This is a genomic window from Candidatus Zixiibacteriota bacterium (assembly GCA_017999435.1).
Classification (GTDB): domain Bacteria; phylum Zixibacteria; class MSB-5A5; order GN15; family FEB-12; genus JAGNLV01.
This window is the reverse complement of sequence record JAGNLV010000001.1, coordinates 1,247,609-1,305,279: the sequence shown is the minus strand read 5'-3', so window position 1 is coordinate 1,305,279 and position 57,671 is coordinate 1,247,609. Positions and strand designations below refer to the sequence as shown.

The 57,671-nt window shown below is 65.3% G+C and carries 42 protein-coding genes and 1 tRNA gene (1 of these 43 cut by a window edge); 9 read left to right on the top strand and 34 right to left on the bottom strand.

Annotated features, from left to right (window positions below):
- Together KA261_05435 and KA261_05430 are read left to right on the top strand one after the other, a co-directional pair.
- Nucleotides 1-334, top strand: partial view of a nitroreductase family protein gene (locus KA261_05435; protein MBP7697233.1) — the end only. Its footprint begins 596 nt before the window's first position; only the last 334 of its 930 coding nucleotides appear in the window; its start codon lies off the left edge, out of view; its stop codon occupies nucleotides 332-334.
- Nucleotides 335-577: 243 nt separating this feature from the next.
- Nucleotides 578-3,244 carry a thrombospondin type 3 repeat-containing protein gene (locus tag KA261_05430; protein ID MBP7697232.1) on the top strand — a complete coding sequence of 889 codons (2,667 nt, stop codon included), beginning with the start codon at nucleotides 578-580 and terminating at the stop codon, nucleotides 3,242-3,244.
- Between the two features lie 100 nt (nucleotides 3,245-3,344).
- Here KA261_05430 and KA261_05425 read toward each other — a convergent pair.
- The 25 genes from KA261_05425 to KA261_05305 all read right to left on the bottom strand — a co-directional run bounded on the left by KA261_05425 (nucleotide 3,345) and on the right by KA261_05305 (nucleotide 31,658).
- Nucleotides 3,345-3,416: transfer RNA gene (locus KA261_05425), tRNA-Lys, on the bottom strand.
- A gap of 104 nt (nucleotides 3,417-3,520) precedes the next feature.
- The gene (locus KA261_05420) at nucleotides 3,521-4,801 is read right to left on the bottom strand and encodes an adenylosuccinate synthase (GenBank protein MBP7697231.1); all 1,281 of its coding nucleotides are present in this window, start codon (nucleotides 4,799-4,801) and stop codon (nucleotides 3,521-3,523) included.
- Entirely contained in the window at nucleotides 4,785-5,414 is a 630-nt protein-coding gene (locus KA261_05415) for a YihA family ribosome biogenesis GTP-binding protein (GenBank protein ID MBP7697230.1), read from the bottom strand. Before KA261_05415 ends, KA261_05420 begins: the two co-directional genes overlap by 17 nt.
- 178 nt (nucleotides 5,415-5,592) lie before the next feature.
- A complete protein-coding gene (gene lon, locus KA261_05410) occupies nucleotides 5,593-7,998 on the bottom strand; it encodes an endopeptidase La (GenBank protein MBP7697229.1) in 2,406 nt (801 codons plus the stop codon).
- A gap of 154 nt (nucleotides 7,999-8,152) precedes the next feature.
- Nucleotides 8,153-9,103 carry a serine/threonine protein kinase gene (locus KA261_05405; protein ID MBP7697228.1) on the bottom strand — a complete coding sequence of 317 codons (951 nt, stop codon included), beginning with the start codon at nucleotides 9,101-9,103 and terminating at the stop codon, nucleotides 8,153-8,155.
- Between the two features lie 102 nt (nucleotides 9,104-9,205).
- Nucleotides 9,206-9,724: a hypothetical protein gene (locus tag KA261_05400; protein MBP7697227.1), complete on the bottom strand. Its 519-nt coding sequence runs from the start codon at nucleotides 9,722-9,724 to the stop codon at nucleotides 9,206-9,208.
- A 58-nt stretch (nucleotides 9,725-9,782) separates the two neighbouring features.
- The gene (locus KA261_05395; protein ID MBP7697226.1) at nucleotides 9,783-10,451 is read right to left on the bottom strand and encodes a hypothetical protein; all 669 of its coding nucleotides are present in this window, start codon (nucleotides 10,449-10,451) and stop codon (nucleotides 9,783-9,785) included.
- A gap of 467 nt (nucleotides 10,452-10,918) precedes the next feature.
- Nucleotides 10,919-11,425, bottom strand: coding sequence for a hypothetical protein (locus tag KA261_05390; protein MBP7697225.1), 507 nt, complete (start codon nucleotides 11,423-11,425; stop codon nucleotides 10,919-10,921).
- Between the two features lie 120 nt (nucleotides 11,426-11,545).
- On the bottom strand, nucleotides 11,546-12,184 hold the full coding sequence (locus tag KA261_05385) for a CYTH domain-containing protein (GenBank protein ID MBP7697224.1): 639 nt from the start codon (nucleotides 12,182-12,184) through the stop codon (nucleotides 11,546-11,548).
- A 137-nt stretch (nucleotides 12,185-12,321) separates the two neighbouring features.
- Nucleotides 12,322-13,860, bottom strand: coding sequence for an Rne/Rng family ribonuclease (locus tag KA261_05380; protein ID MBP7697223.1), 1,539 nt, complete (start codon nucleotides 13,858-13,860; stop codon nucleotides 12,322-12,324).
- Nucleotides 13,857-14,807 (bottom strand): methionyl-tRNA formyltransferase, encoded by a 951-nt coding sequence (gene fmt / locus KA261_05375; protein MBP7697222.1) that lies wholly within the window; start codon nucleotides 14,805-14,807, stop codon nucleotides 13,857-13,859. Before fmt ends, KA261_05380 begins: the two co-directional genes overlap by 4 nt.
- Nucleotides 14,808-14,900: 93 nt before the next feature.
- Nucleotides 14,901-15,410: a peptide deformylase gene (gene def, locus KA261_05370; GenBank protein MBP7697221.1), complete on the bottom strand. Its 510-nt coding sequence runs from the start codon at nucleotides 15,408-15,410 to the stop codon at nucleotides 14,901-14,903.
- 14 nt (nucleotides 15,411-15,424) lie between these two features.
- Nucleotides 15,425-15,721 (bottom strand): preprotein translocase subunit YajC, encoded by a 297-nt coding sequence (gene yajC / locus KA261_05365; GenBank protein MBP7697220.1) that lies wholly within the window; start codon nucleotides 15,719-15,721, stop codon nucleotides 15,425-15,427.
- A 658-nt stretch (nucleotides 15,722-16,379) separates the two neighbouring features.
- On the bottom strand, nucleotides 16,380-16,856 hold the full coding sequence (locus KA261_05360; protein ID MBP7697219.1) for a superoxide dismutase: 477 nt from the start codon (nucleotides 16,854-16,856) through the stop codon (nucleotides 16,380-16,382).
- A gap of 289 nt (nucleotides 16,857-17,145) precedes the next feature.
- Entirely contained in the window at nucleotides 17,146-17,535 is a 390-nt protein-coding gene (locus tag KA261_05355; protein ID MBP7697218.1) for a sporulation protein, read from the bottom strand.
- Nucleotides 17,536-17,551: 16 nt separating this feature from the next.
- Entirely contained in the window at nucleotides 17,552-18,193 is a 642-nt protein-coding gene (locus KA261_05350) for a hypothetical protein (GenBank protein MBP7697217.1), read from the bottom strand.
- Between the two features lie 16 nt (nucleotides 18,194-18,209).
- Nucleotides 18,210-19,934, bottom strand: coding sequence for a DUF885 domain-containing protein (locus KA261_05345; GenBank protein ID MBP7697216.1), 1,725 nt, complete (start codon nucleotides 19,932-19,934; stop codon nucleotides 18,210-18,212).
- A gap of 86 nt (nucleotides 19,935-20,020) precedes the next feature.
- Nucleotides 20,021-21,373, bottom strand: coding sequence for a 23S rRNA (uracil(1939)-C(5))-methyltransferase RlmD (gene rlmD, locus KA261_05340; GenBank protein MBP7697215.1), 1,353 nt, complete (start codon nucleotides 21,371-21,373; stop codon nucleotides 20,021-20,023).
- 8 nt (nucleotides 21,374-21,381) lie between these two features.
- Complete coding sequence (locus KA261_05335) at nucleotides 21,382-22,305, bottom strand: cation transporter (protein ID MBP7697214.1); 924 nt, start codon at nucleotides 22,303-22,305, stop codon at nucleotides 21,382-21,384.
- 91 nt (nucleotides 22,306-22,396) lie between these two features.
- Complete coding sequence (locus KA261_05330) at nucleotides 22,397-23,065, bottom strand: DedA family protein (GenBank protein MBP7697213.1); 669 nt, start codon at nucleotides 23,063-23,065, stop codon at nucleotides 22,397-22,399.
- 18 nt (nucleotides 23,066-23,083) lie between these two features.
- Nucleotides 23,084-24,391 carry an HlyC/CorC family transporter gene (locus KA261_05325; protein ID MBP7697212.1) on the bottom strand — a complete coding sequence of 436 codons (1,308 nt, stop codon included), beginning with the start codon at nucleotides 24,389-24,391 and terminating at the stop codon, nucleotides 23,084-23,086.
- Between the two features lie 57 nt (nucleotides 24,392-24,448).
- Entirely contained in the window at nucleotides 24,449-25,327 is an 879-nt protein-coding gene (locus tag KA261_05320) for a zinc metalloprotease HtpX (protein ID MBP7697211.1), read from the bottom strand.
- A 168-nt stretch (nucleotides 25,328-25,495) separates the two neighbouring features.
- The gene (locus KA261_05315; protein ID MBP7697210.1) at nucleotides 25,496-27,829 is read right to left on the bottom strand and encodes a cation:dicarboxylase symporter family transporter; all 2,334 of its coding nucleotides are present in this window, start codon (nucleotides 27,827-27,829) and stop codon (nucleotides 25,496-25,498) included.
- A gap of 333 nt (nucleotides 27,830-28,162) precedes the next feature.
- Nucleotides 28,163-29,353 carry a hypothetical protein gene (locus tag KA261_05310; GenBank protein ID MBP7697209.1) on the bottom strand — a complete coding sequence of 397 codons (1,191 nt, stop codon included), beginning with the start codon at nucleotides 29,351-29,353 and terminating at the stop codon, nucleotides 28,163-28,165.
- Between the two features lie 199 nt (nucleotides 29,354-29,552).
- Nucleotides 29,553-31,658, bottom strand: a complete 2,106-nt coding sequence (locus KA261_05305; GenBank protein ID MBP7697208.1) for a hypothetical protein — start codon at nucleotides 31,656-31,658, stop codon at nucleotides 29,553-29,555.
- Nucleotides 31,659-31,971: 313 nt separating this feature from the next.
- On the opposite strand from KA261_05305, the gene KA261_05300 reads away from it, so the two are divergent.
- Nucleotides 31,972-33,330, top strand: a complete 1,359-nt coding sequence (locus KA261_05300) for a replication-associated recombination protein A (protein MBP7697207.1) — start codon at nucleotides 31,972-31,974, stop codon at nucleotides 33,328-33,330.
- A 73-nt stretch (nucleotides 33,331-33,403) separates the two neighbouring features.
- Here the strand turns inward: KA261_05300 and KA261_05295 are convergent, their stop codons facing one another.
- Nucleotides 33,404-36,004, bottom strand: coding sequence for a hypothetical protein (locus KA261_05295; protein ID MBP7697206.1), 2,601 nt, complete (start codon nucleotides 36,002-36,004; stop codon nucleotides 33,404-33,406).
- A gap of 243 nt (nucleotides 36,005-36,247) precedes the next feature.
- Here KA261_05295 and KA261_05290 point away from each other — a divergent pair, with 243 nt between their 5' ends.
- The 4 genes from KA261_05290 (at nucleotide 36,248) to KA261_05275 (ending at nucleotide 43,029) form a co-directional block, all read left to right on the top strand.
- The gene (locus KA261_05290) at nucleotides 36,248-38,845 is read left to right on the top strand and encodes a hypothetical protein (GenBank protein MBP7697205.1); all 2,598 of its coding nucleotides are present in this window, start codon (nucleotides 36,248-36,250) and stop codon (nucleotides 38,843-38,845) included.
- A gap of 8 nt (nucleotides 38,846-38,853) precedes the next feature.
- Nucleotides 38,854-40,260 carry a sigma-54-dependent Fis family transcriptional regulator gene (locus KA261_05285; GenBank protein MBP7697204.1) on the top strand — a complete coding sequence of 469 codons (1,407 nt, stop codon included), beginning with the start codon at nucleotides 38,854-38,856 and terminating at the stop codon, nucleotides 40,258-40,260.
- A gap of 356 nt (nucleotides 40,261-40,616) precedes the next feature.
- Nucleotides 40,617-41,285, top strand: coding sequence for a hypothetical protein (locus KA261_05280; GenBank protein MBP7697203.1), 669 nt, complete (start codon nucleotides 40,617-40,619; stop codon nucleotides 41,283-41,285).
- Nucleotides 41,286-41,373: 88 nt separating this feature from the next.
- A complete protein-coding gene (locus KA261_05275) occupies nucleotides 41,374-43,029 on the top strand; it encodes a PQQ-binding-like beta-propeller repeat protein (GenBank protein ID MBP7697202.1) in 1,656 nt (551 codons plus the stop codon).
- A 100-nt stretch (nucleotides 43,030-43,129) separates the two neighbouring features.
- On the opposite strand, the gene KA261_05270 is transcribed toward KA261_05275, so the two are convergent.
- The 7 genes from KA261_05270 to KA261_05240 all read right to left on the bottom strand — a co-directional run bounded on the left by KA261_05270 (nucleotide 43,130) and on the right by KA261_05240 (nucleotide 52,594).
- A complete protein-coding gene (locus KA261_05270; GenBank protein ID MBP7697201.1) occupies nucleotides 43,130-45,817 on the bottom strand; it encodes a GNAT family N-acetyltransferase in 2,688 nt (895 codons plus the stop codon).
- A gap of 172 nt (nucleotides 45,818-45,989) precedes the next feature.
- A complete protein-coding gene (locus KA261_05265) occupies nucleotides 45,990-47,528 on the bottom strand; it encodes a YifB family Mg chelatase-like AAA ATPase (protein MBP7697200.1) in 1,539 nt (512 codons plus the stop codon).
- A 505-nt stretch (nucleotides 47,529-48,033) separates the two neighbouring features.
- Nucleotides 48,034-48,552, bottom strand: a complete 519-nt coding sequence (locus KA261_05260) for a hypothetical protein (GenBank protein MBP7697199.1) — start codon at nucleotides 48,550-48,552, stop codon at nucleotides 48,034-48,036.
- Between the two features lie 662 nt (nucleotides 48,553-49,214).
- A complete protein-coding gene (locus KA261_05255) occupies nucleotides 49,215-49,676 on the bottom strand; it encodes a hypothetical protein (protein MBP7697198.1) in 462 nt (153 codons plus the stop codon).
- Nucleotides 49,677-49,678: 2 nt separating this feature from the next.
- Nucleotides 49,679-50,629, bottom strand: a complete 951-nt coding sequence (locus KA261_05250) for a PorV/PorQ family protein (GenBank protein ID MBP7697197.1) — start codon at nucleotides 50,627-50,629, stop codon at nucleotides 49,679-49,681.
- Between the two features lie 232 nt (nucleotides 50,630-50,861).
- Nucleotides 50,862-51,359: an LptE family protein gene (locus tag KA261_05245; protein MBP7697196.1), complete on the bottom strand. Its 498-nt coding sequence runs from the start codon at nucleotides 51,357-51,359 to the stop codon at nucleotides 50,862-50,864.
- A gap of 26 nt (nucleotides 51,360-51,385) precedes the next feature.
- A complete protein-coding gene (locus tag KA261_05240; GenBank protein MBP7697195.1) occupies nucleotides 51,386-52,594 on the bottom strand; it encodes an imidazolonepropionase in 1,209 nt (402 codons plus the stop codon).
- A 267-nt stretch (nucleotides 52,595-52,861) separates the two neighbouring features.
- Between KA261_05240 and KA261_05235 the strand changes: the two genes are divergently transcribed.
- Complete coding sequence (locus KA261_05235; protein MBP7697194.1) at nucleotides 52,862-54,826, top strand: LTA synthase family protein; 1,965 nt, start codon at nucleotides 52,862-52,864, stop codon at nucleotides 54,824-54,826.
- 41 nt (nucleotides 54,827-54,867) lie between these two features.
- Here the strand turns inward: KA261_05235 and hutU are convergent, their stop codons facing one another.
- Complete coding sequence (gene hutU, locus KA261_05230) at nucleotides 54,868-56,529, bottom strand: urocanate hydratase (GenBank protein MBP7697193.1); 1,662 nt, start codon at nucleotides 56,527-56,529, stop codon at nucleotides 54,868-54,870.
- 162 nt (nucleotides 56,530-56,691) lie between these two features.
- On the opposite strand from hutU, the gene KA261_05225 reads away from it, so the two are divergent.
- Nucleotides 56,692-57,600, top strand: a complete 909-nt coding sequence (locus tag KA261_05225; protein MBP7697192.1) for a class I SAM-dependent methyltransferase — start codon at nucleotides 56,692-56,694, stop codon at nucleotides 57,598-57,600.
- Nucleotides 57,601-57,671 lie beyond the last annotated feature (71 nt).

Sequence of the window (57,671 nt, the reverse complement as noted above, 5' to 3'; positions counted from 1 at the left end):
GCCCCTCCAGGTCGTGGTGCACCGCGAGCAATACCGCGAGCTGCCCGATGACCAACTGGCGGCGGCGTACGAGACGAAGTACGGCGGCGCGAAGATCGACTGCACCCCGGACCGCCTCGACCGGCTCGTCGAAGTCTGCCGGAGAACCGGGGGAGAGGAGCTGGCGGAGCGGTGCCGGGCGCGGGTCCGGGCGGCGGGATCCATCAACATGGCCCAGCGGTATTTCGGCCTGCACTACCCGGCGGATTTCATGCCGGCCCAAAACGCCTCCTACCTCCGGATCTTCGAAGACGCGGGGTTTGAATGGTTCCGGGAGTGGTGGCCGCGGGAGTGAGCGGATCCGCGCGCGCGGCGGCGAGGCGCCGCAAAAAAAACCTTGGAGAATCGGACAAGAAGCACCATATTGAAAGCATCAGGGTCTTTCCCGATCGCGCGTTCTCGCAATCGATCTACGACCCCGGTTTCCTTCCGCATCCGCCGGCCGAGGGATCCGGGCGGACAGCCGAAAGTGACGGGCCGGCGGCCGGCCACAGACGAGAAGACTGAATCAGCGTATTCGCATTCCAAGGAGGCTTCCATGTCATCTCGCGCAGCGGTGCAGCGGGTCGCGGTCGCGCTGGCGGCGGTTTTGACGGCGGTGCTCGGAGCAGCCCAGCCCGGCTGGGGGTTGCCGAACGCGCCGGTCAATCCCGGCAGCCCGCCCATGAGCGACCAGAACAACTCGGAGGTGTCTCTCAGTGAGACGACGCCGGGCGAAGTGTACGCCGTGTGGACGGAGTACACGCCGGCCGGGTTCGGGGTTTCGAACATCGGGTGGGGGTTTTCCAACACGCTCGGGGCGGCCTGGGTGCAGGCGCTGATTCCCCCGACGCCGCCGTATGGCGCGGAGTGGAATCCCTCGCTGGCCTCCCATCCGGCGGGCGCCTTCTACGCGGCGGCGGCGGCCTACGGTCCCGGCATGCCCTGGCTGGCGCCGGATGCGGTGGTTGTGCACACGAGCGCGGGGGGCGGGGCGGCCTTCGGGCCGGGCGTGCCCGTAGCCGTCAATGTCCCGGGTACCACCTGGCTTGATTATCCCGATATCGCCCTGGCCGACAACCCGGCCATCCCGGCACCCCTGTTCGGCACGATGCACACCGCGTGGGTGGAGTACGCCGATGGGACGTTCGGCGATGCCGATGGGAACGGCAACCCGTTCGATGACGCCGGGGACAACTACACGATCTTCTATGCGTATTCGCGGACGATGGCCGGTCCCGCCCCGATCTTCCCGGCCTTCTCGGTTCCCGTGGCGCTTTTCCCAGGACCGGTCTTCCCCAATGCACCGGCGGCCAACCGGCCGAGTGTCGCGGTAATGGCCCCGCCGGGCAACCCGGTGATTCCCGGGGGTGGGGTGTATGTCGGCTGGACCGACGGGCTGAATGTCTATGTGACCGGTTCGCCGGCGCTCGGCGCGGCCTTCTTTGCGCCGGCGTTGGTAGCGGCGATCACGCCCGTGCCGCCGGTGCTGATCGGTGGCGTCAAGGGGGCGGCCACCGTCACCATCGCCACCGGGGCCGGACCCTGCGCCGGGTGGGTGTACGCCGCCTGGACATCGGTGGGCGGAGCCGACCTGGACATCTTCTTCTCGTCCAGCCCGACCGGACTCCCGGGCTCGTGGGGCCCGCCCGTGCGGGTGAACCAGGATCCGATCGGCAACGGCGCGGACCAGTGGGCGCCCCACATGTCGGTCGACCCCGGCTCAGGCCGAATCCTCATCACCTACTATGACCGACGGGTCGATCCGGCCAACGTGGCGCACCAAACCTGGGTGTCGTCCTCCCCGGACTGCGGGGTGACCTGGCTCGATTGCCAGTTGTCGACGACGCCGCCGGCCGCGCCGATTTCGACCTTCCCGCTGCCGCCCGCGCCGATCTACCTGGGCGACTACCTCGGCTCCGACTTCAACCTGCTCAACGGCCCGGCGCACATCTGGAACGACGGCCGGGCGCCGGCCGCGGTTCAGGACGTCTATTTCGAAAATGTCATGACTTGTTTCCCGGATACCGACGGCGACGGCGTTTTTGACCCGTACGACAACTGCCCGACTGTACCCAATCCCGGCCAGGCGGATGGGGACGGCGACGGCGTCGGCGACGTGTGCGACAACTGCCCGGCTATCGCTAATCCCGGCCAGAGTGACGGCGACGGCGACACCTTCGGCGACGTGTGCGATAACTGCCCGACGGTTGCGAACCCGACTCAGTTGGACGGGGACAGCGACGGGATCGGCGACCTCTGCGACAACTGCCCCGGCACGCCTAATCCAGGGCAGCTGGACGGGGACGGAGACGGAGTCGGCGACGTATGCGACAACTGCCCCGGCGTGGCCAACCCGGGCCAGGCCGACAACGACACCGACGGGCTCGGGGACGCCTGCGATCCGGACGACGACAACGACGGCGTCCTGGATCCATCGGACAACTGCCCGCTGATCTCGAACCCGGGGCAGTCGGATATCGACGCCGACGGCATCGGAGACGTGTGCGATGCCGACGCCGACGGCGACGGTCTGCTGAACGGGGATGAGTTGACGATCGGGAGCAACCCGCTGTCCGCCGACAGCGATGCGGACAATGTCAACGATTCGGTCGAGGTCTACCACTGCGGCGGGGGGATCGGGAGCCCCTGCGACACGGACGGGGACGCGACTCCCGACGTGATGGATCCCGACGACGACGGCGACGGGATCAACACGATCAACGAGGATACGGACCTTGACGGCAATCCGCGCAACGACGACATCGATTCCGACGGGGTCCCCAACTACCTCGATCCGGACTCGGACGGCGACGGCATCGGGGATATCAGCGACAACTGCCCCTACGTGTCAAATCCCGGCCAGGTGGATACGGACACCGACGGTCTGGGGAACGCCTGCGATCCCGATGACGACAACGACGGGATCCTCGACGGCGCGGATAACTGCCCGCTGGTGGCCAATCCGGGGCAGGAAGACGCCGACGGGGACGGGATCGGTGATGCGTGCGACGGGTGCTGCACGCTGCGCGGCGATTTCAACGACGACGGAGCGGTGAAAGTGTCCGATCTGACGGCCCTGATCAACTACCTCTTCCGCGGGGGCGCGGCGCCGTCGTGCCTCGATCATGGAGACACCAACGCGGACGGGTCGATCAAGGTGTCCGACCTGACGCTCCTGATCAATTACCTGTTCCGGGGCGGTCCACCGCCGGCGGCTTGCTGACGAGAGGCCTGTTCCGCGCACAGTGAGATGGGGCCCATGGCGACCGCCGCCATGGGCCCTCGCTTTTGGGCGTCGCGGCAGCCGGAGGCGGGCAAAAAAATGAGGGTGGCAGGGATTGAACCTGCGACACCCTGCTTAAAAGGCAGGTGCTCTACCACTGAGCTACACCCCCAAAGGGACACCCATCGCCGGTGGCGGCGGGTGTGCGGTCAATAATAGCAGGTCGGCGGGCCGAGGTCAAAGAGTTTTTGGCCTCTCCGCGCCCGGGCGCGCGGCCTAGCCCACGGCGATCGTTTCATCGCGCCGGGCCCCCGTGGAGACGATGGCGATGGTCACCCCGAGATCGCGGGCGATGAAGTTCAGGTAATTGCGGGCCTGCGCCGGGAGGTGGTCGAACACCGTCGTCCCCGTCGTGCGCGTCCGCCAGCCCGGCAACGTCCGGTATTCCGGCTTCACCCGGGCGAGGTCGGCAAGGTCGAGCGGGACCTGGTCAAACTGCTCGTCGCCCAGACGGTAGCCGGTGCACACGGGGATCTCGTCAAAATCATCCAGGACATCGAGCTTGGTGATGGCGATCGAGGTGACGCCGTTGATGCGAACGGCGTGGCGGAGCTGGACGAGGTCGAGCCATCCGCAGCGGCGGGGGCGGCCGGTCGTGGCGCCGTATTCATCGCCGCGGGTGCGAAGCAGATCGCCGGCGTTGTCGACCAGCTCAGTCGGGAACGGCCCGGCGCCCACGCGGGTCGTGTACGCCTTGACCACCCCGATCACCTCGTCGATCATGTGCGGACCGATCCCCAGACCGGTGAGCGCGCCCCCCACCGTGGTGTTGGACGACGTGGCGAAGGGGTAGGTCCCGAGATCAACGTCGAGCATCGCCCCCTGGGCCCCCTCGTAGAGGATCTTGCGGCCGGCGCGGTACGCCCGGTGCAGGGCCAGCGAGACATCGGTCACCAGCGGCCGGAGGATCGGGGCGATTTCCATGAGCGCATCAAAAGTGCGGCCGAGGTCGGCGCGCTCGTCGGACGAACCCTCGAGGTACTGGCGCTTGACCGTCGCCTGATACTCGAGCCGCTTGCGGAGCCGGTCCGGATGGAAGAGGTCGATGACGCGGATGCCGTTGCGGGCGACTTTGTCGATATAGGCGGGGCCGATCCCCCGCATGGTCGTGCCGATCGAGGCGGTACCGCGGCTGGATTCGAGCACGGCGTCGATGAGCTTGTGGTAGGGCAGGACAAGGTTGGCCGCCGGCGAGACCCACAGCCGCCCGGCGTAGTCGATCCCGCGCGAGGCGAGGAAATCGAGCTCCTCGATGAAGCCGAACGGGTCGAGGACGACGCCGTTTCCGATGTAGCAGGCTTTGCCGGAGTGGATGATGCCCGAGGGGATGAGGTGGAGGATGTACTTGCGGTCGTCGACGACGATCGTGTGACCGGCGTTGGCGCCTCCCTGGAAGCGGGCGATCACGTCCGCCTGGGCGGCGAGGAGGTCGACGATCTTTCCCTTGCCTTCATCGCCCCACTGACAGCCGAGGACGATCTTATTCTTTTTGGCCATGTCGAGGTGCCCCTATGTCTTGCGCACGTTCGTTCACGAGGTCAAAAATGGCGCCGAGCAGTTCGTTCTTGCCGAGGCCGCTCACGGCGGAAAACGCCAGGGCCGGGGCGTTGAAGAGGCGCTCGACGGCGGCGATTTTGCGGTTGGTCTGGTCGCGGTTGAGCTTGTCAGTCTTGGTGACCGCGACCAGCGTCGGGATCCCGCGTGCGGCGAGCCAGGCGACGAGCTGGAAATCCTGCTCGGTCGGGTCGCGGCGGGCGTCCAGGAGAAGCACCAGTCCCGCGAGATGCGGGTCGCCGTTCAGGTAGCTCTCGAGGAGTCGGCCCCACTCGGCGCGCATCTGCCGGGAGACCCGGGCGTAGCCATAGCCGGGCAGATCCACGAAGTAGAAGCGGCTGTTGACCAGGTAGAAGTTGAGCGCCCGCGTCTTGCCGGGGTCGGAGGAAACTCTGGCGATCTTGCGGCGGCCGACGAGGCGGTTCAGCAGCGACGATTTGCCGACATTGGAGCGGCCGGCGAAGGCGATGTGGGGGCGGCGGTCGGCCGGCGCCTGCCCGGCGGAGACAAATGAACCCACAAAATCGCAGGTCGTTATCGTGGGGGCGGTCGCCATCGCAGTCCTCATCCGTCGTGTCTCTTGACACCACATTACGCATCCATGTTGTCGGGGGAGCAGTCGCGGGGCTGTCCCCTGTGAGTATAGGGATTCGGGAGGCGAGTGTCAAATAGTAACCGGGCGGTCGCGCTGCCGCCGCCCGGCGCCGTCGGCCGGGCGGACTCAGGAGGTTGCTTTAGGCGCCGCGCGCGATGCGGTAGGTCGCTCTCACCCGCGTGCGGGTGATCGGGTTCCGGGTCATGGCCAGGCGGATGACTTCGGTGACCGAACGCACGTAGTGGAGTTTCAGCCCTTTCAAAAGGTCGGCGGGGAGCTCCCGGATGTCTTTGCGGTTCTTCTCCGGGAGGATCACCTGCAGCACTCCCATGCGTTTGGCGGCGAGGAGTTTCTCGTTCAGGCCCCCCACCGCGAGCACATCGCCGGTCAGCGTCACCTCGCCGGTCATGGCGACGTCGGTGCGGACCGGGGTCTCGGTGAGCGACGAGAGCATGGCGATGAGGAGAGTGACGCCGGCGGACGGACCGTCTTTCGGCACCGCCCCTTCGGGCAGGTGCACGTGGAGGTCGATATCCTCGAAGAAATTCTCCTTGAGTTTGAACATCGCGGCGTGGTTGCGGATATACGAGAGCGCGGCCGTCGCCGACTCCTGCATGACGTCGCCGAGCGATCCCGTCATCGTCAGTTTCGCCTTGCCGGCCATGGGCGCCACCTCGACCGGGAGGACCTCGCCCCCCATTTCCGTCCAGGCCAGGCCGACCGCATAGCCGATCGTCGGTTCCGCTTTGATGTTGTTGTCGACATACTTGGGGGCGCCGAGGAGAGCGTAGATTTTCCTCTTGGTGACCGTCAGGCGGCGCAGCTTCCGCCCCTCGGCGACTTCCACGGCCGCCTTTCGCAGGAGCGCCCCCATTTGGCGCTCGAGTTCGCGGACGCCGGACTCGCGCGTATACTGGCGGATGAGCAGCGACAGGGCCTCGTCCTGAAAGTCGACCGCGACCCCCTGCAGACCGATCTGCTCGACCAGCTTCGGCAGGAGGAACTGGCGGGCGATCGCGGCCTTCTCGAAGTCCAGGTAGCCGGGGAGGCGGATGATCTCCATGCGGTCGCGGAGCGCGGGGGGGACGGTGGCGACGGTGTTGGCGGTGGTGATGAAGAGAATGTTCGAGAGGTCGCACTCCAGTTCGAGGTAGTTGTCGGAGAACGAATTGTTCTGCTCGGGGTCGAGAACCTCCAGAAGCGCGGCCGCCGGATCGCCGCGGAAGTCGGTGCCGATTTTGTCGATTTCGTCCAAAAGGAAGACCGGGTTGGCCGAGCCGGCACGCTTCAGTCCCTGGATGATGCGGCCGGGCATGGCGCCGATGTACGTGCGGCGGTGGCCGCGAATCTCCGATTCGTCATGCACCCCGCCGAGCGACATGCGGACAAACTTGCGGTCGAGGGCGCGGGCGATGGAGCGGCCGACAGAGGTTTTGCCGACCCCCGGCGGGCCGACGAGGCAGAGAATCGGACCGCGCACCTTGCCCGCCAGGCGAATGACCGCGAGGTGTTCGAGGATCCGCTGCTTCGCCTTCTCCAGGCCGTAGTGGTCGCCGTCGAGAATGGCGCGGACTTCCTTGAAATCGACCCGGTCCTGGGTGACGTCGTTCCAGGGGAGCGCCAGCAGCCACTCCACGTAGCCGCGGATGACGCCGGCCTCGGCCGAGTACGGGTGCATCTTGGCGAGCTTCTTGATCTCCTCGTCGGCCTTTTCCACGACGGTCTCGGGGTAATCGCGGCTCTCCAACTGGCTGTAGAGGTCGTCGACCTCGGCCCCCGGCTCGTCGAACTGCCCCAGTTCGTCTTTGATCGCCTTGAGCTGCTGCTGGAGGTAGAACTCGCGCTGCGACCGGGACATCGACTCGCGCACGTCGCCGTCAATCTTGTGCTCGATCTTGAGGATCTCGATCTCCTCCTTCAGCAGGCGGGCGAGTTCGAGAAACTGCTTGCGGACATCGAACAGCTCGAGGATCTCCTGCTTGGCCTCCTTGCGGACCAACAGGTGGGATGCGATCGTGTCGGCCTGCTGGTGGTACTGCTCGATGGAGGCCAGCGCCACGAGTACCTCGTCGGGCACGCGCCGGTTGAGATGGACATACTCGGTGAACAGCTCCATGACGGAGCGGGAGAGAGCCTCGAGCTCGCGGTCGTGCGCCGGCTCCTCCGGGGGCTGGACAGAGATGCGCACCTGCACGTAGTCTTCGGTCCGAACATAGGAGGTGACGCAGGCGCGGACGAGTCCCTCGACGAGAACCTTGAACGTCCCGTTGGGCATTTTCATGACTTGGAGGATGCGGGCGACGAGGCCGACATCGTAGAGGTCCTCCTGTCCCGGGTTGTCGACACCCGCCACCTTCTGCGCCAGAAGCAGGACCTGGCGGTCCCCCTCCATGGCCTCGCGGAGCGCCTTGACCGTGAATTCCCGGCCGATCAGGAGCGGATAGATCATGTGGGGGAACACGACGACGTCGCGCAGGGGGATCACGCACAGGCGGCTGTTGACGGTCACGAGTTCGCCGTTGTGGACAATTTTGAATGTCGACACCGGAATCGGCCTCCTTACCACGGGTCCTTGGTTACCGGGACAGGTCAAAGATAGCCCGAAGCGGTGCGGCGGCAAACACCTTTTTCGGCGGTCGGGGCTCGGCGGGGCGTCTGCGCCCGGCGAACACATTGGGACGGTGCGGCTTAACCGGAGGTCACGAATGCACGCTGGTGATCACCAGCCAGAAAATGATCAGCAGAGCAGCCAACAGCGACAACATGAGGTACTGGCGGGGAGATTGCGGGGCGACCTGGAAAAACTCGCGGGCGGGAGCCGCCTTCTCAAAACTGACAATTTCGGTCAGGGTGATCTGAAGTTCGGCGGCATGGCGCAGGCGGTCGGCGGGGTTTTTCGCCAACAGACGCTCGAGCAGGAGGACGATGTCGGCCGGGGTCTTGCGGTCGGGTTGCAGTAGGCGAAAATCAGGGTCGGCGTGGAGCACGGCTTCCTCGACCGCCTCAACCGACGATCCGGGGAAAGCGGGGCAACCGGCCAGGCATTCGTAGAGGATGGCCCCGGCCGCGAACAGGTCGGCGAGCGGACCCACTTCTTCGCCGGTGACCTGCTCGGGCGCGCGGTAGCGGACAGCCTCGGCGGAAGGCGAGAAGCCCCGGCCCTCCCGCTCCACGATCATCGTGGAGAAACCGAAATCCACCACCCGGACGTCGCCGTCGTCCCGCAGCAGGATGTTGCTGGGCGTGAGGCTGCCGTGAACAATGTGGCGCGAGTGGGCGTGGTTGAGGGCGCCCGCGAGCGCCGAAGCCACGCGGAGGAATGCGTCAATATCGAGCGGACCGCGGCGCAAACGCTCGCGCAGCGATTCCCCCTCGACGAGCTCCAGGGCGACAACATAGCGGCCGTGGAACTTGTGGACGCCGTAGAGCGAGCAGATGTTCGGGTGGTCGGTGTCGGCCAGCGCGCGCAGAGTCGACAGCACCTGCGCCCGGTACGGGATGTGGTCCATGAGATCGAGGTCGAAAAGCTTCAGGGCGACGAATCGCTCGAGGACGGTGTCCCAGGCCTTGTAGAGATCGCCGGTCCGGCTCGGGGCGAGGCGCTCGCCGAGGGCGTAGTGGAGGATCTGGATGGGAACGGACTGCTCCATAATCGTATTAACGGCGAACGGCGGGACAAACTTGAGCAGGTCAAAAGACGCCCGGGGACGGCGCGACGCCGCCCCCGGGGGAAAAAGGCTGGTGCCCGATGATCAGATCGCGGGCTGCCGACGCTTGCGGATGACAATGACCGCGGAAGCGCCCAGGAGGACGAGCAGGATGATCAGGCCATACGTGGACAATGACGGCACGCTGGCGTTGGCAACGACAGTGATATTCACCGTCGCGTCGAGGCGATCACCCTTCGGGCTGCCGACGTTGAAAGAATAAAGGCCCGGATACTGCGGATAGATAAACTGCTGGCAGCCGGGCTGGCCAGGCTGCATAACGCAGTTGGGAGGCGACCATGGTGTCGGATTTGCCGTGCCCATAACCCGAACGGCATCCGTGGCATCATTGTTGAACCACTCCAGGCTGGTAAACGGCAAGCCTTTCGGAATGTTAATGGTGTAGCTTACCGGTCCATTGGACCAAGTCCCTCCCGGCACAAGAACCTGATACGCACCGGCTTCAAATCGCACGCCGATTCGGTAGCCCTTCTCCTCGTCCTGCGCCGTGGCGATGAGCGCGAGGGCGAAGACGCAAAGAACAACAAGCACGAGGCGCTTCATGAGGATATCCCTCCAATTCAGGTGCAAGATCACTCTCGGATGAACTTACTGCAGCACGTCAGTGCTGCGGGGAAGTTGCCGGCGGGGGACCGCGGCGATGCGGGACGAGGAAGAACCTCCCGGCGAGAGGGCGGGGGGTGAATAAAAGGTTCCAGATTCTCCCATTCACTCTCTCGTTAGTTCCCCGCGCCTCCGCCGAGAATATCTTCTCAAGGCTCCAGAGAATGGCCGAATCCAGGAGAATGATGAGGAGGGAGACGATCGCAAAGCCGAAGAGCTGCGACAACTCCAGGGTCACGGCGCCCGACGGGGCGTGGAGCCCGAGCACCGAGGGGGCAATACCCGTCTGGACAATAGTCAGTTCGAATCCGACCCACAACAGCGCGAGCACGAGCGGATGGAATCCGAAGCGACGATTGGCCAGACCGAAAAGCAGCCCGAACGCACACCCCACTGCGCCCGCCGCGGCCATCCGAAGCCCCCAGACCAGGGGGGACAGCCGGATCAGGTCGAGTTGGCCGACGCCGACCAGGGTGAGAGCGAAAAGGGCGAAGAGACAGGCGGCATCACGGACGGAGGCGCGGGCAACGGCGGCCAGAAGGGGAGCGGCGGCGACCAGGACGAAACAGCCGTAGGCCGGCGATACCCGGGCTACAAGCACCAACAGCGCCGAGAAGCCGCCGACCGCAAACAATTCGCAGCCCGACCAGCCGCCGTGGCACACCACGGCCCGGCGCTCTCCCTTGGCGACACGGGTACAAGGCGAAGAAGTTGGCTCAATGGTGTGGTTGTCTGAACATTGAGGCGAGGTGCCTGCGCGGAGTCGATCGAGACAGTCGTCCGTTGCGCCGAGGCGCAATTATCCACCTCCCTGGAAGCGGGCAAACCCGACCGGCCCGCCTCAGTTCGACGACGAATTGATCTCCGAGACAATGGAAAAAGCTGGAACCCGTACTACAACTGGAAAATACGCGGCCTGACAGGGGCTGTCAAGGAAATTCTCGCGCAATTGAACCCTGGGCGCACGCAATGCGCCGGATTCCGCCGGTCCTCTATGGATCACCGAATCATCCGGGCACCTCGTGCACCGGTGACCGGCCGCGCCGATCCCGCCGGGCCGAGAGGCCGGGCGGCGAATGCGAATGCCGTCTGGGACAATCCCGGGCGGATGGCGCGCCCGGGAATAGGATCGCTCTACTTGAGCGGGCCCCGGGTGACTTTGATGGCGTCGACCCAGATCGTGCCGGAGCCGGCGACGCCGATGTTGAGCTTCACCAGATCCGGATTCTCTCCGGCTTTGAGGAAGAATTGCGTGCTCTGGGAGCTCCAGTCGACATCGCCCGTGACCGGGTTATCGAGGCCGCGGGCGAAAAACTCGCCCCGTTCGGGGAAGTGGCAGAGCATTTCCAGGTACACCATGCCGGTGAGATTCTGCGTGCGAATCTTGGCTTCGAACGTGAGCGTGGCCTTCTCGACATCGGGATCGACCAGTTCCAGCAGCGGAATGGTGGCGGCGGCGGGCGCCTCGATCCGGAGAGCGCCGCCGCCGTCGGCCGTGATCTCCCTGTCGAGCGTGACGTTACTCTGGGCGATGATGCCGTCGAGATTGTCCACCGGGAATTCGGCGATCGTTTCCACGCCGCGACCGCAGGCGAGCAGGACACACGCAGCGCCGACCAGTAGAATCAGATACCGTCGCATGGGCGAAACCTCATCGATATAAGAGTCATTTTGTTCTGAATTGTCCGATCACAAAGACATCGGTATTCTGCCATCGGCAGGATCGACAGGCAAGTTTAATCGGGATGGGCGGCCAGGGAGTCAGGCCCGAGGGGCTCTCTCGAGGGCCCGGGCGAGTTTGGAGCGGTTCTGCCGGAGGAAGGGGATATCCAGCGACAGGAAGAGTTTTCTGAGTCGGTCGATGACGGTGGGGACATGGGTGCGGTCGGGCAACTCAACTTCGAGCTCGTAGTCGACCGAGCCGTCGGCGTAGCGCGTGGTGTCGATTTCGAGGCGATAGGAGTAGTCGCCGAACCTGAACGCCTTGTACTGGCGGGTGTTTTCGAAGTGGACGAAGCGGACGAGAGCGAGGGACCCGAACTGATCCCGGACGAACTGGATGGTGGGCGTGTCCATTCCCATGATGTCGCGCTGCAGGGCGAGGGCTTCGAGAGCCTCCCCGCGGGGGATTTCGGACTCCATCTCCATGCGGATAGAGGCTTCCTCGCCGGCCGTCTCACGGCTCTTGATCGCAAGCGAGCCGCGCTGCTCGTCGACCCGCACCCGGAGCGCCCAGCCGTCGCGCGACAGCACGCGGTCTTCGGTATCAAAGAACGCGTTGACCTGCCGCTCCTCGCCGTCGAGCTGCCCCAAAAAGCCCACGAGCTTGAGGTAGTTGGTGAAGGATCCGAGATCGAGCTTGATCTCGATTTCCTCGTTTGTTTGTCGCCGTTCTGCCATCCTGCCGCCAATAAACGCAATCCCGGGGCGCGGTTCAATGGAAATTTTGCGGCCCGGTCGGCCGGGGGGCGGCCGCAAAAAAGCGGCGTCGGATGGCGATCCGACGCCGCGGAGATCTCCGCCAGGTCCCCCGGGGCTCAGAGACGATAGCGTTCGGTGATATTGTCGTTGTTCTGGGCGTCGTAGACGCGGTACTCCTGCACCGAGAGCGTCGTGTCGCGGACGACATTGATGCGGAACTGGTTGATGCGCATGAGGCGGTCGATCCGGCTGTGGCCGTTTTCCGACATGGCGTCGGCCAGCATCGGGTTGAGGGCGAGATTGAACTCGCGGATCCGGCCCTCGGCCTTGGCCCGGAGAAACCACCGTTCGATTTTCGTGGCCATCGTCTCCTTCGACAGGATACGGCCCAGCCCCTCGCAGGTCGGACAGGGTTCCGACAGGGCCTGGAGGTGGGAGGGGCGGACGCGCTCGCGGGTCATCTCCACGAGCCCGAAATCGGTGACCGGGTTGATCGCCCCCTTGGCGCGGTCGTTCCGGAAACAGCCCTTGAACTCCTCGTAGAGCTTGCGGCGGTTCTCCTTGCTGTACATGTCGATGAAATCGCAGATGATGAGGCCGCCGATGTCGCGGAGGCGGATCTGACGGGCGATCTCCTTGGCCGCGAGAAGATTCGTCTGGAGAATGGTGGTCTCCTGGTCGCTCGACCCCACAAAGCGGCCCGTGTTCACGTCGATCGTGACCATCGCCTCGGTCTGGTCGATGATGATGTATGCCCCCTTCTTGATCCACACTTTCCTGTCCATCATCCGCTCGATCTCGGCCTCGATGTTGAACTGGTCGAAAAGGGGCCGCTGGCCCTTGTAGAGCTCGACACGGTTCTTCAGGTGGGGGACCACCTGGCGGGCGTAACTGATCACCTTCTTGTAGTCGCCCTTGTTGTCGACAATGAGGCGCTGGACGTCGTCGGTGAAGAGGTCGCGAATCATCGACACGATCATCTCGGCCTCTTTATGGATGAGCACGGGGGCTTTGGAGGTGTCGGCCTTCCGTTTGAGCTTGCTCCACAGCTTAAGTACGCGCTTGACGTCGGCGCGGAAGTCCGGGGTGTCGTGCCCCTCGGCCTCGGTGCGGACAATCAGGCCGAATCCTTCCGGACGGAGCGGCGCGAGCACTTTCTTCAGGCGCCGTTTCTCCGCCCAGCTCGTGATGCGCTTGCTCATGCGGATGTGGTCGTCGTCGGGGACGAGCACCACATAGCGGCCGGGGATGGAGATTTCGGTCGAGATGCGGGGCCCCTTGGTCGAGATCGGCTCCTTGATCACCTGGATGAGGACTTCCTGGCCGGTCTTGAGCACCTGCTCGATCGTTTCTCTCTTGCGCTTGCGGATGATCTCCGCAGGCGCCTCCTCTTCGTCGATATCCTCCGAGTCATACCGGTTGTCGTAGTCCTTGCCGACGTCGGAGGCGTGGAGGTAGGCGGCGCGGGGCAGGCCGATATCGACGAACGCGGCCTGCATGCCCGGCAGGACAGTGCGGACAATGCCTTTGTAGATGTCGCCGACCATGCGGTCGCTGTCGGGGCGCTCCACCTGGAGCTCGACGAGGCGTTCGTCCTCCAGAAGGGCGACCCGTGTTTCATAGTCGGTTGAGTTGACGAGAATCACTTTCTTCATACGGGATCCTGAATGTTGTGCGGTGTGGCTCCGAATCGCTCGCCCGGCTGCGGCTGCAGGCCGTTGAGAAAGGACACCCCGTCCATCCCCTTCTTCCCCTCCGGGACCAGGCGAGTCAGCTCGAGGGCCGAGCTTGCGCACTGGACCAGGAGGCGGCGCCGGTCGGGCACGATGGCGCCGGGCGGCGCGCCCGGGGCCGCCGGGGCGTCAACGACCGGGCGGCTGCCGAGAATTTTCACGCGGCGGCTGCGGAAGGTGGAGTAGGCGCCCGGGACGGAGCTGAGGCCGCGGATGAAGTTGTGCACCAGCGGCGCGGGAAAGCCCCAGTCGATGAGGGCGTCCTCGGGGGTGACTTTCGGGGCCGGGGTCGCGGCCGTGCCGTCCTGCGGAATGGGGGCAAACGCCGGGTCGGCGAGCCGCTCCAGGCTGCGCAGGGCAAACGGCCCGGACAACGCGGCCATCCGGGCATAGAGCGAATCGAAGGTGTCGGCCGGATCGATCGGAACGCGCTCCTGGAGCACGAGATCGCCGGTGTCCACCGTATCGTTGAGAACAAAACTAGAGAGACCGGTTTCGGTCTCGCCGTTGATGAGCGCCCAATGGATCGGTGCGGCGCCGCGGTACCGAGGCAAAAGCGACGCGTGGATGTTGACCGAGCCCAGGCGGGGGAGCGCGTAGAGGCTGCGGGGGAGGATTTTGAAGGCGACGACCACGAAAACGTCGGCCTTCAGCCCCGCCAGCGCCTCACGCAGCGCCGGGTTGTTCCTGAGCGTGGCGGGGGTCAGGACGGTCAGACCGTGCCGGAGCGCCTCGCGCTTGACGGGCGTGGGGTGCAGACCCCCGCCGCGCGGCGGACGCACATCGGGACCGGTCACCACCGCAGCCACCTCATGCTCGCTGTGCACCAGGCAGGCCAGAGTGGGGCATGCGTACTCCGGCGTGCCCATAAACACCAATCTCATGCGGACTGTGGATTGCGGCGGAGCGACGATTCTCATTCCGGGAACCGTCGGACAAGATCAACGCGCGGGCGAATATCGTCAGGAAACCTTCTGCAGCTTTCTCAGGCGCCCTTGAATCATGGTCCGAGTCAGAGCGGACATGCGGTCGATGAACAGGATTCCCTCCAGGTGGTCGAATTCGTGCTGGATTGCCCTCGCCAACATGCCGTCCGTTGCGATCTCAAACGCGTTTCCATTGATGTCGATAGCCCGAACCTTCACCCAGGCCGGGCGGGTGATCTTCTGATATAGTCCCGGAAAGGACAGGCAACCCTCCTCATATTCCACCGGTTCGCCGCCTGCCTCGATAATTTCCGGATTTATGAAGACCTTGAGGTCGGCGTTGATGTCAATAACCGACAGGTCGATGATGAAAACGCGCCTGGACACGCCGATCTGGGGTGCCGCCAGACCGAGTCCCTGCGCCTCTTTGAGCGTGTCGGTAAGGTCCGACACCAAGTCTTTGATTTCCCGGTCGATCGTTTCGACCGGCTGCGCCTTCTCCCGCAGTACCGGGTCGCCGTAAATGACGATCGGTCGCACCGCCACAATAACTCCTTACACTAGCTGTCGACGCGCGCGGCAATGGAGGATTTCAGAAACTCCATCTTGACGTTTTCGCCGAATTTCAGCACGACTCGGCCGCGTTCGTCATCGATGGCGAAAATCACTCCAAACATGCCGGCGGACGTGATCACTTTGTCGCCCTTTTTCAGGTCTTTGAGCAGATGTTCATGTTCCTTTTGCTTTTTGCGCTGCGGCCGGATGAGCAGCAAATACATGACGACGAAGATGAGACCAAACCAGATGACGGTCGTGATCATCGTGCCGCTGCCGGCCCCTTCCGGGCTTCCGGCCATAAGAATCGGCCAATTCACGTGTGTTTCAACTCCTTCTCCTGTTGTTCTATCGGCTGGCCCGCGCGGAAAGCGCACGGGGCTGTCTCCGTTAACCTTTCAATATAGCCGATCCTTAACAGTCTGCCAATTCTTTTGTTACCGTCATTTGAACCGCCCGCCCGGCTGCTTCGTTCCCGCTATTATGGAGTTGTAGAGTCCGGTTAGCGGCAGCCGGCCGCCAATCGGCCGGCCACCCGATTGTCCGATCATCAGACCCGCAAACCGTCTCCCCAAGGCCGGCCCAAACAGACAAAACCCACCTCAAACGGTGGGTCCCCGGTCGGTCCACATCCCCATGGGACGAGAGAGTCGGGATGTCTGCGGCTTGCGCCACCCGGCGAAGCCGGCTTCTTCTGCCTGTCACCTCTCCGGAGACAATATGGTGCGCACAAGTGTCATATTCTGACACTTCCCCTCAAATCTTCTCGGACATTAGTCCATCCGGCCAAACTATCATAATCCATTGACTGGCAACTACTTGTCCGCCTCGTTTCGCGACCGGACCGGCACGGAAAACAAAAACGCGGTCGGTCAATATTGGCGCGTCATGATTCTCCGGCGCACAACCCCGGAGCCTCGGTTCCCCCGGCCCGGTCTTGGCGGCAACCGCCTGGGCGGGCTAGTGGGTGTGGTTTTGCCCGCCGAAGTAGGCCGTCCGGAACTGGTCGAGCGTGACCCGCAGGGAGTCGATGTTGGCCTGATCGGTTGTCTGTTTGCATTTCATGGCGCCGACGAGCAGGCGATGTGTCAGCTCGAGTTGTTTCTGGTAGCCGGCATAGCCCTGGGCGGTCGGCTCGAGGGTTTTGAGGCGCTGGGTCATGAAATACTGGCTGACGATGTGCTGGAATTCGCCGGCATGGTCCTCTTTGTTGACGACCCACCGGGTGAGCTGGTTGGCGTTGGCACCCGGATCGGCCGAGAGCTCGCGGATCTGCGCCATCGACTTCTCCATAGTCGTGATGTGTTCGGCCAGCAGGTCGAAGCGTGTGGAGTCGTCATAGATCCCGCACGGGATTTCACAGTGGGCGGCGGCCGATCCGGAGCCGAATGCAAGTACGCCGAGGACGAGAGCTGCGCTGACGAAAGTTCTCAACATGATTGGTTCCTCCAAAGAAAGATCGCGTGTTACAGACATTTCCATGCATCCAAGAGGGTAACCGGGAGAATGCGGGGAGGGTTTCCTGAAAGTGCAGGTAGGTCCATGACAGAAAAATGACACGATTGGCCGCAAATTGTGCGGCCGAGAAAAAAACAGTACGAACCAACGCGGGATTTGCTCTGTTTAACGGGGAAAGGGATCCAACCCTTTTCTCCATTTGATTGTAGCCCTCGTGCTTGACGGTTGCACGGGGGCTATCTCTTTTTCCCCATGGACCCAGGCGCGCTTACGCGCCGCTTGAGTCGGCAGGCTTCTCGTCTGACCTGAACTTCTTCGCCGCCTGCTGGATCTTTTTCGCGACTTCGGGGATCGCCTCGAGGAGGGCGTCCCACTTTCCCTTGACGGCCGAGAGGACACGGATCTCATCGCGGTCGATGATGATGAACGCGGCCGGCTCGACCCGGGCGCCGCCGCCGCCCCCCCCGCCGAAACCGGAGCCGCGCTTTTCATCGGTTCCCTGTCCGCCGCCGGCGGCGAAACCGAAAGAGATTTTCATGACCGGGATAACGGTGCGGTCGCCGACAGTGATCGGGTCGCCGATGACGGTTTCGGATTTGGCGACCTCGCGGAGTTCGCCGACCACGCCCTTGAGAATATCGGTCACGCCGTTCGACATCTCAGACTCCTTTCATCTATGCTCGGGCCAACCTGATTATTTTTCTTATCGGCAGCCTCCAGGCGAGCAGGACGGTGCGCCCGGCCAATCGATAGAGCGGCAGGGCGGCCGTGAAGCGGCCGGAGGCGCGGAACGCCGGGCCGTCCCAGACGGGGACATAACGGATCTGCGCCAGCCAGACGGGACCGGCGCCGAGGGCGGCCTGGTAGCAGCCGAAAGCGAGGCCGGTGTGGTCGGGGCTGGCGAAGCCGGCCTCGATGTGGGCGCGGCATTCCTCGACGGTCGCCGCGCGGGAGAGGGCCGCCAGGTAGCTCCCGAGGGCGCGGAGAATCCGCGGGCCGAGGCGGCCGATTTCCGCCAGGTCGCGCCGGGCTCCGCCTGCGGTTCGGGGGGATCGTTTCCGCCGCGGCGCGGCGGGCGCCGGCTCTTTCGGCGCGGCGGCGCCGGCGCCGAAACGGAACTTTTTCAGCGGGATGCCGGCCAGGCGAACAACGCCCGCGCGGGCGCCGGCGTCGACTTCAATGCCGGTGCGGCGGCCGAGGCTCAGCCCGATCAGCCGCCGGCCCTCTTCGAACACGAGGCGCACGCGCACGCTCAGGGCGAGCACGCCACTCCCAAGGAGCAGCAAAAGTCCTATGACCACCGGCCACCAGGGCATACAACCTCGAACCGGGCTACGGGGCGGTTTCGAGCTCCCACGCTTTCCACACCAGCGCGGGCGGAATGCTCCCCTCGCTCAGGTAGGCGTCGTGGAAAGCGCGGAGCGAGAAGCTCTCACCTTCAATGTCGATCATCGCGTCGCGCAGCTTGAGGATCTCAAGTTTCCCGATCAGGTACGACATCTGGTAGGTCGGGCGGTGGGTGTAGAGGCGCACCTGGTTGCGGATGTACTCGCGGCCGGAATCGGTGTCGATGTCGAGGGTGTCGATCATCCAGTCGACGCACTCGTCGTAGGTCATCCGGCCGGTGTGGAGCTTGACGTCGGCGACGATGCGGGCGGCGCGGAAGCGGATGCCGTCGAGGATGGCGAGCCACATGGCGGGGTTTTCGCCGCCGTACAGCCCGGCCTCGTACATCATCTGTTCGCAGTAGAGGGCCCAGCCCTCGACCGCGAGGCTGTTGCTCTGCCATTTGCGCACCGGGTCGTCGTGCATGCCGGCGACCTGGGTTTGCAGATGGTGACCGGGGTAGGCCTCGTGGACGACCGAGCCGCGGAAACCGCGCCGGTGGATATAGCGGGCGCGCACCGACAACTGCGCTGAATCGAGCGGGTCGGGAACGGGGCGGACGAAAAAGAGAGCCTGCTGGGCGGTGTCGAACGGACCGGCCGGCTGGTAGGCGATGCCGGTGATCATGGACTGCAGGTACGGCGGGGTTTCGACGACCGCGACGGGGGCGATGTTCTGGGGGACGGTGACGATTTCGTTGTCGGCGCAGAAGGCGCGCACCTGCGCCACCTCCCACGCATAGTAGTCGAGGATGTCGGCGCGCGAGAAACAGCGCGGGATGAAGACGCGCTCGCTGCCGTTCTGGGCCTCCTCTTCGACAAACCGCCGGTACTCGTCGTACGCGGAGTCGGCATCGACGAGCAGCGCCTCGCCCAGGGCGAGGAGGGAGTCGGCGGTGTAGGGGAGGAAGTGCTCATGGGCGAGCTTGTAGTTGAAATTGTCGGCGCCGATGGCGAAGGCGCCGGGGTCGCCCGGCTCGGCCCGCCGCAGCCAATCGGAAAAGCCGCGCAGAACCTCCTGCGCGGCGGCGGCGGCGGTGCGGAATTCCTCGGCCCGCGCCGGAAACTGCCGCGCCATCTCCGCCCCGGCGTCGCCGTAAAAGACCTCCGCGGAGACCAGGGCGCTCACCGCCTCGTCAATCCAGACCTGCGGGGGACGGCGGATGTTTTTGCGCGCTGTCTCCAGCAGCGCCGGCACCGCCTTCATGCGCGCCAGGACCGACACAGCCGCCTGCTCAGGGGCGAGGCTCCGCGAACCGAGCAGGAGGTACAGCCCGTTGACGGCTTCATCGACGTACAACTGCGGGAGCCGGGTGTGCCACGATATCTGTTTCAAATCGAGCAGCGCGGCATCGACGTTCGACTGGATGAGCCGGCAGCGGATGGCCTGGTCGGCCGGGAGGTCGGCCGCCCGGTACTTGGCGAGTTTCTTGTCGAACGCGGCAAGCCTCTTGACCATGTCGCGCACGGACGAGGAGGAGTAGTCCGTGAAGCGGTGGTCGTAGTCGTGAATGCCCATTTCGGTGGAGCGGACAGGGTAGAAGGCCTGCAAGGCGGCCAGGATCTGATCGCAGAGGTTGTCGAGGCCGGGTTCAGCGGCGGCCGCGGCCGGCGCCGGACCGCACAGGAACAGGGCGGCGGCGAGCGCCCAGAGCATGCGGGTGCCAATCATCGAATGCGTCCTCCTTTTCCATCCGCCAATGTACGGGGGAATCCGCTCCGGGGCAAGAAAAGTCGGGGCCCGGCGCCGGAGGGCTCTCAGCGCCGGTTGAAGACGCCGGCGAGTTCAATGTGCATCGTGTGGGGGAACATGTCGACCGGGCGGACCAGCGGCAGGTCGTAGCCGGCGTCGACGATCAGCCGGGCATCGCGCGCGAAAGTCGCCGGGTTGCACGAGACGTAGAGGATCCGGGGAGGGTCCAGGCGGAGCAGGCGCCGCAGAGCCTTGGGGTGCAGGCCGGTCCGGGGAGGATCGACAATGACGGTGTCGAAGCGAACGCTGCTCCCCTCGATCAGCGCGAGGTAGTCCTTGACGTCGGCGTGGTGGAATTCGACGTTGCCGACGTTGTTGCAGGCGGCGTTCTCGACGGCCGCATCCACCGCGTCCTTCACCAGTTCGACCCCGACGACGTGCTGGACGTAGCCGGCCAGCAGGATGGCGATGGAGCCGGTGCCGCAGTAGAGGTCGAACACGCGCTCGGAGGGGCCGGGCCGGAGCATCTCGAAGCAGGTGCGGTAGAGGGTCTCGGCCTGGATGGAGTTGGTCTGAAAGAACGAGTTGGCGCGGATGCGGAAGCGGCAGTCGAAGAGCTGCTCCTCGATGTACCCGAGCCCGAAGAGCACCTGCTCGCTCTCGCCTACGGCGATGTTCGATATCCGGCCGTTCTGGTTGTGCACCAGGGTGGTCACTTCGGGAAGTTCGGCGCGCATGTCGCGGACGAGGCGCTGACGGTCGGGGAAGTCGCCGTAGTTGGTGACGACGTTGACCATGGTCTGGCCGGTCCGCTTGCCCTGGCGGATGACGAGAAAGCGCATGTACCCGGTGTGGTTGGCGACGTCATAGACGGGGATCCGGGTGCGGACGACGAAATCGCGGATCCAGCGGACGATCCGGTTGGAGAGCTCGCTCTGGAGATAGCAGCGGTCGAGATCGAAGATGTCGTCGAACTGCCCCCGCCGGTGCAGGCCGAGGGTGAACCCGCCGGGGGCGGTGTGAAACGAGAACTCCATCTTGTTGCGGTAGTTGTAGAGCTCGGCGCAGCCGATCATCTCGTCGACCGCCACCTGCTCCAGGCGCCCCAGCCGGGTGAGGCAGTCGGCCACCTGCTTGCGTTTGAAGACGAGCTGCTGCCGGTAGTCGAGGTCCTGCCAGGTGCAGCCGCCGCAGTCGCCGAAGTGGGAGCAGCGGGCGGGCAGGCGCATGGGGGAGGGGGTGAGGATGCGGCGGACGACCGCCTGATCATAGCGCGGCTTCGATTTGACGATGGCGGCGAGGACGGTCTCGCCGGGGAGCCCGCCGTTGAGAAACACCACCTTGCCGTCGCGGTGCGCGACCGCCTTGCCGTCGAAAGCAAGATCGGTGACTACGAGTTCGACTTCCTGCTCGGCCACATCGGCTCCTAGTGTATCTCGGGGCGGCGGCACATCCCGTTGGCGTCGAGGCGCCCGCACTCCTCGGTTTCCAGCTGCATCGTGCTGTGGTTGATGGCGAAGCGCTCCTGCATGCCGCGGCTCAGCCGCGCGATCACCTCCGGCCCCCGGGCAAGATCGCCGGGGTCGACGCACACGTGGCAGGACAGGGCCACCTCGCGCGACGAGAGCGACCAGATGTGGAGGTCGTGGACGCCGACCACGGCCGGGTCAGCCCGGAGCGCAGCGATGACGGCATCGTACTCGATCCCGGCCGGCACCGCCTCAAGGAGAATCATCGCCGCCTCCCTGATCACCAGCCAGGACGACCAGAAGATCATGACGGCGATGGCGGCCGAGAGGATAACGTCGACCAGGTACCAGCCGGTGGCGAGCATGACCAGGCCGCCGGCGATGACGACGACCGAAGAGAGGGCGTCGTAGAACATGTGGAGGAAGGCAGTCTTCATGTTGAGCGAGGACGACCGCTCGGCGTGGAGGATCCAGATCGAGAAGAGGTTGCCGAGCAATCCGATCGCCGCCACCGTGAGGAAAACCACGGGGTGGGAGATCGGCTGGGGGGCGAGGAAGCGGCGGTAGGCCTCGATGAGAATGAAGACGGCGACCACGACGAGAGCGACGGCGGAGACCAGCGCGGTGATCACTTCGACGCGGAGGAAGCCGAACGTCGAGCGCTTGGTGGCCGGGAGGCGGGAACCGCGCCAACCGAGCCAGGCCAGGCCCAGCGCCGCCACGTCGGAGAGATTGTGCACGGCATCGGCCAGCAGTGCCAGGTAGCCGGAAATCAGGCCGCCGACAATTTCGGCCGCCGTGATGGCGGTGTTGAAGAGGATTGCCCAGCCGAGGCGGGCGCCCGAGGTTGTCCGCGAAGCGGGTGGATGCGTGTGGGCCATGGCCTTTCCGTTTAGGCGTTCAGAGGACAGTATAACTCATCGGGCCGACAAAGCAAGACTCCGTTGCCGGGAGCCGGCGGGGAGAGCGGGATCAGTCGCCCTTCATGAGGCTGATAGCCCAGAATCCGCCCGCGAGAAGGAGCACGAAAGCGATGGCGAGGGCGTTGAAGTACTTGTCGATAAAAACCTGGATCCGCCGGCCGTGGCGGCGGTAGAGCAGACCGATGAGGCCGGCGACGAGGAAAAAGCGGGCCGAGCGGCTGAGGACGGAGGCGATCACGAAGACGGGAAAGGACATTTCGAAGAAGCCGGCGGCGATGGTGAAGACTTTGTAGGGAATGGGCGTGAAACCGGCGATCCCGACCGCCCAGGCGCCGACTTTCATCCCCCAGAGCTCCTTCTCATTGAACCAATAGCGGGCAGTCTGCAGGAGGGCCTCGGGGTCGGAACCGGACAGCGATGCCGTCCAGCTCAGAATGTGTGACCCGATCAGTTCGAAAGCGGAGTGGCCGATGAGGTAGCCGAGCATGCCCCCGAAGACGGAACCGAGCGAACAGATCAGCGCGAACTTCGCCCAGCGCCGATACGCGCCCATGCACAAGGCGATGAGGAGAGCGTCGGGCGGGATCGGGAAGAACGACGCCTCGGCCAGCGAGAGGAAAAACAGCGCCGTCCGGGCATGGCGGGACTCGCTCCACCGGATCACCCAGTCGTAGAGCGCGCGCATCCAGCGGAGGGGAGCCGTGACGATGCCTGTCATACCGATTCGCCCGCCCGGTCAGGCCGTCGGGACGGCTAGCCGCTCCAGTTTGAGCCGCTGGAGGCGGTTGTCGGCCAGCTCGAGCACGGTGATCTTCATGTCGCCAATAATAACGCTGTCGTCCTTGGAAGGCAAGTGCCCAAGGTGGTCGATGACGAGCCCGGCGAGAGTCTCGGCGCGGTCCTCGGGAAGGCGGGCGTCCATAAGCACGTTCACCGCCCCCGGCCGCACCGCCCCGTCGGCATACGCGACCGACTCGGAGTGGCGGACGAGCGGGAGCTCGCCGCGCTCGTCCTCATCGAGAATCTCCCCCACCAACTGCTCGAGGATGTCCTCGAGCGTGACGATGCCGGCGGTCCCGCCGAATTCATCGAGCACCACCGCGAACTTGTTCTTCTTGCGCTGGAAATCGCGCAGGAGCCGCGCGAGCGGCAGGGAGTCGGGGACAAAAACGGGTTTGCGGATGAGATCCCGGAGCGCGAACTCGTGCGCGTTCAGGCGGTGGAGCACGAGGTCGCGGGTGTGGAGGATCCCCACAATGCGGTCGAGGCTCCCCTCGTACACCGGGTACCGCGAGTAGCCGTTGTCGATGACGACGGCGATAACCTGCGCCGGGTCGCCATCAAGGGGAAGGCCGACGACGTCGGTGCGGGGAGTCATGGCGCGCCGGACGGTGGAGTCGGCGAAATCGAACACGTTGCGGACGAGCTGCTCCTCGGTTTCGTCAAACACGCCGGACTGCTTGCCCTCGAAGATCATCAGGTTGATCTCGTCCTCGGTGACCGCCTGGCCCTCCGAATCGCGGCGGATGCCGAGAATGCGGAGAACCAGATTGGCCAGGGCGGTGAGGATCCAGGAGAAAAACCAGGCGATCCGGATGAAGACGAGGATGGGGTTGGCGACATAGCGGGCGTAGCGCTCCGGGTTGGAGAGAGCGATGTACTTCGGAACCAGTTCGCCCAGGACCACGGAGGTAATGGTGATGGCCACCGAGATGAGGGCGACCGCGATCGGGCGCGCGCCGTCGGAGACAACCTCAATCGGGGAGTTCCGCAGGAGCTGCTCCAGGGTGACGACGATGGTGGCGCCGCCGAAGACGCCGGCCAGGGTGCCGAACAGGGTGATGCCGACCTGGATGGTGGCGAGGAAGCGGTCCGGATTGGCGCGGATTTTCTCGGCGGCGGCCGCGCCCGATTTCCCCTCGGCGACTTTCTGTTTCAGGCGGCTCTTCCGCGAGGCGATGACGGAGAACTCGGACAGGGCGAAAAACCCGTTGGCCAGCACGAGAACGAGAATAGCGATAATCTGCAGCCAGAGGGAGTCCACTAGCGGCTCCCTCCGCATCTACTGCCGGGCAACGGATCGTCGGCCCGGTCGGAGGATCTATCGCGCGCCTGCATATCCCTTGTAGGCGGATTGCTGGGCCAACTGCCGGAGTTTCTCAATCCGCTTTTCCGCCGGCGGGTGGGTCGAGAAGAGCGACGAGAGGCCCTTGCCGGAAAGCGGGTTGGCGATCATCAGGTGGGCCGTCGCCGGACGGTCATCGAGCCGCATCTTGACCGGCGCGCGGTGGAGCTTGTCCAGGGCCGAGGCCAGGGGAAGGTACTTGCCGGTGAACCCGCCGCCGGCCTCATCGGCCTTGTACTCCCGGGCGCGCGAGATCGCCATCTGGATGAGCATGGCCGCGAGCGGGGCGACGATGGCGGCCACGAGGAGGCCGATGGCGCCGCCGCTGCGCTCGTTGTCGCGGCCGCCGTAGCCGCCAAAAATCGCGCCCCACCGGGCCATCGAGGCCAGCATGCCGATGGCGCCGGCGAAGGTGGCGGCAATCGTGCCGACGAGCATGTCGCGGTTTACGATGTGGGCGAATTCATGCCCCACCACGCCTTCCAGCTCATTCTCATCCAGCAGCTCCAGCAGCCCCTCGGTCACCGCGACCGCGGCGTGTTCGGGGCTCCGCCCGGTGGCAAAAGCGTTGGGTCCTTTGCTGGGGACGATGTACACTTTCGGCGTAGGCACGCGGGCGGCGGCCGCAATGTGCTTCACCACCCTGAACAGCCGGGGGTGGTCGCTTTCCGAAACCTGGCGCGCACGGTACATGGCCAGCACGATCTTGTCCGAAAACCAGTAGCTGACAAAATTCATACCGGCGGCGAAGACAAAGGCGATGATCAGCCCGGACTGCCCGCCGACCAGATACCCGACCCACATGAACAGAAGCATGAGGGCCAGCATCATGAACGTGACTTTCAGGGTGTTCACTATTTCCGTTACCTCGCTTTCAATCTAAACCCGCTCGTGGGGGTCGGTCAAATGATTTCGTTTACCCCCAATACCGTCGGGGCCGGGCGAAAGTTCCCCGGCGGGTCTCCGATCCGGTTCGGCAACCATCCGCGGGACAACATGTTAAGGCGAATCGGCGGGAGCCGCTCAACGCGTCCGCTTCCTCCGCGCTCGCCCGAACGAGGGAACCGCACTCACGTCATAGCCATCCTTGCGGTCCGTCGGTTCGGGAGTCTCTGGTTCCGGCGGCTGCGTCTGGTCGGAGGGGCGAAGTCCATGGCGCGCGCGCCCGCGCCCGAAGGACGCCGGCCGGAATTCCGGCTCCGGCTCCCCCGGTCCTTCCTTCTCGTCGGAGTCCTCTCCCTCGGCGTCGGCCGACTCCACATCGAGCCGCTCGCGCGAGGCGGCCAGACTGGCGAGGATCTCGCGAAGGCGGGGCTCCGTGGCGGGGGCATCGGGGACGAACTCATCGTCGGACTTGTCGGTCTTCGGCTCCGCCGGTTCTGCAGGCCTCCAGATGGGCGGAGGGGGAGGCGGCTCCGGGGCGAATTCGCGCCGGGGAGCCTCGGCCCGCACAGGTGACTCGGGCGCGGGCGCCTCGGCGGGAGGGGTTGCGCCGGGCCGGTCATCGGGACGCTGCGCGGCGCGCACTTCGATCGGGAGTGGCCGGCGGCGGATTTCGGGTACCGGAACATCGGGGGCGGTTTCCCGGGCAGGCTCGCGAGGTGCGGGCGGCTCGACGGGCGGGGCCGGTTCGCGGCTTGGACGACGGTCGGCCTCGCGCAGCGGGGGCGTCACCGGGGCGGCGGGGCGGCCGCGGTCGGGCGCCGGCGTCTCACCGCCGGTCGGTATGGCCGGAGGTCTGGGGCGCTGTTCGGGCGGAGCCGGACGCTCGCTTTCCCGTTTCGGCTGGCGCGGCGGCTCGGGGCGCTCGCGCCGCTGCTGCCCTCGGCTCGGCTCGGCTTGGGGCGGCGATGCCGGCCGCGATTCCTGCTTGGTCGTTGCGGCCGGTCTGGGTTCCGATTCTCTGCGCGGAGGCTGGTCCTGCGGGGTGCGCTCCGGTTTGCGGCCGTGGTCGCGGTCGCGCCCGCGTCCGCCGCGGCGGTCACCTTCGCGCGGCTCGCGCGGCGGCCGGCGGCTGTCGCGGCCGCCCTCGGTGGTCTGATGTTCGCGCGGCGGGCGCTCGCGGCGGCCGGCGCCGCGCTCCCGCCGAACGGGCGCCCGTTCGGGCGTCGTGATCCCACGGGTCGACCGGGCGGTCTTGAATTCGAATGATTCGCTGATCACCGCGGCTCCGACCATGTCCCCCCACACGTTGAGAGCGGCCCGGCCGCGGTCGAAAAGCCAGTCCACCACCACGAGCAGGCCGATCGCATTGTACGCCTCGGTCGGGTAATTGAGCGCGGCGAAGAGAACGGCCAGCGCAAAAAGCGCCCCGCCGGTGATGGAGGCCGTGCCGAGCGAGAGGATGACGGCGAGGAGAGGAATGGCGATGAGCTGCACGATGCTTAGCGGGACGCTGTACAACTGCGCGGTGAACAACGCCGCAATGGTCAGGTAGAGGGCCGTGCCGTTGGCGTTCATCGAGGCCCCCAGCGGGAGCACGAGCGCGCCGGCCCGAGCGTCCACCCCGCCCTCTTCGACCACGTTCCGGTAGGTGATGGGGAGGGCGGCCGCCGATGAGGCGGTGCCGAATGCGGTCGTCAGCGCCGGCGCGGTGGTCGCGCCGTAGGCGAGCGGGTTGCGCTTGCCGAGGAATTGCAGCAATACCGGCAGGACCACCAGTCCGTGCAGGAGCAGGCCGAGCAGGAAAGTGAGCATCAGCCAGGCGAGATTGCCGCCCAGGCTGCCGATCGCTTCCGGATTGCGGGCGATGGCGGAACCGACCAGCACGAACAGGCCGACCGGGGCCGCGTAGATCACGAGGTTGACTGCCTCGAGGCTGATATCGGCGATGGCTTTGAAGAAATCGACGACGACCCGGGCGCGGGCCCCCATGGCCGCCACTATGCCGGCGAACACCAGCGACAGCACGACCAGGCCGAGGTACTGCCCGGCGCCGAGAGCGGCCACGAGATTGTCCGGAATGAACGAGGCGAACACGTCGGGCAAGACCGCCGCGCGCGCCCGGTTGACCATGTCGGGAACAAAGGCGCCGGTTAGCTGGGCGCCGCGGCCCGGCTGAATGAGGAGAACGAGGACAGTGCCGATGACAACCGCGGCGAGAGTCGTCGCGAGAAAATACAGCACCGTCGAGGCGGCGGCGCGGGTGACCCGGGGGGCGTGGGCGAGACCGGCGACACCGACAATGATGAGCGCCGGGATGAGCGGCAGCAGGAGAATCTGGAGGGCGTTGACGAACAGACGGCCGATCACGGCGATCGCCAGCATCACGTCGGGAATGACGAATCCCGCTACGGCGCCGAGGAGCACCCCGGCCAGCATGCCGTAGAGGATCTTACGATTGGTTTGTGGGCTCATTGCTTCCTTCGAGCTTCATTGCATCTGCGTTTACGGTTCCCCGGTCGCGCCGACGCCTCTGGCGCGGCGACTTGCATCGTACTCTCCGTATGTTCGCTGGGGGTCGATCCGCCGGACAACCGGCAGCGATCGCGCCCGGACCGGGGCGAGTCGATTTCAGCACTGTTATGCTAATATCACATACAACTAAATAGTATAGCACTTTTCTGCCCCCGAGGGCAACCCAATTCTTCAAGTCCTTAACAGTTAATTGCTTACCAATAAGAAAGCAAGAGAAAAGGGGCGGCCGTACAACCGGCCGCCCCGGAGGATCAAAGATGGAGAGGTGTCAAATCAGCGAAACAGACGATCGATCAAGAGCGTGATATCCGCCACCGTGATCCGGCGGGACCCGTCAACATCCCCCATGACCGGATCGATCGGTCCCCCCCGAAAAACCGCCGCCACCAGTGTAGTGAGGTCGACAATACTCACGCGGCCGTCGCCGTTGACGTCGCCGCTGCGGTGGCCGACCACCGTCAGTTCCCCCGCGGCCTCCTCGACGCACGGCTCGGGGGCGCTCCAGGAAACGGCTACCGGGACGGTCGCTGTGTCGTAGAGCGCGACGAGCGGCGCGATGAGGGGGCGGGCGTCGAACGCCACCGCCAGCACGTCCCCGAAGAACCCATCGGGAGCCGGCGCAACCGCGGCGCCGAGCGGAACCAGCGTATCGTTGAGCCGCAGACTGGCGGCGTCGATGTCGGTGATCGCGCACTCGGCCAGATTGCCGATGTAGAGGCTGCACACGACCGGGCCGAGCGCGTTCACCTGGAAAGCGTGCAGCAGCGGGGGCTGGAAGCGGAGCTTGACTGGGGCCAGGGAGTCGGCTGCGATCGCGATCGCCCGGTGGGCGTAGTCGATGCGCCGGGTGATCGTGGAACTCGCGATGCACCAGAGGGGAGCCCCGGTCGTGTTGGGGAAGGGAAGGTCGGCGGTCACGTCGGCCGCATTCTCATCAAGCACCAGCCGCGACTGGTAGACGGAGTCGCCGTTCTTGGACGCGAATTCGTTGTCGTTGCAGCCGTACCAGTACCACCGGAACAGATGGGTCTGTCCCGCGACCGCCGGGTTCCCGCTCACGGCGAAAGTGAGTTTGACCAGCTCGCCGTCGCTCAGCTCCCAGCAGAGCGGCTCCCCGACCGGGATGATGTAGTCGGCGAGGGCGGTGATGTGGACCAGGCCGCCGGGGCACGCGCTGCCGTCGCAGTCACTCGGGATGGCGGCGCGCCAGACGAACAACTCCCAGGCGCAGGCGCTGAGCAGCGAGCCGGGGGCCGCGGACAGCAGGCGGAAAGCGGTGGTGTCATACTGAAAGAAGAGGTTGAAGCCGCCGGTTTCGAATCCGGGGGCGGCGTTGATGAGACGGATCGGGATTTCCACGGTGTCGCCCGGGAGCAGGGCGGGCAGCGAATCCTCGCCGAATCCGAGCGCGCCCAGCGGCTGGGCGCGGACCCACCCCGCGCACGCCGCCAAACTCACTGTCACGAGCAGCGTTATGAGACTTCGAGACCAGACCCGAGGTCGATCGCGGAGAGAGCGCATAATCCCTTCCTTCTCTGCCTGTTATCGGTCGAACCGGCCTTTTGTGTGCGGGACAACAATTGTACTCGCCCCGGCCGGGATTCGTTGGCCCGTCCGCTCACCGGCCAGCCGCGGCCGGCCGACAGCCGGTCGTCCGAGGCGGTCACGGACAAGCCGCCGGGGCCGGGCCCCCCCGGAAAAGATAGCCGATGAGCCGCGTCGCATCGGTGACGTTCACGGCGCCCGAACCGTCGACATCGGCGTGGGCAGGGCACAGCGACGGCGGGCCGCTGCGGAACAAGTACGCGACCATCGCCGTGACGTCGCCGACACTCAGGCCGCCCGAAGAGTCAAAATCCCCGCGGAGCAGACAGCAGTCGGGGATATTCCGGACGATGACCCGGACCGGCACCGGGGTCACGCCGTCCGAAGAGGCCTGGGCGGTCACGATCGGGGCGACGCCGGTGTAGGTGCACAACTGAAGGCCGTCGACGGTCGACGGGAGAAAGGGCGCCGAATCGACATCGATGCCGCCTGAGGCCAGAAGCGGTGTATGCCCGCCGAGGTGGGGCCAGGGTTCCGGCATCGAGCCGAACGGCCCGTCGTACAGCACCGCCCCGTCGAAAACCACGTACACCGCGCGCAGACTGCCCGGGTAGGTGACGATCACCGACCCGAGCGCGCCGTCCTGCACGATCACCGCCGTGTCCGTCGGCGCCGCATTCGGACGGGGGAAAGGAATAGCGTCGCCGACAACGATGCGGGCGAGGAAGACGTGGTCGTCCAGTGTCAGCGGGAGACCATCGGCGTTGACGTCGGTGGTGGCGATCTGGGTCGCCACGTTGGCGGTGAAAGCAGCCAGGCCGTAGAAGAAGTAGTTTCCGAAGAGCACGTAGTCGGACACCTCGTTGGCGATCCCGTTCAGGTTGACGTCGCCGCGCAGGTCAATTTCGGAAGGGTGGGCGCGGGTCCAGCCAGCGAAGAAGTCGATGCCCGGGATGATGTCGGGGCCGGCGGCGCAGAGCGACGGGGCGCCGGACGCGGTCGGGAAAGCGGTGTCGGCCGGCGCCGGCTGGCCGAAATGGTCATACACGGATCTCGAGATAAAAGTCGTGTCGCCCGAGAGAACGGCCATGCGGTTGTCGTCGCAGGTGTACCAGTACCACTCCACCGCAAGGGGGCGGCCGATGAGCGAGGTGTCGTTCGCCACGGTGAAGAGGAAATTGGCGAGGGTGCCTTCGGTATCGGCTCCGCAGGTCGGGGTTCCGGTCGGGGAGGCCAGGTCGGCGACGGCGATCACGCGCGCCACGCCCGCCGGGCAGGGGAATTGCCCGCACTCGGCCTGGGCGCCGGCTGCGAAGGTGAAGTACTCCCACCCGCAGGACTCCAGCAGGTTGCCGGGCTGGGCCGACATCCAGGTGAGTTGCGCCGGGTCATACCGGACGAGGAAGTCAAAGCCGCCGAGCGCGAGACCCGACTGCACCTGGTGCAGTTGGGCTGCAAATTCGACCGGACCGCCCAGCACGGGGGCCTCGAGCGGGCTTATCACTACCCTCACCGGAGCGTCGGGGGGCGCCGCCTGCGCATCGATCCGGACGCTGCCGTTGTAGAAGTCTGCCCCGCGGATGATCGTGCTCTGAATCAGGCAGGCGGACGGCGCGCCGAAATAAGTTGGGAACGGATGCTCCTCGGTTATCTCCTGGCCGAATTCGAAGACGCGGTTTGAGATCAGGAGGGTATCGCCGGTGGAGTCGGCGAATACGTTGTCGTCGCAGTCGTGCCAGTAGAATCGGACCGGGAACTGATGGTCGGCGGCTCCGGGCGAAGCGGTTGTGCGGAAACGAAGCCGCGCCAGCTCGCCGGGTGTATCAAGGGGGCAGTCCGGGTGGACCGATCCGTTGTTGATCTCCGCGATCGCGACGAGCCGGACCAGGGCGAGGGGCGAACCGCCGAGCGTCGAGTCGATCCCCGAGCGGTAGGTGAAGTACTCCCACTGGCAGTCGACGAGCAACTGGCCCGCGTCGGCGGCGAGAAAGGCCATCCCGGTCTGGTCGTACGTGAGCAAGAGGTTGAACCCGGTCAGAGCGGACGAATCATGGGGGGCATCCATGATCACCGCGAGCTCGACGGTATCGGCGAGGGCGGCATTTTCGATGCTCTCGACGCGGATCACCGCCGGCCCGGCCCAGACGGCCGTTCCCAGGGCGCCGACCAGCAACGCGACCGGCAGCAACCTGCGGACAAACAAGGAGACGGTTGGCAGGTACATACAAACCTCCGCAACAAGTTTTGTGGTGCGCTGATTCGGTCCGTTAGGTCTCGGTCGATAGCGTAACGTCCGCGTCGGGCGCCGGCTCGGGCCGGTCGCCGTTCGGCGCCGCGAGAATTGTTCGGTCGATTATTCGGTCGGTAGCGAAGCGGGCTATAGGCTATCCAGTCTGTACCAGATGCGATGAACGTATCTTTGCATATCTCGCCTGAGTATACGTATTCCGACAGTCTCTGTCAAGGTCTTTTTTGCCGGCTTCGGGCGGGCGGTTGTGATTGCCGAGGTTGCGTGCGTGGCGTATACTGCTGTGACGATGGATTTCTTCGACCATACCGGTCAATCGGACGACCCGGAGGTCCCGCGGGAGACCGACCGAAACATCCCGCTGGCCGATCGCATGCGGCCCCGGACATTCGACGAGTTCGTCGGACAGGAGAGCGTAGTCGGGCCGGGGAAACCGCTGCGCAAGGCGATTGAGGAAGACCGGGTCAGTTCGATCATCTTCTGGGGACCGCCGGGAAGCGGCAAGACGACGCTGGCGGCGCTGATCGCCCGCGCCACCAGGGGACAGTTCGTGCCGTTCTCGGCCGTGACCTCGTCGATCAAGGATGTCAAGGAGGTGCTCACCAAGGCGGGCAATTACTACCGGATGTCGGGGCACCGCACCTACGTCTTCATCGACGAAATCCACCGATTCAATAAAGCCCAGCAGGATGCCTTCCTGCCGTATGTCGAGAAGGGGGATATCGTGCTGATCGGGGCGACCACCGAGAATCCCTCGTTCGAGGTCAACTCGGCTCTGTTGTCGCGGATGCGGGTCTACGCGCTCGACCGGCTGTCGCCGGAAGGGATCCGCGGAGTGGCGCGCCGGGCGCTGGAGGACGCCGGGCGGGGGCTGGGGGAGATGCGCCTGACGGTCGATGAGGAGGCGCTCGATTTCCTCGCGGCGGCCGCCGACGGCGACGCGCGGCGGGGGCTGTCGCTGCTCGAGGCGGCGGCGACCTATGTCGGCCAGGGCGGCGCCATCACCGCCGCTGTGCTCCGCGACATCCACCAGAAGGGAGCGCTGGTGTACGACAAGGCGGGGGAGGAGCACTACAACCTCATTTCCGCGCTCCACAAGTCGATCCGGGGGGGCGACCCGGATGCCTCCCTGTACTGGCTGGCGCGCATGCTCGAGTCGGGCGAGGATCCGCTCTACATCGTGCGGCGGCTGATTCGGTTCGCGACCGAGGATATCGGACTGGCCGACCCCTATGCCCTGACGCTGGCGCTCAATGCGCGCGACACTTTCCATTTTCTCGGTTCGCCGGAGGGGGAACTGGGAATTGCCATGGCTGTGATCTACATGGCCTGCGCGCCCAAATCCAACGCCGCCTATGTGGCGTTTGACCGGGCCAAGGCCGATGCGGCCGAAAAGGGATCGCTGCCCGTCCCCCTGCACATCCGCAACGCCCCGACCCGCCTGATGAAAGACCTCGGCTACGGCAAGGGCTACCAGTACGCCCATGACTTCACCGACGGGCTGACCGACCAGGAGCATTTCCCCGACGAACTGGCGGGGACACGCTACTACGAGCCGAAAGGCGCGGGACGGGAGGCCAAGATGCGAGAGTACCTGGACAAGTACCGGGCGTTTCGGGCCCGCGGCGACAAACCCTCGAAGTCCTAGCCCCTCCGGAGGCGCGCCGGGCGCGGACCGTCCGGCCGGGCCGCCGCCTCGGGCCGCCGCGGCCGCCATCCCCTCACAGCAGAATCACGAGCTTGCCCACCTGATGCCGCCCGTCCGGCGTCTCCACCACCCAGTAGTACAACCCGGAGACGATCATCTGGAAGTTCCGGCTCACCATGTCCCACTCGTGGTAGGAGGAGTTCGGATCGCTGGACGGAATGTCGTGGTTGAGTTCTTTCACCAGGTCGCCGTCGAGCGTGAAAATGCGGATCGTGCACTGGTGAGGCAGATTGGCAAACGTAATCTTGCGAACACGATCACGCGAGCGGTCCTCCTCGCCCCGTCCCTCGAAACCGGAGACGCGATAGTAGGCGTCGTGCCGGTACGGGTTGGGGTAGACGTACACGTTGGTCAGCGAGTCGGGCTTCTCGTCCCAGGCGTTGTTGGGATAAGCCGGCTTCGCGTAGACCGTGCGCGCGGACTCCTGCGGGGCCAGGCCGGTCTCGGGCGACCCGAAGTCGAATGCGGTCACCACCACGTAGTACTGCACGCTCGGGAGCAGGTCGGGGATATCCATCTCGTACAGATAGTACTTGAACAGACCTTCCTCGGTCGTGTCCTCGGGCGCCGGCGCCTGCAGCGACACGGGCGGCTCCTGCGCCGGATAGACCTTGCGGATCGAGGTCCCGGCCCCGAAGGCATACTGGTTGTAGTCGTGAGCCGTGAAGTAGAACACCGAGTCGGGATAGAGCGGGTGCACGTACGGGCGGGAGATGGTGTAGAGGAGGGGGTCAAAAGCGGAATCGGCGCACGGGTTGGGCCCCTGGCCGTAGGCGCAGCGGAGAAATCCGCGGGTGAACGGATCCCCCTGGCGGTAGTACTGCGCGTCGCGCCCGGGTTTCTGCACGAGCACCCACTTGTCGTAATCCTCGCGGTCGTACTGGCCGACGAGCGAGAAGCTGCTCTCCCGATTGTCGCGGGCGAGGTAGACGCGGTAGCCCTCGAAGTCGAATTGGTTGGAGAAGATGTCCCGGGTGGTCTCTGACTGGAGTCCGTAGAAGAGAACTTTCACGCCGTTGCGGATGGGGTGGAGCGAGAATTCGGGGGCGGGGGGCGGGCCGGCCGCTTTCAAGTCGGGGATCCCGTCCCCTTCGTACCAGCTCGTGTCGAGCGCCGTGGCCACCCAGCGGCCGTCGACAAACGCCGAATCGACCACGCACTCGCGCATCTTCCCCAGGTAACCGTCGCCGTTGCTGTCGAAACCGGGGATGTCATAGACGCGGCCGGCGGTCTGGGCATTGGCCAGGAGATTGGAGAAGTCAAGCCCGGCGTAGTACTCGTCCGGCTCGAACGCCTGGAGCATCTTGCGGCGGAAGTTGACCGGGTTGTAGTGCAGGCCGGAGCCGCAGACGAAGGCCATGGCGACCGTGATTTCGGAGCCGGGGGCGAGGTAGCGCGGGCCGACCGAGAGCACCTGCTGCACGTCGCCGCCCCGGGACATCGCCCAGGACGTGTAGCGGCTCGGGGGAACCCACACCGGGTCGTTCTGGCCGATGCCGTACGTGTAGACCATGTCGAAATCCCGCTCGCCATTGCTCATCATGAAGTAGCGGTTGACGTCGCCGTACGGGGTCCCCGGTCCGTTGCCGAGGTCGCGGTAGCGGTCCCGCTTCTGCGGACCGTAGTCGTAGCCGGAACTGTAGTTGTAGACCCACCAGTTGTAGTTCACACGGTAGCGGCGATCGGTCAGCTCGGGGCCGAGAAAGCGGATGGCCCCCACGTTGGGAACCGCGAACAGCCCGGTCGTGCTGGAGTAGTCGCCTTCGTTGTCGGCGGTCCAGGCGAGGCCGATGGTATCGGAGCCGGGGCAGGTCTCATCGGCCGACGGCACGGTGTACATGAACCCCGCGAGGTCGTCGCGCCCGTCCGTGAGCGGCTTCCCGTAGTCGGGGCGGTTGAGCATGTCGCCGATCCCCTGCAGGTGCACATCGGCATCCCAGTAGATGCCCACCCACACGTCTGAAATGGCCTTCCGCGAAATGTTCTTGATCTGCCAGGTGATGATGATGAAATCGTCGGTGTGCGGGTAGGACCAGGCGTAGGAGGCCTGTTCGACCCGAAGCCCGAGCGGCTTGTGCCCGCGGTTGGCGATCGGATCGTACGAACTCACCGGCATGGTATCGACATAGGTCGCGTAGTAGTCCTGCTCGGATTTGGCCAGGGCGGAGTTGGGATCATCAGGGTCGACGTTGGAGTAGGTGGTGATGGGCTGAGTGGGCCAGAACTCGAAATTGTAGTTGTTGAACTCGGCACCGGTGGAGACCAGGCTGTCGCCGCCCACCACGCCGCCCACCCAGAGCCCTCCCTCATAGAGGTACACCGAGCGCGAGCCCTTGGGGTACTCCCCCTTCGGGACTGGCCGTCCGGTGAAACAGTCGATGCGCTGGTTCTTGCCCCGCCCGATGCCGATCATGCCGAAATTGGTGACGCCCACGGTGAGTTGGCCGACGTTGTGGGCGGCGATGCTGGGCTTGGGGCCGGGCGCGGCGGCTGCCAAGTCCGCGAAATCATCCTTGTCGGCAGGCTCCCGCTGGGCGGCGGCCGAGGCGGCCACCAAAACGACCAACAGCGCGGAGAGCACGGCGGCGCCGGCGGAACGAAAGGCTAAGTGCATAGAGACGATTCCGTCCTCACAAAGTAGTCACGCAGAGACGCAAATATCGAAAGCACTTACGCGAAGATATGGGCAAAGTTCCGGCCAGACAAGCGGATTCACCGAGTCGGACGAGCGCAGGAATTAGCAGGCGACCGCCCGCGACCTGGCCGCCCGCCCGCCAGGCTACGGAAGAAGATCTCGACAAGAGGGATGGCAGTGGCTATATTGCCGAGGCAAGGGTGTTTATCTGAATGAGATGAGATGTCGATTTCCCATCGCTATCGCCTCGGGTTAGTCCTGTGTGCGCTCGTGACCACCGCCATGGCGCCGTCGGCGCTTGCGGCGGAGGACAAGGGGAAGGAAGCGGTTTGCCGGAAGCTTGCCATTCCGGATGACCCGCGGGTGCTGCCGTACCGGCTGGAGCCAATCGAGTCTCAGAACAACCCCTCGCTCACCAGCGGAGAGGTTTTCCTGGTTGATGTCGACGGCGACGGGAGCGCGGAGGTCGGCCGGGTCTGGTGGGAGGTGGTGGACTCTTCCCGGTTCTTGAGCACGATCTCAGTGATGCCGCACTCGGGAGCGGAGGGCAAGCTGGTTCAGTACAACGGTCCGCTGCTCTCGTGCCGGTTCTGGCGGAACGTTGTGTTTGACATCTGGGGAGATTCCTCCAGCGAAATCGTGCTCGCCAAGCACCGCGGCGACACCCTGTTTCTGGAGATTGTCGGTTTTCGATTGGACGACGGCGTGCTGGCGAACGATACCTCAGCGATCATCACCGCCGCCGTGGCGAGAGGTTTTCCTCCCGGCGAGTTCTGGCATGACATCATCGTCGAGCCGCTCCTGGCGACAGATCTCAATGGAGACGGTGTTCGCGAGCTGCTGTTTACCCGAAGCGCGAAACCGGACTCGGCGATCGCGCGCGGTATCGTAGCGTGGGATTTTGCGGCCGGAAAGGAATTGTGGTTTCTGCCGCTGGCCGACATGGTGGCCGGGCGATACCGGGCGGCTTATCCGACGGCGGCGGGGGAGACACTCTTCGTTGTGTCCACCAATGCGACCGCCAACAGGTATGAGTGCCGCGGGATGGACAGCCACCACGCCTACGCGCTGGCTTTCGATGCCAGGGGCCGCGAGAGGTGGCGGCGCGTGATCGGGGGAAGCGGCTTCTACTCGGTCGTGATCCCCCTCGATGTCAACGGCGACGGATCTCAAGAGGCGGTTGCTTTCTGCGAACCGGCCTTTGACAGCGTGCAGACCGATACCATCCTGCGAGCGCTCGATCCCGCGACCGGCGCCGTGGTGGCCGGCTTTGCGCTGGGAGACTTGCCGCTCCCTCGCCAGAATCCGAATGTTCTGCCGACCGGCTGGGAGGAGGCCCCGATCGCCGTTTCCTACCAGGCCGACAACGGCAGAGTGACAGTACTGCTGAACCGCCGACTGGAGTTGCACCGGTGCGTGCGCGGACCGGCCCTGGCCTTCATGTCTCTTGGCGGGTTGTTGCCGGGAGAACCGTTGCTGCTGGCCGCAGGTACCCCGAAGGATAAGATCGCGATTCTCGATCGGAATCTGGAGCCGCTCGCGCTGACATCGCAGGGAGGCACGCTTTCATCGGGCCGGGTCGACGAAAGCAGTCGTTTGCTACTGTCGCGGGGGCCCTCGGATTTCGAGTTGGTGGAGTTTCAACGTCAGTCGATGATAGTCCGCTTGAGCGCCAAATACCGCACACACCTGGAAATTGTCCTCGCCATGTTCCTGCTGGCGGTGGTCCTGAAGGCCGCGACATCCGCTCTCAACTGGCGTCGGGCGGCGATGGGGCTGCCGACGCTTGACCACATCAAGGCCCTCGTGCTGTTGCTGGACGCCAAGGGGCGGATCGTCTTCATGAACCGCGATCCGCTGAGCCGGGAACTGGTCGGGGAATTGAGCGGGCGGCGACCGCACTTCCTGCAAACCCGGCTGGGTGCGCAGGGTGAACTGAGGGCGGTGCTCGCCGACTCGCTGAGTGACCCCATGCAGGTGCACCAGCGCCGCATCGAACAGACCCGCGGCGCCGACACCCGCCAGCTCGAGGTGACCGTCTACCCGCACGTCGGCCGGCACAATGAGTACAGCGGGAAAATCGTCGTGGTGGAAGATCTGGCGGACCGGCCGATGTGGAACTGGCGGCTGGTGCTGGGGGATGCTGCGCAGCGGTGGGTGCACCGGCTCAAACACCACATGGGGACCGCCCGGATTGTGCTGGGCAATCTGGTCGAGGACCCGCAAATCGCCCGGCGGCTGCAGGCCGATCCGGAATTCCGCCGCCAGTGGGAAACCGCGGACAAGGAAATTCTCGATGGCGGGGAAGCGGCGACCCGGATTCTGAAGTTTCTGCGCAACAGCAAGCCGACCCTGACCGAGTGCGATCTGAACGACCTGGTCCGCACGGTGGCGAGCGCTCGCGCGGGCGGCCTTCCGGACACAGTGGGCGTCTCATTAATGCTACACGAGGGGCTTCCGCCGCTCGAGGCGGACACCGACCAGGTTCGCGAGGTAATCGATAACCTTTTGTCCAATGCGATCATGGCCGTCCGCGGGGAGGGGATGATCACGATCACGACGCGGCCGGCAACCGGTTTGCAGAGCAGTCTGGAGGATGGCGTCGTCGAGGTGTCGGTGGCCGACACGGGTGCTGGAATAGCAGCGGATGATCTGCCGCGGATTTTCGAGCCGGGGTTCAGCAAATCGCCCGGCGGCACCGGCATCGGACTGACGCTGGTGAAAGATATTGTGGAAAACCACGGCGGGACGATCGCCGCCGAAAGCGAACTCCACCGCGGGACGCGACTTACGGTCCGTCTGCCGCTCAAAAGAAGGTGAGACCCGACATGGGCGAGCCGCTCAATGGAGCAGCCGGGGCCGTAACGGCCGATGTGCTGGTGGCCGACGACGAATCGGCGTTCCGGAGCGCATTCGGCCAGATGCTCAAAAACCGCGGCTACCGTGTGGCGATGGCGACCGACCCGGAGGAGGCGATCGCGACAGTCCGGCGACGGCGGTTCGACCTGGTCACCCTCGACCTGGAGTGGCAATTCAGCGATCAGACGGGTATCGACATTCTCGGACGGATCCGCAAAATCGATCCCCACCTGCCGGTCATCATCATCACCGGGCACGCGACGCTCGAGACGGCCAAGCAGGCCACGCGCCTCGGGGCGTACGATTACCTGGAGAAAATGACCGACCGGGAGAAAACCCTCCTCGTGGTTCGCAACGCGGTGGAGGCCGGCCGGCTCAAACGGGCGGTCCAGCAGGCCATCGACGAGCGCAGCAAAAACTGCGAGATTGTCGGCCTCAGCCGGGGGATCCAGGAGGTGCGCGAGGCGATCGCGCAGTTCGGCCCGCGCGACGTCACGGTGCTGATCGAAGGGGAAACCGGGTGCGGCAAGGAATTGGTGGCGCGCCAGCTCCACCTCCAGAGCCCGCGGCGCAGCGAGCCGATGGTGACGGTCGGCGGAGGGGAACTGAGCCGGGACCTCGGGCAGGATGTGCTCTACGGCCACACGCCCGAAGCCTTCACCGGTTCCAGCCGCGACCGCGGCGGGTTCGTCCAGGCGGCCGATCGCTCGACCCTGTTTCTCGACGACATCAGCGACCTCCCACCCGCCATGCAGCCGCTCTTCCTCCGCTTTCTGGAGACCGGCGACTACATGAAACTCGGAACCGACGACCGTCAGTCGGCCGATGTCCGGGTGATCGCGGCCACCAACCAGAATCTGGCCGGCCTGGTGGAGCAGGGGAAGTTTCGGGCTGATCTCTACTACCGGCTGAAAGTGGCGACCATCGCCATTCCGCCGCTGCGGGAGCGGCGCGAGGATATCCCTCTGCTGGTGAACCACTTCGCAGCCCAGCAGTCGACGCGGCTGTACGGGCGCGACGTATCGTTCCACCCGGACTGCCACGACCTGTTCCTGGGCCGGGAGTGGCCGGGCAACGTCCGCGAACTGCGCAACGCCGTAATCGCGATTCTGTGCCGCGCGGCCAACAAGGAGGTCGTGGAGCCGGCCGATGTCCAGCGGGTGCTCGCCGAAGAAGCCGGCGGGGGAGGCGCGCCGCTCATGACCCTGCGCGACATGGAGAGCAGTTTCCGGCGTCAGTGCGTGGTGCGGGCGCTGGTGGCGGCCGGCGGGAATGTCACCCGGGCCGCGGAAACGCTCGGGATCGACCGCTCGCACCTGTACCGGCTGATCGCCGAATTCGATCTCGGCCAGTATGCCCGCCAGCTCAATGTCTAGGTGACCGCCCCACGGCGGGGCGCTCCGGCGGCGGCCGATCGGCTGCCGCCTTTCTCATTATATACCGAGTTCCCGCAACCGGCGCGACCGCGCGGCCCGGCGTCGCAGATCTGCGACACCCGCCGGCGCCCGCCGTCGCACGCGTGCGACAGCAGGCCGGCCGCGGCTGCCTGTATCCGAGGCAAACCGTTGCCGCGGGGCGAAATACGGAACCGCCGCAGCTCCGGCACGGAGATTGCATGAAGGCTCGAACAAAGATGAGCGAATCCACTAAAGAGACGGCAACGATGCGAAACCCAAACTCCGAGACTCAAAAACTGATCGCATAACACAAAGGAATCGTCTGGAGGTGTCCCATGAAGAAGACGTTGGTTATCGCTCTGGCGGCTGCGGCGCTCATCGCGTCGACCGCGGCTGCCCGCACGGTGCAGGATCGCAACTGGCATATGTGTTTCTCGATGTCGGGGAGCGAGAAACTCACCAACCTCGACCAGTTGACGCCGGCCGAGACGCCCGCCGAGGCGGCCGAGGTCTCCGCCGCCGTGGGCGTCAATCTGACCGGCTCGCTCGCGAAAGCCATTTCGCCGACTTTCGCGATCGGCATCCGGGGCGGGTTTTTCGCCGAAGGGGACGGGGGATACGAAGGCGCGTCGGGAGGCACCGGGACCGAAGTGCTGGGGATTCTCGAGGGCCGGTGCACGCTCAACAGCTGGCTGGGGTTGAAGGGGACGGCGGGAGTCGGCCGGGTCAGCATCTCCAAAGACATCGCCAAAATGAATGTCGACCCGGACAACATGCTGGGCGTGGACTTTCATATCGGAAAAATATCGGAAAGCGGGTTGGAAGTCCTGCTGGAGCCGGGTCTGGAGGTCCGTCTGTCGAGCGTGGTGACGCTCGAGGTGCTGGGGGCGTACCGCATCCGGCCGTCGAAAGAGGTCGAGGCGGCGAATCTCGGCTACGACAAGAAGATCACGGTGCTCGACTCGGGATTCTCAATGGGCGGCGGCATTGGTTTCCATTTCTGAGACAGAGGAGTGGTCCGGCGGCAGGGTCGCGTCGCGGCCCTGCCGCGGCCGCCGCATAGAGTCACGTCGCACAGGTGAGGAGTCAATCATGAACACGAGAAGATATCGAACCGCGGTGACGGCGCTGAGTCTGGCGCTCCTTCTGGTGTGCGCCGGCGCCGCCGCCCAGGAACCCGCCGGCCGGACGGCGGAGATGCGCAACAAAGTGGACGGCCTGCTGTGGATTGGCGACAGTATCCTCATCGCCGTCGACTACGGCGGATTCGTCAACAAGACCGCGAAGATGCAGGCCTTTCGCGTGACCGATATGGCCGAGCTGTGGTACACGGAGGTGCCTGTCGGCAACCGCCTGCGGTTCGAAGGGGCGCTGTGGGTGAATCCCGCGGCAGGTGTGATGTATCTCGGCCACGGACCCTTCTCGGCGCTCGACCTGCGCGATGGACGGGTTCTCTGGTCGATCCCCTACGACGATATCGGGTTTGTCCACCGCGTCGAGATGGGGACCGAACGCCTGCTCGTGCTGGGGTCGAAAACCAAGTCCGGCTTCCGCATCGGATTGCCCACCTCGCCCGAGAACGCCGAGCGCGCGGCCCAGCGCGCCGGCACCGGCGGCGAACACCTCGATGACCCGATTCTCTTCGCCGTGAACCGGCAGTCGGGCGAGATCGCCTGGCAGTATCCCTTCGAGCCGGGGAAGATGCACAAAAAGAAGAAGACCGATTTCTGGTCGGCCACCAAGATCACCTACGAAGTGCGGGAGCCCACCCAGCTCTATGTCATCGCGGCGGACGGAAGCGCGGGCGAATTGACCATGGCGGAGGGGAACGTCATCGTCCAGGCCAAACACGTCGCCAGCCTCGACTTGGCCACCGGGCAGGAGCGGTGGAAGATCAAGGAGGACTTCAACGGCGCGCCGGTCTTCGCCGAGGACCGCATCCTCGTGATCAAGGAGGACCGTCTGGTGGCGCTGAACCCGGCCGACGGGTCGGAGTTGTGGCGGAGCAAGGACAAAGTGAAGAGCGCCTGGCCATCGCCCGATCCCTTCCTGGTTCTCGAGGGGAAAATCGTCGTGAATTCCGGCGGCAAGCTGCGGGTGCTCGATCCGGCCACGGGCGCGGAGACGCTCAAGAGCCAGAAAGACATCGGCGACTACACCATCTTCTCGCTTTTGCTCGACGAGTCGACTCCGCTCTGCGTGTTTCCGGGCAAGTACGACCTGAGCAAGGACGGGTACACCGAGAACTACCGTCTCTGCTGCCTGTCGCTCGCCGATGGATCGCTCCGCTGGCAGTTCGAGAAGGGGAAGGAGTTCCAGAGCTGCGACCTCGGTCCGGGCGGCTGCATCCAGGTGATCGACAAGGAGCGGCTGTGGCGGCTCGACCCCGCGACCGGCAAGATCCTGTGCGAGTGCAAACTCGGCGATGCCGTCGTCCTGGCCGACGTCCCGGCGCCGACCCTGCTTGGCAACGACGGCCTCAGGTGCTTCACGCCCGACGGCAAGAAGGAGGCGTGGCGATACAAGGTGAAGCTGTCCGACGAAGGGGTGGGGGACGCTTTCTACACGGCCTCGACGCTCGTGATGCCCACCAAGAAGGCGGGGATTCAGGCGATTGACCCGAACTCCGGGACGCTCAAGTGGAGCATTGAGGCAGAGAAGTCGGGGCTGTTTGCGGCCTCGGAGTCGCTGACGCACATCGCGCTGGCGACCGACAAAGAGCTGAGGGTGGTGGAGCTCAAAATGTGAGGAGGGGCGAGAGAGACAAGGCGGGATGCCCGCGCCGGCCGCACCGCGCGCTTCGCCGCGCCCGGCGATTGCGGCGGGCCGGGCATCCTGCTCCCGCTCGCTAGGCCAGCTCCTTCACCACTCGCACGCCGGTGCCGGTTTCGTCGAAAGCGATGGCGAAACCGCGCTTCTCGAACACCGAAATCATCGGCCGGTTGTCGGTCGTGGTCTGGGCGACAATCCGCTTCAGCTTCCAGCGCGAGGCAACCTCCATGCAGTAGTCCGTCAGGAGGCTGCCGAGCTCCTTCTTCTGCCAGGCGTCGGCGATAAGCACGGCGTACTCCACCTCCTCGTGATCGGGGTCGGCGATGAGACGGCCGATGCCGATGATCCGGCGCTCCCCGCCCTCGACGATTTCGGCGACAATGGCGATCTCGCGGTTGTAGTCGATGTAGCAGAAGCGGGTGGCGACGTCGTGCGAATTCCAGTGGAAGAAGTAGCGGAAGCGGGAGTAGATCGACTCTTTCGAACAGCTCGCGAGGAAAGCCAGCCAGAGCGGTTCGTCCTCGGGCTTGATCGGGCGGAGAGTAACCGTCGTGCCGTCGCGGAGCGTGGGGCGCGCGACGTACTTCTCCGGGTAGGGGCGCAGGGCGAGGTGGGAATAGGGCTCGGAGGACCGGCCGACGAGCGCGGGGTCGATGACGATGCGGGCGTCGAGCGCGACCACGTCGCGCGGGCTGACCAGCAGCGGGTTGATGTCGAGTTCGGCGATCTCGGGGAAATCGGCCGCGAGGTACGACAGGCGGATGAGGACTTCGAGAAGGCGGTCAACATTGGCCCTGGGGCGGCCGCGGTAGCCCTGGAGGAGCGGCCAGATCTTGAGGGATTCGAGCATGCGGCGGGCGAGCCGCTCGTTGAGCGGCGGAAAGCCAAGACTCCGGTCACCCAGCAGCTCGGCCGCCACCCCGCCCATCCCCGCCATCATCACCGTCCCGAACGTCGCATCCTTCTTGATCCCGAGAATCATCTCGAGACTGTCGCGCGGGTCGATCATCGGCTGGACTGTGACCCCCTCGATGCGCGCCCGCGGCGCCTTCTCCCCCACCGCGAGCATCATGTGGGCGAACGCGCTGCGCACCATGGCGTCGTCCTCGAGCCCGAGCGCCACCCCGCCGACGTCGGTTTTGTGCGTGATGTCGGGGGAGAGTATCTTGATGACGACGGGGTAGCCGAGTTCGCCGGCGATCCGCACCGCCTCGTCGGCGTCGGCGGCCGGCCGCGGACGCGCCGTGGGAATGCCGTAACCCTCGAGGAGGTCTTTCGAGACGGCCTCGGACAGGATCGGATGAGGGCCGCAGTGGCGGGCGACGAAATCGGCGCGCAGCCGCGCCCGGTCGAGCTCGAATTCGACCGGGAGATCTTTCGGGGTCTCGTACAGCGTCTGCAGGTTGCGGCCGTAGTCGACGAGGGTCATGAAGGCCCCCACCGCCTGCTCGGGCGTGCGGTAGGTGGCGACGCCGCTCTCGGTGAGAATCTGCATCCCCTCGCGCATGGAGGCGCCGCCGAGCCAGGCGGCGAGAACCGGCTTGGCCGTGCTCTCCGCGAGTTTGCCGACCACCCGGGCGGCGGCCGTGACGTTGGTCATCGCCTGCGGCGTGAGAATGACCAGCAGCGCCTCCACCGCCGGATCGGCGAGCACAATCTGGGCGGCCTTCTCGAGCCGTTTCGAGGTCGCGTCGCCGAGGATGTCGACCGGGTTGCCGTGCGACCACGAGGAGGGGAGCGCGGCGTTGAGCTGCGCCAGGGTGTCGTCGGAGAGCCGGGCGAGCGACCCCTTGGCCGCGATGAGGGCGTCGGCGGCGATCACGCCCGGGCCGCCGGCGTTGGTGACGATGCCCAGGTTGGGGCCGGTCGGAATGCGGTTGCGCCCGATGAGCTGCACGCAGTCGAAAATGTTGGCCAGGTGGTAGACGCGGGCGAGACCGATGCGCTGAAAGGCGGCGTCGTACACGGCGTCCTCCGAGGCGAGCGCCCCGGTGTGCGAGGCCGCGACCTGCGCCGATTCCGGAAAACGGCCGGCTTTGAAGGCAATGATCGGTTTCGTGCGCGCGAACGCGCGCGCGGCGGTCATGAAGCGCGGGGCCCGCGCAATCGACTCAATGTACAAAATGATCGAGCGGGTCGAATCGTCGGCGCCGAAATAATCAATGAGGTCGCCGAAATCAACGTCGATCGTGTTGCCGATCGACACGAAGTGGGAGAAACCGATCCGCCCCTCCATGGCCCAGTCGAGCACCGAGGTGCACAGCGCGCCCGACTGCGAGAGGAAAGCCACGTTGCCGGCCCGGGGCATCCCGCCGGCGAAACTGATGTTCAGGTTGCGCGAGGGGACAATGAGGCCGAGGCAGTTGGGACCGATGATGCGCATGCCGGGAAACTGCCGCCGGGCGGCCCGGATCTCCTGCTCCAGCGCCGCCCCCTCGGGGCCGGTCTCCTTGAAACCGGCGGAGAGGATGATGATGCCGAGGATGCCGGCCCGGCCGCATTCGAGCACGGCCGCGGGGACTTTCTCCGCCGGCGCGCAAATGACCGCGAGGTCGGGTGTGCGCGGGAGCGCCGCGACCGAGGGGTAGCACGGGATGCCCATGACCGCCTCGGAGTCCGGGTTCACGGGATAGACCACGCCGCGGTAACCGCCGGCGACGAGGTTGGCGAGGACTTTGCCGCCCACGGAATTGGGGTTGATCGTGACGCCGATGAGGGCGATGCGGCGGGGGTCAAAGAGGCGGTCGAGTTTATGTCTGTCCATTGTCATCTCCTGCACGGCAACGGGGATAATGTAGGACATTTCGGAGCGGCGTGGGGGAATTTTTGGGGGAGGGGGGCCGGGCGCCGCATCTGATGCGACAGCGCCGCGACTGCCCCCTGACAGGGTGCGGCCGGCGGACGCCGCGCCCCGCTCGTGCGCCTTCACTTGCCCCTCACATCCACAACTGCCGGTCGAGGGTCCGGTAGTGAATCGCCTCCGCGATGTGGCCAAGGTCGATGTGGTCGCTGTCGCCAAGATCGGCGATCGTCCGCGCGACTTTCAGAATGCGGTCATAGGCCCGGGCCGACAGCCCCTGGCGCGTGATCGCGGTCGCCAAGAGCGCCTGCGACTTGTCGTCGATCAGGCAGTACTTCCGGATATCCTTCGACTCCATGTGGGCGTTGCAGAAGATCCGTTTCTCCTCCTCGAACCGGGCAATCTGGCGCTGGCGGGCGCGGTTGACCCGGGCCCGGATGACAGTCGATTTCTCGCCGCAGGTCTCCGAGGAGAGGTCTTTGAAATTCACCGACGGGACGGTGATGTGGATGTCGATGCGGTCCATGAGCGGTCCCGAGATGCGCGCCATGTAGCGCTGAATCTCGCTCGAGGAGCAGTTGCACTCGTGGCTCGGGTCGCCGAAATAGCCGCAGGGGCAGGGGTTCATGGCGGCCACGAGCATGAACCCGGCCGGGTAGGTGATCGTGGTGCTCGCACGCGAGATAGTCACCTCGTTGTCCTCCATCGGCTGGCGCAGCATTTCGAGGATGTCTTTCTTGAATTCGGGGAGTTCATCGAGAAACAGCACGCCGTGGTGAGCGAGAGAGACTTCGCCCGGTTTGGGGACGGCTCCCCCGCCCACGAGACCGGCGTAGGAAATCGAATGGTGCGGCGAGCGAAACGGGCGGGTGGCGATGAGGGCGGCGCCGGTGGGCAGGCGGCCGGCGACCGAATGAATCTTGGTGGTCTCCAAGGCTTCTTCGATGGTGAGGTCGGGCAGGATGGTCGGTACGCGGCGCGCCAGCATGGTCTTGCCCGACCCGGGAGGGCCGATCATGATAATGTTGTGGCCGCCGGCCGCGGCCACCTCCAGGGCCCGCTTGGCCGCCTCCTGGCCCTTGACATCGGCAAAGTCGATCGCATACCGGTAGGCTTCGTTGAAGACCGACTCGATGTCGACCTTGAACGGGGCGATCGAGGACTCGTCCTCGAGGAAGGCGATGACGTCTTTGAGCGAATCGACCGGGTAGACGGGGACGCTGTCGGCCATGGCCGCCTCGCGGGCGTTGTCCTTGGGGACAATGATCCCTTTGATCCCGTTGCCGGTGTGGAAGTTCATGGCCATGGGGAGCACGCCGGGAACAGCGCGCAGCGCACCATCGAGCGAGAGCTCGCCGAGCATGACGTATTCGTCGAACCGGTCGCGGAGTATCTGGCCGGTGGCCGCGAAAATGCCGACCGCGATCGGCAGGTCGAAAGCAGAGCCTTCTTTCTTGATGTCGGCCGGGGCGAGATTGATCGTGACGCGCTTGGCGGGAAACACGAAATCGGAGTTCTTGATGGCTGAGGTGACGCGTTCTTTGGACTCGCGCACCGCGCCATCGGGCAGACCGACGGTGACAAAAGCGGGCAATTGCTGCTGAATGTCCGCCTCGACCTCGACCGTATAGGCGTCGACCCCGAAGGTTGATGCCGAGAAGATCTTGGCAAGCACTTCTGAATCCCTCCCCCGGCGCCGGGGCGCCGCTTCGTGGCGTCCCTGGGCTCTCAAGGGCGCGCCCAACAGGATCGAGTGTGCGTACCGGGCGCGCCGGACCAGGACAACGCTGGTTTAACCTGGGACAAGTTACATCATTATAGTGACATTATGCAGCAGGAGCAGTCGAAGAGAAATCACTTTTTTCGGCTCTGGTCGGGTGGACCGGAGTGGGCCCCGGCTGTCATTGAAGCCATGTGCGAACCGGGTAGCGCCCGCTCACCCGCGGCCGGGAAGGCGGGTGCGGCCCAGCCACTCGTAAAAGTCTGCCGGGGCGCGTGCCTGATGTGATGTTTACCGCAAGTACAGCAACAACATCCAGGCGGGGCGTCACCCAGTCCGGCCCCCCGGCCGCGCTTGTGGCGGCCCGCCGCTTGACGTGAGACGTGACGCCGTCAAAAAAAACGGCAGGCTCACCGCCTGCCGTCAAACTCGAAAAGGACCGCCATCTGTACGAATGCTGCTACGCTCCGGTACTCGGACATGCCACCCGCGTCAACATCAGAGTCTTCGTGACCTTCAACTGCGAGCCGCCGTCACTCGTCACCGTCTCAATGCACTCCAATTTCACGTCATTGCCCGGCCGATAGAGCTGAAACGTGCCTGTCGGCGATTCATCCGGATCACACGAGTCGCAGCCCGGTCCGATGAGCGGCCGATCATCGATCGGCTCAATTTGCACGCGGTCCGAGATGGAATAGAAAAAGCGACCCACGCAGAAACAGGCGATCTTGTTGTAGCCTTCCGCCAATGTGTCGGCATCCAAAAAGAACTTGGTTTCAGTGAAGGAAGCCGTGATCACCTGCTCCTTGGATACGACCACCTCGCTGCCGCTTTGGGAAACGTACGTGTACGTGCCGGTATAGCACCCTTCGATACTTGGCGGAGCTGGTAGGTAGTAATCGTCGCGGCAGGCCGTACCCATCATGACACCGACCACGGCAACCAGCAAGATGACCAGTAATCCAATGTTCTTCTTCATTGCGTCCTTTTCTCCTCCGTAACACCGTAACGGTTGGTCAATATACGCGGCCGGCCGAAACGGCACAACCCCAATCGTGCAATCTCTCCATTTTTTAGACGGCCGCCACATTCGCTGCGTTCAGCGCAATCGCACGTGTCGTCAACCGCCGGCCGGAGTCCGCGGAGGCGCAGAAATTGGCGCGGTGGGTGGCCGTGCCCCCAAAACCCGGTCGTGAATGATGGACCGGCCAAATCCGGTCGAGGTCTCACGCAGTAAATATTAAGTTATTTTATTACAGTTTATTACAGACGGCTCCATGGAGGAGAAGCGGAAAAACCCTCAATTTTCACACGCTCTCCCTTTGAATTCGTGTGGATAAGTGTTTGACAAACAAGGAGGGGTAGCCTATAATTTTGACGAGCGGGGTACGTGGAAGATTTAGAAGCTTGCCATGATGACCGTTGTCCGGGGATTTCCCCCTCTGTCCCTGAGCATGGCGCATGGTGGGCTTCTTTTTTTGGCCGGAGTCGGCCCGGTCGCCGGAGGCGAAGGGAACGGTGCAGCCCCGCCTCGCCATCGCACGACCTGACTTCGATCCCCCGGGGCCATAAAGAAGGCACGAGTCCGAGGACTCGTGCCGCCGTGTCTTTCACGCACGTGGCGCGCCCTTTCCCGGCGAACTAAGATCCGGTCGGGAAGGCGTTGAACGTATATATCTTCCAGCGATCGTTGACCACGTGAAGGCCGAACTTGGTTCGGTATCCCTTCGAAGCCTCCTTGTCGACAAACGTGACCTCGACGGTAGCGAGATCGTCCGCGGTCATCTCCACCTCGTTGACAATCCGCTGGTATGCGAACCAGCGTTCCTTGGTCTTGCCGCCGTCGGTGAGGTCCTCGAGGATTTGCTCCGGGCTGGTGAAGTGACGCGGCTCATCGGTCTGCAGGGCGTAATCTTCGTTGAGATTCTTCATCAGCTCGCCCAGGTCGAGCAGGTGGGCGAGGGTCGCCTTGTCGTTTTTCTCCATGGCTCCGAACATGGCGATGACGGCGGTTTTGGGGTCGGACGGTTTGCCCGAGCCGCAGCCGACCAGGGCGGCGGCGAGGCTCAGCAGGGCGGCCGAGAGAAGCAGGTGCACTCTCATGGTCAAATCCCCCCGGAAAAGGTGAAGCGGTGACTGTCGCCCAGCTCCGCCCCGGGAGCGAAGGCGTAGGATATGTGATAGGTTTTGATGTCGAAACCGACGCCGAGGCCGAGTCCGGCCCAGGAATCATCAGAGTCGCCCGTCCGGTAGTTCGAACCGAAACTGTTCCAGCCGATCCGCAGGTAGAGCGGCTTAAGCTCCACGTATTCCAGACCGAGGGCGATCGAGGGATCGTTGTCGACGGGGACAATGAGGTCGCCCGCGAGCGTAAGGGGAAGGCCGCGGGGGCGGAGGGCCGCACCGCCGCGGACCGTCAGCGGCAGCCGGTCCTTCTCGGTCCCCAGGCCGGAGAACTGGACCCCGAGGTGCTGGACGGCCAGGCCGACAATCAGCCGGTCCCGGTTGGTGCTGTAGCGGCCGCCCAGGTCGACGGCCGCGCCGGTGGCCGTGTAATTGTGCAGACTCTCGTAGATGAACTTAACGGTGGCGCCGAGCGCGAGACCGTACCGCGGCTGCACCGCGCCGCTCACGGCGAACAGAAGGTCGCCGCCGCTGAAGGTGCCGAGGACGGCGCCGGTCGGGTCGGTTTCGACGAAGTCGCCGTAGTTGAGGTACGACAGGTAGGCGCCGACCGCCTTGGTCAGGCCGATCGGGGCGATGTAGCCGACGAACCCGGACTGCATGTCGGCGAAGTAGCTGTGGTAGCCCCCGACAAAACGGCGCTGTTCGAAGCCGACGATGCCGGCCGGATTGTAGTAGAGGGCCGATTCATCATCGGCCAGCCCGGTGCCGGCGCCGCCCATGGCGACCGCCCGGGCGCCCACGTCGATTTTCAGAAACGAGAAGGCGCTCGTGCCGGCTCGCGAATTGGCCTCACCGGCAGCCGCGCCGGCGGCCGACAGAAGCAGCGCGACCGCACAACCTGCGGCCGCGAGGTACAGGGTTCGCGTCATTGGTGCCATCCTTCCAGAGCGATGATACGGTTCCGCGCCGCGGCTGTCAACAGCAATAGGGCGCGCCCGGCCAAAGGCCGGCGGACGCCCGGGGCGATGCGGCGCCGGCGGGCCCCGGGAGGGTCCCCCGGGAGCAGCCCGGCGCAAACGGGAGGAGCGGGCCTACGCCCGGTCCGGTTCTTATACTCCCCAGCCGCGGAAAGAATCCGGCGCTCCGCCGCCGATCACGCCCTCACCAGCTCTTCGTGGTGCGGTTGAGGATTGCCTGGACGAGGTTCTGAATCGCCTTCCGCTGTGCATCCTCCTCCGTCTCGGTGGCGGGATCGTAGATGCCGATCTGGCTCATGCGCTCTTTCCAGATCTCGGAATTGTCCTTCGGATTGACGAGGGCGATGTCGAAATCCATGGTCACGCGGTACGACTGCACGGCGTCGCCGGAGGTGTACTGATAGGGGGCGCGCGTGTAGCTCACCAGCGTGCCGGCGAGCACGGCGTCGGCGGCATCCTCGGGCGCCACCGCCAGCGTGCCGTCGGCAATGAAGGCGTCGATGACGCCATCGGTGATCTGATCGGTCAGCGCGAGCTCGACCGTCTGGTTTTCAAACCGGGAGACGGCGATGGTTTTGATCGAAGATTTCCCCGCCGGGTTAAATGTGTACACGCCGCAGGAAAGCCCCAAGCCTGTGAGAAACAGGGCCGCGGCAACCGACCGATACGCCTGGCGATGCATGATCGTTCTCTCCTCGCGCGGGCCGCTCATTGGCTCACGACCACTTTTCCGTTCTTGATCACCCGGGAGACGAGATTGACCGCATAGTGGTAAGGAAGCTCCCGGTAGTCGTTCATGTCCCAGATCACCAGATCGGCGCGCAGGCCAGGGACGAGGCGGCCGAGAGTCGCGGCCCGGTCGACGGCGCAGGCGGCGTTGACCGTCACCGCGGCCAGCGCCTCGGCGGCCGTCATCTTCAACTGGAGCGCCGCCAGCGACACGATGAAGGGGAGCGACTCGGTGCAGCTTGAACCCGGGTTGCAGTCGGTCGAGAGTGCGACCGTCACGCCGCCCTCGATCATCTTCCGCGCCGGGGCATAGGACGAGGCGAGGGAGAAGGAAGTTCCGGGCAGCAGGACCGCCACCGTGCCGGCGGCGGCCAGGGCCTTGATCCCCCGTTCGGATACATGGACGAGGTGGTCGGCCGAGACCGCGCCCATGGCGGCGGCCAGCTCGGCGCCGCCCAGCGGCTTGATCTCATCGGCGTGGAATTTCAGCTTCAGCCCGGCCTCCTTGGCGGCCTGCTGAATGCGGCGCGAATCCTCGATCTCGAACACGCCGACCTCGGTGAAGATGTCGGAGAATTCGGCCAGTTTGGCCGCGGCCACCGCCGGGATCATTTCGCCGACGAGCAGGTCCACATACTCGCTCCGACGCTCGCGGTATTCATCGGGGACTTCGTGCGCGCCGAGGAACGTCGGTATCAGATCGATCGGGCACTGCTGGTCGACCTCGCGGATAATCTCGAGCTGGCGGAGCTCGGACTCGGTCGAAAGGCCGTACCCGGACTTGGCCTCAATCGTTGTCATGCCGTAGCGGAGCATCCGGGCGACACGCCTCCGCGTCTGTTCGAGCAGGACCGCGCGGTCGGCGGAGCGGAGGTCGCGGACGGAGGCGCGGATGCCGCCGCCGGCCGCGGCGATCTCCATGTAGGTCTTCCCCTCGATGCGCATTTCGAACTCCTTCTCGCGCGTCATGGAGAAGACCGGGTGGGTGTGGGGATCGATGAGGCCGGGGGTGACGACCGCCCCTTTGGCGTCGATGACGGTGCAGTTTTCGGCGAGCCGGGTGTGGCGTTCGATGTCGTCGGATGGGCCGACGGCGACGATCTCATCGCCGGCGGCGGCGATCGCGCCGTGCGCGATCAGCCCGATGTCGCGGAGAGCGGGGCCGAGGCGGGGGACCGGGCCGGCCATCGTGATCACCTGGCCGGCGTTTTTGACCAAAAGGGTGGCTTTCTTGTTCGGCGGCAACGTGCGTCTGTCCTTCGGTTTCTCGTCGTCCGGTTCGGTCTACGGCCCGAATATACACAACCGCCGCGCCCGCGCTAATACAATTTGACAAGCGGGGTCGGCGCGCGGCATACTGCGCCCGGGTCGGGGCTCGGCGTCCGGAGAAACCGGGCGGGGCGCGACCCGCCGCGCGGCCGCACCGCGTCGCCGACCATTCACAGGCAGGGTACCATGCCGGCGTCCGACAGCACCGGTCTTCCGGTCATCCGCACTTACCTGAGCGCGCTTGTGGTGTTCTTCCTGCTGCGCCTCGGGTTTCTCGCCTGGCACGCGGCGCTTTTCCGCGGCGCGGCGGGGACGGAACTGGCGCGGGCCTTTCTCGGCGGGGCGGTGATCGATTCCTCGGTGACCGCGTGCACCCTCCTGGCGGCGTGGCTGATCGCGCTGGCGGCGCTCGCCGCGGGCCGCACCGCCGCGCGGCGCGTCTTCCTCGGCCTGTGCGCGATTCTGTTCGGCCTCTACTTCTTCATCAATCTGGCCGATATCGCCTACTTTGACATGTTCGACTCCCGCCTGAACGTCCTCGTTTTCGAAAACCTGGACCAGATGGCGCCGATTCTGCAGACGATCGCCTCCGGGTGGTCGGTCGTGATTGTCACGATCGTGTGGCTGGCGGTCCTGACCGCTTTCATCCTGGCGCTGCGCGCCCGCTCTCGGGTCGGCGGGTATTCCCGCCGAGGGGCGCGCCGGGTCATCTCGGGGATCACCGTCGGACTGCTTCTCGCCGCCCTCACCTTCCTGTGGGTGGGCGAACCCTTCTGGCGGCTCGGCTTATTCTCCTCCGGCAACCAGGCGCTCACCCAGCTCTCGCTGAACGGCGTGTACACGCTCCTCAAAGCCTACCATCAGAAGCGGATCTGGGAGCGCGACTTCGGGGACATCGACTATGCCTTCGGGCCTCCGGAGGAGGCGCTGCAGAGGGTGCGTCGGGAGATTATCGGCGACGATGAGGCGGCGAGCGAGGGAAGATTTCCGTTCGCCCGGGAACTTCGCCGGCCCGCGCCCCTCGCCGTGGCCAAACCCAACATCGTGATCATTCTCATGGAAGGGTTCACCGCCAGCGGGGTGGGAGCGCTCTGTCCCGGCGGGATCGGCGACTCGCCCGGGTTCGACCGCCTGGCGCACGAGGGAATTCTCTTTACGAACTTCTATGGCGCCGGCACCAGGACGCACCACGGTCTGGTCAGCACGGTGGCCTCGTTCCCCTCGCTCTTGGAGTTGTTCCTCACGCGGCGGCGGGGGACGGAGTCGTTCTCGACGCTGGGGACGCTGCTGCGCGCCTACGGATACCGGACGAGTTTCTTCTACGGCTACGATGCCGGGTTCGACCACATGGGTTTCTTCATGCGGCAGGGAGGGTTCGATCTGATCGTCGATCAAAGGGACTTCGCCGCGCCCCGCTTCGTCGGCAAGTGGGGCGTCTCCGATGAGGACCTGTTCGCCAAAGTTAGTGCGTACCTGTCCGGCCAGGCCGAGGGGGAGCCGGTGCTGAGCGTGGTTATGACGTCGTCCAACCACACGCCGCACGATATTCCCCCGGAGTTCGCGGCCGCGCGGCCGCAGTATGCCGGAGACCGGGCCCGGGCCGCCTTCGCCTACTCCGACTACGCCCTCGCGCGGTTTTTGGACGGAGAACGTGACAAGCCCTATTTTCGCCGCACGATCTTCGTGATCGTCGCCGATCACGGGGAGATTCGGGACCGAGCCGACCGCTATTTCAAGCGCTTTCAGATTCCCTGCCTGCTCTACGCGCCGGGGTTGATTCCGGGAGGCCGGACCGTGTCGACCGTGGGCAGCCAGGCGGACATCGCCACGACGCTCATGCACCTGATCGGCTACCCCCGGCCCTTCCACTTCCTCGGCCGCGATCTCCTGGCGCTTCCCGAAGACCGGGGATTCGCCGTCATGCGGAACAACAGCGTGCTGTATTACCGCAAAGGCGGCCGCGTTCTGGTCCGGGACATCCGCGACACGGCCTCCGTCCTCTATCCTCTGGATTCTGAAGGGCGGATGATGCAGGAACGGCCATACCGCGACGACAGTCTGCAACAGGCGCTGAACCGCGACCTGGAGGCCTACCTGCAGAGTCTGTACCTGCTGTTCACGACGGGGCGGCACCGCTGCCCCGAATCGTGAGCGCGGCGCCGTCCGGGCGGACCGGCGCCCCGTCCCCGCGGCTATTTCCGCGTCCGCATGGGGATCTTGATCTTGTGCGCCCGCGCCGCTTTGATCGCCTCCGCGTAGCCGGCGTCGGCGTGGCGGATGATGCCGCTGCCGGGGTCGTTGGTGAGGACACGCTGGAGGCGTGCGGCCATCATTTTGGTCCCGTCGGCGACAATGACCTGACCGGCGTGGATGGCGTTGCCCATCCCCACGCCGCCGCCGTGGTGGATTGACACCCACGAGGCGCCGGAGGCGGTGTTGAGCAGGGCGTTCAGCAGCGGCCAGTCGGCGATCGCGTCGGAACCGTCCTTCATCCCCTCGGTCTCGCGGTAGGGCGAAGCGACCGAGCCGGTGTCGAGATGGTCGCGGCCGATCACGACCGGAGCCGAAATCTTCCCCTTCCTGATGTAATCGTTGAGCACCTCGCCGAAGCGGGCGCGCTCGCCGTAGCCGAGCCAGCAGATGCGCGCCGGGAGACCCTGGAACGGGATACGCTTTCGGGCCAGGTCGATCCAGCGCATGAGCGGCGCGTTGGAGCTGAAATTCGACTTCACAATCCGGTCGGTGACGTCGATATCCGCGGGCTTGCCGGAGAGCGCCGCCCAGCGGAACGGACCCTTGCCCTCGCAAAACAGCGGGCGGATATAGGCCGGGACAAATCCGGGGTAGGAGAAAGCGTTTTTCAGCCCCCCCTTCTCCGCCTGGCCGCGGAGGTTGTTGCCGTAGTCAAAGACAATCGCGCCATCCTCGTGGTAGCGGACCATGGCCTCGCAGTGCTTGACCATCGACCGGTAGGACCGCTTGATGTAGTCGGCCGGGTTCTTCCGGCGCAGCGCGGCCGCCTCGGCCGGGGTCAGACCCTCGGGGATGTAGCCGTTGAGCTCGTCGTGGGCCGAGGTCTGATCGGTAATCATATCGGGGTAGACGCCCAGGCGGTGGAGCTGCGAGAAGACGGTGGCGGCGTTGGCGACCAGGCCGATCGAAATGGGCTGCGCCCCCGCCTGAGTGTGCGTCTCGATCAGCTTGAGCGCCTCGTCGAGCGTGCGCACTTTGACGTCGCAGAAACCCTGCTTGACCCGGCGGTCGATGCGGGTCTCGTCGACCTCGACCACGAGGATTGTGGCGCCGGCCATGGTCGCGGCCAGCGGCTGGGCCCCGCCCATCCCCCCCATCCCGCCGGTGAGAATCCACCGCCCGGCGAGGTCGCCGCCGAAGTGCTTCCGGGCGGCGGCCATGAACGTCTCGTAGGTTCCCTGAATGATCCCCTGGCTGCCGATGTAGATCCAGCTGCCGGCGGTCATCTGGCCGTACATGATGAGACCGAGGGCGTCGAGTTTGCGAAAATAGTCCCAGGTGGCCCAGGCGGGGACGAGGTTCGAGTTGGCCAGCAGCACGCGGGGAGCGTAGTCGTGAGTGCGGAAGATACCCACCGGTTTGCCGGACTGCACGAGCAGGGTCTCGTCGTTCTCGAGCGTCCGCAGCGACTTCAGAATGGCGCGGAATGAGTCCCAGTTGCGGGCGGCTTTGCCCATCCCGCCGTACACGATCAGTTCCCCCGGTTTCTCGGCGACCTCGGGGTCGAGGTTGTTCTGGATCATGCGGAAGGCGGCTTCCTGGTGCCAGCCTTTGCAGTGCAGCCGGTTGCCTCGGGGGGCGCGGATGGTTTTATCGGGCATGGTCGATCTCCTTGGGTCAGGCCGTCATGATACACCAATATAGGACACGGCGAAGCAGGGGGCAAGGGGGGCGGCCACGGATATGGATTGTGCGCGCGGTGATCGCATAGTACATTGAGAACAGCGCCGGCGGCGGCGCCGCCGGCAACCGGGGTAATGCACATGACAAGTCGAAACGGCCCGGAGATCGAGTCGCTCTTCTCAAACCCGGGGGACCATCGCCGGTTGCACTACCGGGGAGGCCTTGACAAAATCGGTCGCTGGACCGACGGCCTGCTGGTCACCGAGGACGGGAGGGTCTCGTTCCCGGTCGAGGATGGAATCCCGCGGTTTCATCTTGGCGATGGAAACGGGTGGGATGACGAGGCGCTCCGGGAGGCCGAGTTCCGGCGGCGCGGCGTCAAACCCGACCGGTTGATCGAGCGCAACTACGACTACATGGTGAACCAGTGGCCGGACCACGAGGTCTACCTCCCCTGGCTGAGGTCGATCGCGGCCAGCCGGGGGCCGATTGTGGAGCTGGCGGTGGGACCCGGAGGGGGGGCGGCGATGGTGGTGCTCGACCTGAATCCGCACGCGCATTACCTGATGAACGATATCGGCCTGTGGCCCCTGCGGCAGTGGCAGCAGTTCGCGCGCACCGCGGCGCGCTGGCCCAACCTGCGGTTTGCGCAGTTTGACGCCGCCGAGATGCCGTTCGCCTCGCGAACGGTCGCGGCGGTGGTGAGCATGGCGGGAATCTCGAATATCGGCCGCCAGTTCGAGGCGATCCGCGAGGCCTTCCGGGTGTTGCGGCCAGGGGGATGGTTCTATGCGGTGGAGGTGCTCCCCGACCATAAGCTCACCGATAAGTGCCCGCCCGAGATGGTGGCGAAGTTGAAGGAGCTGTTCCCGGCGATGGAGCGCGGGTTTCGGGAGGTGCTGGCCGGGATCGGGTTTGCCCCGGTGCGGATTCGCCCGATGGGCAAGCGGCCGCTGGTGCCGGGCGAGGGGGGGCTGGCGGACTTCTGCAAACGACACGAGGTAGTTATCCATTTGCGATTCCTGAGGATACGGGCAAGAAAGCGGTAGGGGGACGGGGCCTTGGGAAGTATCCAGCGAGGGCCGGTGGAAAAAAACACTCGGCCAGGTCTCTTATGGCG

What these genes read in the sequence shown, in the direction of transcription:
- KA261_05290 (MBP7697205.1), top strand. Translation starts at nt 36,248, where the DNA reads ATGTCGATTTCCCATCGCTATCGCCTCGGGTTAGTCCTGTGTGCGCTC.
- KA261_05250 (MBP7697197.1), bottom strand. Translation starts at nt 50,629, where the DNA reads ATGACGCGAACCCTGTACCTCGCGGCCGCAGGTTGTGCGGTCGCGCTG.
- KA261_05345 (MBP7697216.1), bottom strand. Translation starts at nt 19,934, where the DNA reads ATGATTGGCACCCGCATGCTCTGGGCGCTCGCCGCCGCCCTGTTCCTG.
- KA261_05260 (MBP7697199.1), bottom strand. Translation starts at nt 48,552, where the DNA reads ATGAAGAAGAACATTGGATTACTGGTCATCTTGCTGGTTGCCGTGGTC.
- KA261_05380 (MBP7697223.1), bottom strand. Translation starts at nt 13,860, where the DNA reads ATGAAGAAAGTGATTCTCGTCAACTCAACCGACTATGAAACACGGGTC.
- KA261_05430 (MBP7697232.1), top strand. Translation starts at nt 578, where the DNA reads ATGTCATCTCGCGCAGCGGTGCAGCGGGTCGCGGTCGCGCTGGCGGCG.
- KA261_05360 (MBP7697219.1), bottom strand. Translation starts at nt 16,856, where the DNA reads ATGTTGAGAACTTTCGTCAGCGCAGCTCTCGTCCTCGGCGTACTTGCA.
- hutU (MBP7697193.1), bottom strand. Translation starts at nt 56,529, where the DNA reads ATGCCCGATAAAACCATCCGCGCCCCCCGAGGCAACCGGCTGCACTGC.
- KA261_05295 (MBP7697206.1), bottom strand. Translation starts at nt 36,004, where the DNA reads ATGCACTTAGCCTTTCGTTCCGCCGGCGCCGCCGTGCTCTCCGCGCTG.
- KA261_05385 (MBP7697224.1), bottom strand. Translation starts at nt 12,184, where the DNA reads ATGGCAGAACGGCGACAAACAAACGAGGAAATCGAGATCAAGCTCGAT.
- fmt (MBP7697222.1), bottom strand. Translation starts at nt 14,807, where the DNA reads ATGGGCACGCCGGAGTACGCATGCCCCACTCTGGCCTGCCTGGTGCAC.
- KA261_05275 (MBP7697202.1), top strand. Translation starts at nt 41,374, where the DNA reads ATGAACACGAGAAGATATCGAACCGCGGTGACGGCGCTGAGTCTGGCG.
- KA261_05245 (MBP7697196.1), bottom strand. Translation starts at nt 51,359, where the DNA reads ATGCATCGCCAGGCGTATCGGTCGGTTGCCGCGGCCCTGTTTCTCACA.
- KA261_05235 (MBP7697194.1), top strand. Translation starts at nt 52,862, where the DNA reads ATGCCGGCGTCCGACAGCACCGGTCTTCCGGTCATCCGCACTTACCTG.
- KA261_05305 (MBP7697208.1), bottom strand. Translation starts at nt 31,658, where the DNA reads ATGTACCTGCCAACCGTCTCCTTGTTTGTCCGCAGGTTGCTGCCGGTC.
- KA261_05255 (MBP7697198.1), bottom strand. Translation starts at nt 49,676, where the DNA reads ATGAGAGTGCACCTGCTTCTCTCGGCCGCCCTGCTGAGCCTCGCCGCC.
- KA261_05400 (MBP7697227.1), bottom strand. Translation starts at nt 9,724, where the DNA reads ATGAAGCGCCTCGTGCTTGTTGTTCTTTGCGTCTTCGCCCTCGCGCTC.
- KA261_05335 (MBP7697214.1), bottom strand. Translation starts at nt 22,305, where the DNA reads ATGGCCCACACGCATCCACCCGCTTCGCGGACAACCTCGGGCGCCCGC.
- KA261_05270 (MBP7697201.1), bottom strand. Translation starts at nt 45,817, where the DNA reads ATGGACAGACATAAACTCGACCGCCTCTTTGACCCCCGCCGCATCGCC.
- KA261_05300 (MBP7697207.1), top strand. Translation starts at nt 31,972, where the DNA reads ATGGATTTCTTCGACCATACCGGTCAATCGGACGACCCGGAGGTCCCG.
- yajC (MBP7697220.1), bottom strand. Translation starts at nt 15,721, where the DNA reads ATGGCCGGAAGCCCGGAAGGGGCCGGCAGCGGCACGATGATCACGACC.
- KA261_05285 (MBP7697204.1), top strand. Translation starts at nt 38,854, where the DNA reads ATGGGCGAGCCGCTCAATGGAGCAGCCGGGGCCGTAACGGCCGATGTG.
- KA261_05355 (MBP7697218.1), bottom strand. Translation starts at nt 17,535, where the DNA reads ATGTCGAACGGCGTGACCGATATTCTCAAGGGCGTGGTCGGCGAACTC.
- KA261_05405 (MBP7697228.1), bottom strand. Translation starts at nt 9,103, where the DNA reads ATGGAGCAGTCCGTTCCCATCCAGATCCTCCACTACGCCCTCGGCGAG.
- KA261_05240 (MBP7697195.1), bottom strand. Translation starts at nt 52,594, where the DNA reads ATGGCCGGCCCGGTCCCCCGCCTCGGCCCCGCTCTCCGCGACATCGGG.
- KA261_05390 (MBP7697225.1), bottom strand. Translation starts at nt 11,425, where the DNA reads ATGCGACGGTATCTGATTCTACTGGTCGGCGCTGCGTGTGTCCTGCTC.
- KA261_05280 (MBP7697203.1), top strand. Translation starts at nt 40,617, where the DNA reads ATGAAGAAGACGTTGGTTATCGCTCTGGCGGCTGCGGCGCTCATCGCG.
- KA261_05330 (MBP7697213.1), bottom strand. Translation starts at nt 23,065, where the DNA reads ATGACAGGCATCGTCACGGCTCCCCTCCGCTGGATGCGCGCGCTCTAC.
- KA261_05350 (MBP7697217.1), bottom strand. Translation starts at nt 18,193, where the DNA reads ATGCCCTGGTGGCCGGTGGTCATAGGACTTTTGCTGCTCCTTGGGAGT.
- KA261_05415 (MBP7697230.1), bottom strand. Translation starts at nt 5,414, where the DNA reads ATGGCGACCGCCCCCACGATAACGACCTGCGATTTTGTGGGTTCATTT.
- KA261_05225 (MBP7697192.1), top strand. Translation starts at nt 56,692, where the DNA reads ATGACAAGTCGAAACGGCCCGGAGATCGAGTCGCTCTTCTCAAACCCG.
- KA261_05315 (MBP7697210.1), bottom strand. Translation starts at nt 27,829, where the DNA reads ATGAGCCCACAAACCAATCGTAAGATCCTCTACGGCATGCTGGCCGGG.
- KA261_05420 (MBP7697231.1), bottom strand. Translation starts at nt 4,801, where the DNA reads ATGGCCAAAAAGAATAAGATCGTCCTCGGCTGTCAGTGGGGCGATGAA.